We start from the raw sequence: 57,671 nt of genomic DNA, 5'->3' as shown, positions 1-57,671 counted from the left end.
GCAATCAATTTAACAAATAAGCAATTGGAAACTACAATTTTAAATGGGCTTACAAAAATTATCTTATTACATTCAGATTCTGAATTATATTCTGAAGGATTTAAAAAACAGTCTTTTAAAGTAGTTCAACAAAAAGATAATTGTATCATATTAACAAAAACACATACCATTTGAAACCAAAGTCACATTACGATATTGTTATAGTTGGTAGTGGTTTGGGAGGACTTGTTTCAGCAGTTATACTTGCCAAAGAAGGTTACAGTGTTTGTGTCTTGGAGAAGAACCAACAGTATGGTGGCAACCTTCAAACTTTTGTAAGAGACAAATCCATATTCGACACTGGAGTCCATTATGTTGGGAGTTTGGACAAAGGACAAAATCTTTATCAATACTTCAATTTTTTGGGTATTATGGATGAGCTTGCTCTTAAAAAAATGGATGAAGATGGCTTTGATGCTATTACGTTTGACGACGATGAAGTAGAATACAAATATGCTCAAGGTTACGAAAAATTCATCAAGAACTTAATTAAAGATTTCCCTGAAGAAGAATCAGCTATTCAAGCATATTGCGATAAAATAAAAGAAACATGCGACAAGTTTCCACTATACAGATTAAAACTTGGAAGACCTTATGCAGATGGTGTTTTTAAATTACAAATTAGAACATTTCTAGAATCTATTACAGATAACAAACGCTTACAAGCTGTCTTAGCTGGAACTAATTTTTTGTATGCTGGAGATGGTTATAAAACACCATTTTATGTTCATTCTTTATCAGTAAACTCATACATTCAAAGTGCGTATCGATGTTTAAATGGAGGTAGCCAAATTACTAAATTATTAATCCGAAGACTTTTGGAGGCTGGTGGAGAAGTATACAAATATCATGAAGCCATAAAATTTGAGTTTGAAGAAGACAAAATAAGTTCCGTTATTTGTGAAAATGGCAATGAAATTAAAGGCGATTTATTTATTTCGAATATAGATCCAAAACTCACTCTAAAACTAATTGATGATGGGAAATTACGAAAATCCTACATCAACAGAATTGAAAATATAGAAAGTACCATTGCAGCTTTTAGTTTATATATTGTTTTAAAACCTGGTTGTTTTAAATATTTAAACAAAAATTATTACCATTTTAAATCGGTTGATGCCGTTTGGAATGGGCAACAATATACACAAGAAAGCTGGCCTGAAAATTATATGTTATCCATGGGAATCAAGAAAAACAACGATGAATATGGAGATAATATTACCATAATGACTTATATGCGTTATGAAGAAGTTGAACCTTGGGAGAATACTTTTAATACAGTAGCTAATAAAAACGAAAGAGGTCAGACTTACGAAGAGTTTAAAAAAGAAAAAGCCGAAAAAATCATTATAGAACTAGAGAAAAAATTTCCCAATATTAGAGATTGTATTCAAGAAACTTATACCTCATCTCCTCTATCTTATAGAGATTATATTGCAACAAATCGTGGTTCCATGTATGGTTATGCTAAAGATGTAAATAAATCTATGCAATCGTTTATTTCTCCTAAAACCAAAATTGAAAATCTGTTATTTACAGGACAATGTTTAAACATGCATGGTATTTTAGGGGTTACTATTGGAGCAGTTGTAACTTGCTCGGAAATTTTAGGTCAGGAGTATTTATTGGATAAAATTATTGCTGCTAACAAACCATCAAAATCAAAAAAAGCATGAGATTAGCAACCTACATATTATCATTGTTCTTACTACTAAGCTTGGTGTCTTGTGGTGTTTCTATCTCCTTGAAAGATGTTCCAGATGTTAGTATGTATCACGATGCTTTACCCAAACGCACTAAAATATCAGATACATCATTTACAACAGGTAATGGTTATCTAACTAAAAATTCTTCTGGTCAATGGGAATTATTTGTAACTGGAGATCCTTATCAAATTGGATTAAACACTGGTAGTTTAACTCAAGAACTTTTTGAAAAACAAGAACATGCTTTTTTAAGTAAGGTTGATGAATTGGTTCCTTCAAAATCAAAACAAAAATTATTACGAAAACTTCTAGCTTGGTACAACCGTAAAATGTATTTACATATTCCTGAAGAATACAAAGCTGAAATTTTAGGCGTTTCTAAATATGCAGGAGATGACTATGATTATGTGGCAGACGATTATTTAAGAATTCTTTATTTCCATAGTGCTCACGATATTGGCCATGCGCTTCAAGACCTTATGCTTGTTGGCTGTTCATCTTTTGCTGCTTGGGGAAATAAAACCGAAGATGGCGATTTAATTATTGGTAGAAATTTTGATTTTTATGCTGGAGACGATTTTTCAAAAGACAAAATTATTGCTTTTGTAAAACCAACAAACGGTTACAATTTTATGTCTGTTACTTGGGCTGGCATGTTAGGAGTTGTTTCAGGAATGAACGATCAAGGTTTAACAGTTACTATTAACGCTGGAAAATCGAGTATTCCTTGGGTGGCAAAAACACCTATTTCTATTCTTACTCGAGAAATTTTACAGTATGCTTCTAATATTGAAGAAGCCATAGAAATTGCCGAAAAACGTCAAGTTTTTGTGTCGGAATCTATCTTTATTGGTAGCGCTAAAGACAATCGAGCCATTACCATTGAAGTATCTCCAAAGAATTTTGGTGTGTATGAAGTTGAAAATTCCAACCAGTTAATTTGCTCTAATCATTTTCAAAGTGACGCTTATGCAGAAGATGAAAAAAACATAAAACACAAAGCTGAAAGTCATTCGCAATATCGTTACGAACGTATGGAAGAACTTTTAGACGAGACTCCAAAACTAACACCGCAAATAGCTGTAGATATCTTACGAAATAAAGAAGGCTTGAATAATAAAACCATTGGCTATGGTAACGAAAAAGCTTTGAATCAGCTTTTGGCGCATCATGGCATTGTTTTTAAACCTGAAGAGCGTTTGGTTTGGGTTTCTTCAAACCCATATCAGTTAGGAGAATTTGTAGCTTATAATTTAAATACTGTATTTAGTGAAGCACCTAATAATTTACAGGCAAAACCTTTAAATAACAAATTGCTTACTATAGAAGAAGACCCTTTTCAATACACAAATGCTTATTTAGATTACGAAAAATATCGCATACTTAGTAGACAAGTTGAAAAAGCTATTAGTAATGATGACCATATTGTTCCAATCATGCTAACCGAATTACAAAAAACCAATCCAGATTATTGGCAAGCTTATTATTTAATAGGAAAATATTATTACGAAAAAAAATATTACAAAGCAGCTCTAAATGCATTTGAAAAAGCAAAAACTAAGGAAATTACAACAGTTCCTAGTAAAGAAAAGATAGATTTGTATATTAAAAAGATTAAAAGGAAATTAAACGAATGATTCCCGAAATTGAAAAAGCATCATCTCAAGACATAAAAACCTTTCAGGAAGAAAAACTGAAAGAGTTATTACAGTATTTAAATTCACATTCGCCTTATTACAAACGTGTTTTTAAAGAACAGAACATCGATATTAATTCGATTAATAATCTTGAAGATTTAACAAAAATTCCAACAACCACTAAAGATTTGTTGCAACAGTACAACAACGATTTTTTATGTGTGCCTAAAAACAAAATCATTGATTATGTAACGACTTCTGGCACAATGGGAGATCCTGTAACCTTTGCTTTAACAGATAACGATTTAAACCGTTTAGCCTATAACGAAGCCATGTCTTTTGCTTGTTCTGGAGTTTCTGAAAATGATGTCATGCAACTAATGACTACCATAGACAGACGTTTTATGGCAGGCTTGGCCTATTTTCTTGGAGCTAGACAACTTGGAGCTGGAATTATTCGAGTTGGAGCAGGAATTCCGGAATTACAATGGGATTCTATTTTAAAATTTAAACCAACCTATCTTATTGCTGTTCCTTCATTTTTATTGAAACTGATTGAATATGCCAATCAACATAATATAGATATCAATAACTCTGGAGTAAAAGGAGCTATTTGCATTGGCGAACCTTTAAGAAATCAAGATTTTTCTTTAAATACTTTAGCTGAAAAAATTACGTCTCAATGGCAAATAGAGTTATTCTCTACATATGCTTCAACAGAAATGAATACAGCTTTTAATGAGTGTGAAAAACAACAAGGAGGACATCATCATCCTGAATTAATTATTGCCGAAATTTTAGATGAAAAAGACCAACCTGTTTCTACAAATAACGTTGGAGAGCTTACCATTACTACTCTTGGAGTAGAAGGTATGCCCTTGCTTCGTTTTAAAACTGGAGATATGGTTCAGGCACATACAGAAGCTTGTGGTTGTGGCAGAAATACCATGCGTTTAGGTCCAGTAGTTGGCAGAAAAAAACAAATGATAAAATATAAAGGCACCACCTTATATCCACCAGCAATGGATAATATTTTAAACGATTTTAGTGAAGTAGAGAGCTACATAATTGAAATTTCAAACAACACCATTGGTACAGACGAAATCTGCATTAAAATAGCTGTAAAAAACCCAACAGATAAGTTGCTTCAACAAATTAAAGACCATTTTAGAGCCAAATTACGTGTGTCTCCTAAAATAGAAATTCACAATAAAAAAGAGATTCAAAAATTACAATTTCCTATCATGAGCAGAAAACCTGTTATGGTAATCGATAATAGAAAATCAGATTCTTAAACTTTATATTAATTAATTAAACAAGTTCCAAATCAGGAATCATAACAGCTATTAATTCTTCTTTATAAAACTGAAGCTCTTCTTGAATGTGTTTATTTTCATCTGAAATAGTTGTTACAAACAACTCTTGGTAATAGGCAATGCCATCAAATAAATTGCTTTTAAAAGCTTCCCATTTCTTTATTTGTTTGCTTGTTATATCTTCAGAAATTGTAGCTATTTCATTTTTTAAATAGTCTACATACATTTTCAATTCTTTAACAAACATGTTCGGACGATTTATGTTAGAAAGTACAGATGCCTTTCCATAAATATGTTGCATCATACTAGAAAGCGACACTTCTTTATCAAAATAAGCCAGATTTGGTCCTGGACAAATAACCACACCTTGTTCCTGACCTTTAATAGGAATATTGTTTTCTAAATAAGATGCATTTGTCAACCCAACACAAAGACACGCTTTCTCGGTAATTTTAGCTTTAGCATTTTCGTACATGCTTGTAGAAACTTCTAATCTTTTTGTTTCTAATTCTACCAATTTTACATCCTGATATTTTTTTGATGCTGTACAAATACCTTCTGGGCCAAACTCTTTACTCAATGCCAAATATTTTTTCGGACAAGAACTTCCTGCTTTATCATCGTCAATACGTTTTTGTTTAAAAAATTCGTTGGTGGTACCTTTTATGGTATTGAAAGGGACTCCTAAAGGCGAAATGCCACTTAAATACAAATCTTTTTCTTGAGCCTTGGCTAATAAATCTCTAGTTTTTTTATCGACAGAAGTCGCTTCAGGAACCAACAAGAATGGTGTTCCCCAACCAACAGAATCCACTTGATAATTATTAATAAGAAATTCGTGTTCGTTAGCAGTTCCAACGCCACCTTGAACTGTAATTTTTAAATCTAAAGGTTGAACTGGAATAGACAATTCTTTTGTGCTTAAGGCTTTTATTAAAACATCGTGTGTGTCTTGAATTAACTCCTCCTTTTTATTTTTAAATTCCTCTAAAATTGGGCCTAATAAAAAGCCCTCTGTTGCAAAAGCATGACCTCCACAATTTAAACCAGATTCAATTCTATATTCTGAAACCCAAAGTCCTTTTTTAGCTAAAAATTTTCCTTGAATGGTAGCCGAACGATAATCGCTTACCTTTAAAATGATTTTCTTTTTTAACTGTCCTTGACTATTAGGATAGAAATCATTAAAATTTTCGAAGTAACTATATAATCTTGGATTCATGCCTGCAGAAAGCACGACAGATGAGCTTAAATTACTCTTTGCAAATCCACGAAGTGACGCATGCGCATCATTAAATTCTATTGGTAATTGTTCGCTTTTAACAAAGTTATCTTTATCTACTTTGGTCATGATATTCACATCAATATCACCAGCAGTTAAATGCGTTTCCAAATAGTTTTTTATATTTTCCTTAAGCGCAGAACCTTCAACCATTAAATTGGAAAGTCCTTCCTTGATAGTAGATTTATTAGGTAATGAGTCCAAGAAGTTTTCTAAGGCTACTTTACTTTCTGAAAGCTCTGTTTTAAACTTTGAAAATTTTTCTTTAACTATGGTATCCACCAAATTTAAATAAGATGTTATGCGTTCGGCTCGATAATCTTGTGCTTTTTTTGATATTTCCTGATATGGTAAACTAAATTTATTACTATAAAAGGCGTTCATTTTTTCCATAAGCTCATCGTCAATAATAGAAATTACTGACGAGATACCATATTGAGCTACACGAATTGGACTGTCTATAGTGTAAGCTAATCCCATAACTGGAATATGAAATGTGTGTTGTGATTTAGGTAAAGCCATTATTAATTTATTTGAAAATTAAATGAGTTGCAAATATAATAATACCTTTTAGTCTTTTATTGATTTAATTTAGGAAGTTTTAATAAGAATAAAATGGAATTAGAAAGCTACAATTACCAATCATAAGTAGAATCCAGTTATAGCTATTGTTAAAATACATATTGATTCATAAATAATTAAAATGAATTCTTTCAAATTACTTTGAAAACCTTCTTTAAACATTTAAATTTATATTACCATAAAGCAATTATAAAATGACTAACCTATGTTTAAAAACAATAGATCCTTGGTTTTATAAATTTGTTAGTTTATACTTTTTGCTAATATCCTTACAAACATTTGCACAACAAGGTAATTACAGATTCAACAATTTTGGAAATCGTTCCATTTTATTATCTGGAAATGTAACTGGTAGTGTCTCAGATTTAGGTCTTGTATATTACAATCCCTCATTTTTAACAGATGTTGAAAATGTAGGATTCTCACTTAATGCTAAAGGTTACCAGTTAGTTTCTATAAAATTAAAAGGTGCATTAAATGAAGATTCGAATTTAGACAACACGTCTTTTAAAGGTACTTCTGTAATGGCTGGAGCTGTTTTTAATTTACTTGGAACTAGATTTGTTTATTCATATTTCACAAAAGCTAACAATAACATCAATTTAAATTACAGTAGTTATTATTTAAATGATGATATATTAAGTGCTTTTCCAGATGCTGAAAAACACAATGCTAAAATTAGTCTTCAATCTAATAATAGAGATGATTGGACAGGCATAACTTGGGCGAAAAAGATAAGTGATAATTTTAACTTAGGCATATCGGCATTTGCTTCTATTTATAACTATTCAGGTCGATCAGATTTAAATCACACGCTTCAATCTACTGATAATGAAGTTGCATTTTATCAAAACGTCACAAGTTTTAATCAAAAATCTTATGGAATATTTATAAAAATTGGTGCTAATTATCATTTCCCAAAATTCGATTTAGGATTGAATATTAATCTCCCAAATATTGGTGTTTATAATAAAGGGAGTTTTAATTATTCTGAAGTTTTATCTGGTGTTGACCCTGAATACAATCTTTTTGTTGATAATTCTTTTAACGACTTATCTGCCAAAAGAAAAGAACCATTTGGTGTTTCTATTGGTGCAGGTATTCCTATCAAGAAAGGAAAATTACACCTAAATGTTGATTATGTTAGTGGTTTAGCACAATATAGCCGAATAGATATTCCTGATATAGATACAGGTGAAAGTACATTAACTCCAGTAAATTTTGATGAAGAACGTAAGACAATTATTAATTTTGGTGTTGGAGCTGAGTTTTTTCTAAAAGAAAATTTTAAAGCATATGGAGGATTTTCTACAGATTATTATGCCTTAGTGGATAGTGCAAATATTTTCGATTTATCTTCAGATGGTACTAAAAATATTAATGTTGGTGACAATTTTTACCATTTAAGTTTAGGAGTAAACTGGAAATTGAAATGGGCAAATTTAATTATGGGTATTACGTACACAAATGGTTCTAATAATTTTGTAAGTCCTTATAGTTTAGATGTTGATGGCTTTGATATTGACAACAATATAAACTCCACCATAAAATACACGCGCTGGCAATTTGTTGTAGGTATCGATGTACCTATTTTTAGCAAGAAAGTAAAAGAAATTATGAATAAAAAAGATAAATCTGGCAGTGAAGAATAAATAGTATAAAGAAATAGGTTAAAGCAACAAGCCTCTTATTTTGTTCGACCCATACAAAAACAAAAGCCTCTACATTTCTGTAAAGGCTTTTTTGTAAAATATAACTTTATTTTATTATTCTGGGATCAATCAAGTACTTCACAGATAACGCCATGAGCAATCATATATATATCTCCAGACAAATCACTAACCATATAAGTGTCTTCACTAACATGATCTAAATTTCCATGTTTATAAGGATACTGTCCAGGAGCAACGGTTTCTACCCAATTTCTTCCTCTTCTCTTAAGTGGATAAGGTCCATTTCCTAAATATAAATGTGTTTCTGTTAGTACATAACCAGCATCAACTAAATAAGTAACTACAGCCTCACCTGTAACAGAATTATATTCTAAAGTTACTGTTCCAGCTGGCTCACGATTATCTGTATTACAATGTGAAGCTCCAGCATAGATATCCATAGTATAAATTCCGGAAGTAAGAGGACCGTTAGTCCAACCCCATCTGTTAAATCCATTTCCAATGAAACAAGTAGCTTCATCTCCACCTTTTGCAAACATAGTCTCACATCCACCAATTTGGATTTCTTGATGACATGTTAACCTAATGTTATCTATAGCTCCTGAATTATTCATTTCAAGAACCATACGTACAACACCTGCAGTAGATTCTAAATCTACAAGTTGTTTTACATTGTCTTCACCATAAGGAAGTACATGTTCTAATAAGATATTGTTTAATCCATCATATAAAGTAACCACAGTTGGCAATCCATCTGCACCAACTGGTTCTAGGTCAAGCATATCAAAGGAATGAAGAGTTACCATTCCATTTCCATATCCTGAAAAATCAAACTCATATCTAGACCCATTAATTGCACTGTCATCAGGATCTGAACTATCCATATCCTCTGATATAATAAGTACATTTCCTAATGGTACATCGTTACTAGGTTGTGGTCCATCAGAAGAAATTCCTGGGCCTCCAAACATTTCATTTGGAGTTCCTAAATCAAAATCATTGCCTGTAGGGTTTGAAGAATCAAAAATCATGGCAGCATTAATTCCTGGAAAATCGGGATTAACAGCCATTATAGAAATTGTTCCGGAACATCCATTAGGAGTCACTTCTGAAATAATTTCGCCTGCTGCAAAACCATCAAAATTAATTATAGTAACTTCATTTACTAATCTAAAGGAATTTTCTGTTTGGTTTAAGCTTTCAGTGTTTTCGTTTAGTGATTCATTGGTGCAGGAAGCGAAAATCATCGCCAAAACTGCAAATAGTAATCCTATTTTTTTCATAATGTTAAATATGTATTGATTAATAGCTTTACTAAATTAATTTTATACTTTAACATTTCCAAAAATTAACGATAATGTTAATATAATGTCGCTCAAATACAATTATTTTTAAATTGATGAATTTAAAAATAGAAAATCCTCATAATCAATCCTTTATGCATTAAAATAAGTTGCTTAATTAAAAAATGTCAGCTTACAAACAGGACTTTCTTAATTAGGTCTTTAATGCCAAGTATTCTAAATGGTTTCTGTTTTTTATTAATCCATAATTCTCAACTCCATTTTGGCTTTTTAATTAACTCATCAAAAACAAATAAACATCTTTATTATTATTTCTATTGCTTCCTATAAATGATTAATATCATTTTAAAACAAGATCTTAATTAATACATTTAATTTATTCAAGAATTAAATGCATAATTATGAAAACTAAAACCATCTTAGAGTTACTAACACTAAGTTCTAGCCTTTATTATTTGGCAAGAGACACTCAATTTTTAGACAAATTAAATGAACTTTCTGAAAAAGGAAAAGTAAATATCAATCGAATTGTATCTGAAACTCAACTGGATGAAAATGGAAATGAATTGGAGTTTGTAGATAAAATAATTTTAAAAACTCATGAGTTAAAAGAAGAACTTGATGATAAAATTGAAGAATTGGTTGTTAAGTTTTACAAAAAAATGAATGTAGCACATTTAGATGAAATTAAAGCTCTAAATGAAAAACTTGAAAAACTTGACGCAACAGTTGCTCTCTTAGAAGCAAGATTAAATAAACTGGAAACATAGGACAATGGGAATTATAGCAGGAATTGGCAAGAATTTTAGATCTATCTCTAGGTATAACCAAATTATTAAGGTTTTAATAAAATATGGTTTTGAAGATTTAGTTGAATATATAGAAGAAAACAAAAAATACACATTTTTTCAAAAATTAATCCCTAAAACGTCTAGGAAGCGTGCAATTGAATATAGTAAATGGGCAAAAATGAGATTGGTCTGCGAAGAATTAGGTCCAACGTTTGTAAAGTTTGGTCAAATTTTAAGTAACAGACCAGATTTAATTCCTTTAGAATTAGCTTTAGAATTAGAAAAACTTCATGACAATGTGCCACCAATGCCAAAAGAAGTTGCAAAAAAAGTTGTAGAAACAGAACTAAATGATACTGTAGAAAATTTATTTGCTTGGTTTGAGCCAACACCTTTTGCATCTGCTTCTATAGCACAAGTACACAATGTGACTTTGCATTCTGGTAAACGAGTTGCGTTAAAAGTCCAACGCGCAGGTATTCATGAAATTATTGAAGAAGACATAAAAGCAATGTATAAAATTGCAGAGATTTTAGAGAATAGAATACCATCTTTAAAGAGCTTTGATCCTATTGGACTTGTTAAAAACTTTGAGAATTCTATACTAAAAGAAATTGATTTTATAAATGAATCGATTAATGTCCAAAGATTTTTTAATAATTTAAAAGATGATACCTCATTAGATCAATTTGCAGAAGCTCCAAAGGTCTATCAATCTCTAACAACTAAAAAAGTCTTGGCCTTGGAGTTTATTTCTGGAATTAAAATAAACCAAATTGATGCGCTAAAAACTAAAAACGTTGATACTAAAATTATTGCCAAAAGGCTTGCTATAAGCTATTTTAAACAAGTTTTTGAATACGGTTTCTTTCATGCCGATCCACATCCAGGAAATTTATTAGTACTACCAAACAACCATATTTGTTATTTAGATTTTGGTATGATGGGTAGTATGCTCCCAAGGGATGTTTCAATTTTAAGTAATTTATTCATCGCTATTACTTACAAAGACATAAAGAATATAATTAAAGCTTTACAACAACTATCAAATAATACTTCAGTTAAGAACATGAGAGAATTAGAGTTTGATATTAATGAATTTATAGAAAAATACTATGTAAAGGATATTCATGAAAACGAGATGAGTACTATTCTGTTAGAACTTAAAGATATTATTATAGCTCATGATTTAAAAGTTCCAACTTATTTTTTCCTTTTTGCTAGATCTTTGGTAACTCTTGAAGGTGTTATTAATAAACTTGACCCAAATTTAAAACAATTTGAAATTGTAAAACCATATCTAAGAACAAGTGTTACTAAAAAATACAACCCATTAAACATGGGAAAAAAAGTTGTAAATTCTATTGTGGAAATTACAGATTATATGGAAGATTTTCCATCTGATTTGAAAAATGCCATACGTAAAATTAATTCTGGTCAAGTTAAAGTTGATTTAACACATAAAGGTATAGACCCAATGGTACGCACGCTACAAAGAATAACAAAACAATTAATTACAGCTTTTATAATGGTCGCGCTTATAATTGGAGCATCATTGTTTATAATTTTTGAAATTACCCCAATTTGGAATGGCATTTCTTTTATAGGTATGGTCAGTTTCTCCTTAGCTGTAATTTTAGGATTTGGTATGTTAAAGAATATAAACAAAGGGGATTATGATTATTAATTTTCTAAATTAATATGATGAATTTAAACAAAAAAGCACACTTATTAGTGTGCTTTTTTGTTTAAGCTTTTTTGGGTTATGGCTTAGAGAATGCTTTTTTAAAATGCTTAAATGCTTCAGAAATTTCATTTTGAAAATGCTCTATTTTTGTTTCTTCATCTTTCTTTTTGGCGTATTTTACTTTAAGCCTATCGATAAATGTGTTAAAATCTTTTTTGCCTTTTTCAAAAGTATCTTTAGCTTCGTCTTTATCTTTATTAAACTTTTGTTCTAAAATCTCTAATTGAATTTTAAATTGCTCAATTTCTATTAGAGTTAAAGCATACATTCTATTTAAAGTTTCATTTGTTTTAATTTTTACTTCAATATCATGTAAAGTTAAAAGCAATTGCTTTTTTTGCTTTTTAAAAACCTCCCTAGTCTCTGCCTTTCCTAAAGCTAGTTGTACTCGTAATTCATCAAACTTGGTATTAAGTTCTTCAATTTTTTCTTTAACCCCTTTTATTTTATACTCATTGTCGTGAATAAATAGGTTAAATTTCTTTTTAACCTCCTCATACTTATCTTGTACTTCAGCTTTTCCTAAAGCTGTTTGAACTCGAAATTCTTCAAGCTCAACTGCCGTTTTTCTAAGTGCTCCAATAACTTTATCTACAAATTGAATGTCCTCTTTATTTTTCATGATTATTAGATTTTATTATGATATTAAATATCTAAACAAAACTCAAAGTAGACAATGATATATATCAGTGTCTACTTTAATTAAAAATAATATCTTAAAAAGAATTTAATTATAATTGAAATGAAGATGTATATAGAAAATAAAAACGATGCAAAGGAAGTTTTTAAAAAATGCCAAACATGCTCTAGAACCTTTGCGCATTTATTAAATCGTGAATTTGAACATCCTATGGAGCATGAAGAGCGTGCTCTGAATCCATTAGCAGGTGGCATTTTAAACCAAGGCCATCAATGTGGTATGCTTTGGGGAACAGCTTTGGCAATTGGTGCCGAATCATTCCGTAAACACAAAAACCTTGACAAAGCCATTACCATTACAGTTAATGCGACACAAGACATTATCACATCTTTTGTAAAAACCTCTGGAGCTACAGATTGTAAAGACATAATTGGTTATAATCTCACAACTATTTTGGGTATGACAAAATTTATGTTAAAAACCACACTTCAAGGGATGGACAATAGCCTTTGTTTTAATCTCGCTGAACAATGGGCTCCAGAGGCCGTTGAAACAGCAAATAAAAGCCTGTCGGCAGATATTATTATAGCAGAGAAGCCATTGAGTTGTACGTCAGAAGTTTTGAAACAAATGGGAGCTAGTGATGAAGAAACTGTGATGGTCGCGGGATTTGCTGGTGGTCTTGGTTTGAGTGGAAATGCATGTGGTGCATTAAGTGCTGCTATATGGAAACGCATGTTAGATTGGTGTAGAGAGAACCCTACCAAAAGCCCACCTTTTTTCAACAACAAAACTGCAAAAAAAATACTGATGACTTTTAACCAAGCAACCAATAAGAAGATGTTGTGTAGTGATATTTGTGGAAGAAAATTTAAGGATTTAGAAGATCATACCAAATATATAAAACAAGGTGGATGTAAAAAGCTTATTAGCTTGTTAGGCAATGCATGAGCAGATTGTTGCTATTCCCATCGCTTAAGCCTAGGAACACTTCGTGTAAATAGCCAAGCTATAAACCGTGAATATCCTTGCTCTATCATTTTTTCTTTACAAAATGCTTGCATTTCTTTTACAGTACCTTTAAAAGTAAACTCCCCTTTTTGGAAACAGTAACTGCAGTACAAATGGCTTTTGGTATTGTCTGCATTTGTTCCTCCCATTTCTGGGTCTTTGCTTATTGGCATGCCACAACTTTGGCAGTTCTTATATGTTTTCATTATTATTTATAATTAATTTATTCTCATTTTACCAGTTATTACTTCTAATTTAGATTCACGAATGATGGAATCAACACCCTGCATTCAATGTGAAACCTGCCCAAAATTTGTAAATACTATAATTTTATTTTCTTTAGTGTTGTTTTTAATTTCATGTCTAAACTTGAAGTATTAACTTGATAAGGAAAAATATGATTCATGGAATACTCATTTTGGTATTGTCAGTAGTCATTCCGATTTTATTAATTATGACTTGGTACCAAAATGAGTATTTTTTTGGGTTTCATAATCCCAAAACTTAATTATACTCTAATTATGAAAAAACTATTGGATTAGAGTTTATAAGAATTTGCCTTGTTCATCAAGTTTTACTTTAATACGCTTATTTCCATTTTCTAAAGTGATTTTGTATGTAAACTTAGAACCTTCTGACTCACGATACTTAACTAAATATACATCTTTAGTTACATTCCAGTTAGGAAATCTTTTTTCTATAGATTGTAAAATTGGTTTTGGCAAATCAAGATTCTTATATTTCTCGGCAGTTCTTAAAATATTACCTTCATTGTCGTAAGTTGCTAGAATTTTTCCTTCAGGAATAATGAAATATACATCGTAAAAATCGTATTCATCTTCGTAAATATCCATGGTCTTAATATCAAAAGTTCCAGCTTGAACTTGAAGCCTGTCAACTTCTATTGGTAAATCTGTAGCATTTGTACTACTTAGATATTTATAGTTTGTATTAACTAAAATAACCTCATCTAATTGTATCGGATCTTGAGCAAAAAGTTGGGTGGTTAGACCAAAAATAAATAAACCAATAATTATTTTTTTCATGATTTTTAAATTTTAAATTAAACATGTTTAAAATTATAGATTTATGAAAGTTTAGGAAATGATATATATCAGATTGACTTAAATAGTGCTTAAAAAGATAGCTTTCCACAATTTTAAACACCTATAGAATACAAGAAGATTTACTATTTAAATTGCTAAACAAAATAAATGGATGCTAAACAAAAAGAATAATCTCATTTTACATGCTTTTTCAGACGCCTTTTATCTCTAAATGCCCAATAAATCCCTTTTACATCTGAAGCCCAATTATCATACATAAAAATAAGCGTTATTTCTTCTAAAGTTTCCAAGACTCCAAACACAATCATTATATAAAACAAGGTGTAATTTGGGTAAAAAAACAAAGAATATAGAATAAAAGCACTTTGTATTATAGCTGATAATTTAGCCAAGTATGTATGAAATGCCGTAGCCTTACCATATTTATAATAAGCAATAATCATTTGGATAATGTAGGGTATAAATGATACGCCAATTATTATAATATTTTTCCTGATAAATTCATTTTCAAAAATGAGTAATCCAATTAATCCAATAACAAGTGTTATTTGATCACCAAAAGAATCTAATTGTGAGCCTCTTGGGCTTGTTATCTTTAGTTTTCTTGCTAAATAGCCATCGATGGCATCTGTTGAATAACTAATAAATAAAAACCAAGCAAAAAGTTGTCTTTCATCAAGCCATAGAAATAAAATAAGAAAAGGCGCAGCAATAACTCTATAAAACGAAAACCAATCAGCGATATTAAAATTCTTAAATGTGAGCATATTAGTTGTTATTTTCTTGAATTTCTATTCAACAAACTTATTATAAAGGTTTAAGTTTAGATGACACTTACAAGTCAGTTTTCGGTATGTTTTTTTTATATCTTTTTAGGTCGCTTGTTTTTAAATAACTTCACCATTTTAAAATAACCTATAAATTCCATTATCTTATTCCATGAGTTTTTATGTATTGTTTCAATATTTGTTTGAGGCTTTCTAAGTAGTCTTGCATTACGCTTAAACTTATTTCAGGATGTTTTGTTGATGGTATGGTTATTGGGTTTTCTTCTAGCGTAACATACAATTCAGGGTAATTTGTCTCAATATTAGATGTGAGCTTTATTATTTGAGTTTGTATGTCTTGAAGTGTTTTCATAGAATATATTTAATTATATTTCCAGATACGCTTAGGTTTTTCATTGCCTAAAACATCTTTTGATAAAACAAAAACAGCATATCTAACTACTTTTAGCATTTTTATAAATTCTGAAATCTCCTCTTCCAATAGTTCATGTTCGGTTCTAAAAACTGAAGCGTCGTATATAAATGGGTCCTCTATTAAATCAACAATATGTGTAAAATGGATTTTAATGCGTTTCAGTAAATTTTCACATTGTTTATTCAACTCAAGCAATTCTCTTTGTAATTCTCTTAAATCATCTAAATTTTGATTTATAAGAAACTTTACAAAATAAGTTTCAACCAATAGCTCTATAAATTTTACATCCAGCGAATAAAACTCTAAATCTTTTTTCCAGCTTTCGGTTAACATATACAAATCCTGCCAAGAGGCTTCTTGGATAAAATTTCCTTTTGGTCTATTTCTATAATCGCTCACAAGGTGTTTTTTAGATAATTATAGATTAAAGATAATTTGAAATGAATGTATTTGAAATGACCAATATCATGAATAGAAAATTATGTCATAATTTTACCATCTTCCATTTGAATAATTCTATCTGTCTTTTTAGCAAAATCTCCATCATGAGTAACAACTAAAAGTGAAAGCCCTTGCTCGTTACTTAATCGCTCAAAGATGTTGAATACATTTTCAGCGTTATGACTATCCAAATTTCCAGTAGGCTCATCTCCCATTATAATTGAAGGGTTGTTAATAAGTGCTCTTGCTATAGCAACACGTTGTTTTTCGCCTCCAGAAATTCGAGAAGCACGCTTTAAAGCTAAATGGTCTATGTTAAGCATTTTTAATTTTTCCATAGCATCATGCTCGATTTCCTGATGTGACTTCTTTGCTAATTTTTTGGCAGGAAGCATGACATTTTCCAACACCGAAAATTCAGATAATAAGTAATGAAACTGAAACACAAAACCAATGTGCTTGTTTCGTAAATAAGATAAATGCTCTCTACTTTGATTAGTGATAAGTTTATTATTTAAAAAAAGTTCTCCTTCGTAATCAGTATCCATAGTAGAGAGAATATAGAGCAGTGTTGATTTGCCGCAACCAGACTTTCCCATTATTGATACAAATTCACCTTTCTTTATCTGAAAATTTATGTCTTTTAAAACATGAAACATCACAGGTTTTTTAAAGTATTTATTGATATGTTTTGCTTCTAATACAATACTCATATTACTGTCCTCTTATTATTTTAACTGGGTCAATTTTTTTAGCTTTTTTTGATGGTAAGTAGCCTGCCAAAAAGGTTGAAAACATAGCAAACGAAAAACCAATTACAAAAAACAAAGGATTCATATTTATTGGGTAAGTTTCTACAGTAGGTAAAGCTTCTGTTTGAAACGGAATAGTATCTATTAAACTTACCAAACCATAACCAATAAGTAAACCTAAAAGACCACCTACAAAACCAATAATCATTGCCTGACTCATAAAGATAAGTTGCACATCTTTACCTGAAAAACCAGTTGCTTTTAGTATGGCAATGTCATTCATTTTCTCATAAATAAGCATATTTAGTATGTTATAAATACCAAATCCAGCAACGATAAGTAGTGTTATAGAAACAGCATACGTAATAAGGTTTCTAATGGTTGTTCCTGTTTCAAATTGTGCATTTGCAGTTTTAATATCTAAAGCAGTAAGATTGAACTGTCTTTCAATTTTTTTTGACAATGAAACTGCCTGATCAATATCATACAGTTTCACATTTATATCTGTAATATAATTATTAGCTTCACCTAAAATACGCTGTACTGTTTTTATATTGGTAAAACTCTGTATGGCATCCAAATCTGCAATACCACTTTGATAGAAACCAACAATTTTTAATGGAAAAACACCTCCATTTATAGGGCTTATTTGCACTCGATCTCCAACTTTTAAAGACATTTTCTTAGCAATACCAATACCCAATAAAATGCCATTGTCAGTATTTTGTAAAGCTTCAGCTGAACCTTCAACAATATAATCTCCCATATTAAAGAGACTTGCTTCATCAATTGCATTAATCCCTGTGAGATTGCCACCTAACTCTATAGATCCTGCTATGTAAAATATTTGTGTTTTTATTTGTGGAAGCGCACAACGTACAACTTTATTCTCTTCTAAATATTTTATAATTGGTAGAGCATTATGAATTTTTTTTTGACTTAATTTTGGCTTAATTGAATGAACGACATTAAAACTTTCATTTACATTATCATATAAAGAAATAGGTTGTTTTTTTGAAGGCTCAATTTCATTATAAACATGAATATGTGGTGTTTGATTTAATATTAAATCGTCTAACATGCCATTTAAACCAGTCATGAAACACACTAAGGTAATGTAAGCACCAATTCCAAAAGTAACACCTAAAGCTGCTGTAGATGTTTGCTTTATTTTTGTTAACAAATGGGTTTTGGCAATGTTTAGTATAACGCTCCAGTTTGCCATTATTCAGGTTTATAGATATAAGTGTCTTTTGTAATTCCAGTGAGTACTTCAACAAATTCCATATTTTGCAAACCAGTTGTTATGGTAATTAATCCATCAACTGTTTTGACTTTATCATCATCAATGATGTAAGCTTTTGGAATAGTTAACACCTTATTTTTGGTTGCAATTACTATATTGGCTTCCCCTGAAAGTCCAGGATATAATACTTCAGGAGGATTCTCAAAAACTGCCTCAACTTTAAAGGTTTGATTTCGTTCATCTTTTTGAGGATATATTTTAGAAACTGTTCCTTTAAAAACCTTGTTTGCATAAGCATCTAGATTAATTAAAACATCCTGTTCTTTACTAATTCGTACTATGTCTACTTCGTCTACTAACATCTCGATAATAAAATTAGTTGTACTTCCAATTGATGCCAAAGGCTCCATGATTGTAACAATTTCTCCAGGTTCTTTATATAATGCATAGATTTTACCATTAATTTTACTTTTAACAGCAAAATCCTTGGTGGCAATTAATGACGTTTGATAGTTGTTCTGAGCTTGTTTTACAGTCGTTAATAATTCGTTTTTTGTTCTGTTATATTTACTTCGTAATACCTTTAAGTTGTTAATAGCTAATTCGAAATTAAGTTTTTTGGCATCATACTCTGCTTTAGATCCAATTTTCTTATCCCAGAGGTTTTTTTGTCTAAAAAAATTAATGGAGTCATTCTTGTATTTTAGTTTGGCAGCAGCAATTTCTTCTTCAATACTGTTTAATATAGCTGCACTGCCATTATAATTTTCTTTAGCTAAATCCAATGCAAACTTTGCGTTTTGAGAATTAAGTTTAGGTGTGTTATTAATTATTTGCATAAGTGTTTGGGCCTTTGAAACTATAGCTCCTTCTTCTACTAAATTGTTATCTAAAATCCCTGCAACAATGGCATAAGCTTGATACAGACTATCTGGTTGAATGGTAACAGAAGAATAGACAGATTCTGTTAATGTTTTTTCTATTGGAAGAATTTTATCTTGCTTTTTATTACAGGACAGTAAAACTAATGAGATTATAAAAAAACTAACTAATTTCATAATTAATAAGCTAACTTGGATTGTAACAATATGTATTCATTCAAATTTATATAATCTATAGCTCCAACAAGTTTTTTATTTTCTACAACAGGAAAAAAAGATTTCTTTTTACTTTGTATTATACTATATAACTCTTTAAGATCATCGTCAACATCAAGTACTTTAAAATTCGTTTCCATAACATCCTTAACTAATACATTTTTACTTGAATTCTCTATAATATCTTGATGATATAACAACCCTTTTATGATTGAATCTTTAACGACTACAAAATTAATTTCTGTACCAGAGATAATTTTATCTACAACAAGATCTATAGAGTCTTCTGGTTTAAAAATTGTAATATTTATCATCATAGCGTCTTCAACTGTATGCCCTTTGAGCAGAGATAAATGCAACACCATTTGATTTTCGCCAAAAGCTCCTAGAAAAATAAAAAGAGCTATTAATACCAGAAATGGATTATATAATAAACCTACTAAAAAAATAATTGCAATAAACTGACCAATACTGGATGCCATTTGGGTTGCTTTTACACGATCTATTCTCATTGCCAGTAAGGCTCTTAAAATACGACCTCCATCCATTGGAAATGCTGGAATAATATTAAAAATTACTAGTCCAACATTAACAATAAATAAATAGAGTAAAAAATTTTGCAAGGTAAGATTACTTAATGTCTCTAAACTTTCGACAAAGCTCATATTTATTAATTCTTGAATAGGTAAAATTAAATAGAGTAGAATTGCAATAATTACATTAACCAAAGGTCCAGCTATTACAACCAATAATTCTTGCTTTGGTGATTCAGGAATTTTATCTAAGCTTGCCATACCACCAATGGGAAACAAGGTTATTTTTCTTGTCTTGACCCCAAAATATTTAGCTGCTAAGGCATGTCCAAGTTCGTGTAATACAACACAAACAAAAACTGCCAAAACAAAAGCGACATTAAATAAAACACTCTCGGTTGTTCCTCCTCGTTTTAGTTCATCAAAAACTATCCAAAGAATTAATAATAAAAATGTCCAGTGTATAATTATTTTTATCCCAGAAATACTCCCTAAATTTAAGCTAGCTTTCATAAAAATTAAATCTACTCATTAATTTTTTTTAATGTCCATTTCCCTTTTTCATTCCTAGTCACTACTAGGTTATCTGAAATTTGCTTTGATGTAAATTTAGGAGGTTCCCTTAAAAAATCTTTATCTAAAACAACATGAACACCTTTATGAGTTAAGTAGTTTTTAACATTCCCAACTGTATCAATTGTAACTTCAAAATATTTGTAGTTCACTATTTTTTTATCTAAAGCTGGGTTTCTTCCCATTTCCTCTTTATCTAGCTCTAATGCTGTTGCTATGTTATTATTAAAGTTTGTAGCATTTAAAAATCGAGGTTCAATAACTGTTTTTCCATAAGTGTTTATGTAACCAAAATATAAAACTCCATCCTTTTCATTTACAATTAAACACCTTCCATTCTTAAAAATAGGATAATCCCCATCTAAAAATTTAGAAGTCACTAAATCATTTCTAAAGTTGACAACAATATCACCATGTATGTTTATAAAAGCCCACTGATTATTTTTTTTAATTGCTGCCATTTCATCGTGAAAAGGTGAAATAAAATCTACATTTTCAATAACTTGAGAAAACCCTAAAACAGGAATAATCAATAATATAATTAGTATTTTTTTCATGATAAATATTTTTATAATATGAGCCTAAAGTAGCGAGTTTAACTCTATTACAAAATGATATTCATCATGATAAATACCAGTTCAAGAATGTGATTATAAATTATTGATAACATTTTCAAGTTTAGAACTAACCTCTCCAGCTAAAGTGCTTAGTGCTTCATTACTCACAGCTTGCATTGATATTAAAGGATTAATAGCTGAAACCTCAATATTGTTTGGTGAAAGTTCTTGAATAATAATGTTGCATGGTAACATGGTGCCAATTTTATTTTCAGTTTGCAATGCTTTATAAGCAAAAGACGGATTGCAAGCTCCTAAGATTTTATATTTCTTGAAATCAACATTAAGTTTCTTTTTTAACGTTTGCTGAATATCTATTTGTGTAAGCACACCAAATCCTTCTTTTTTTAATAACTCAACAATTTTTGCCTCAACGTCCTCAAAATCTCCCGTTACAATTGTGGTATAATAATATGTCATGTCTTTATGTTTTTTAATTCCATATCCAGTTTAGTAAGTAACATTAATTCTAATTTGTTTACTTTAGAAAAAGAAGCTGCTATAGCTCTTGCGGTTTTTAAAATAAGTGTGTTCATTCTATCCGTAAACAATGACTCATGCTCTTTTTTAAAGGTTAAAAAACTATTGTAGCATGTTTCGGCATGATACTCATTATCGTCGTGTAACCACTTAAAAGTATTAATAATAGAATCCTCAATATTTATTTTTAAGCTATTATCAATAAGATTAGTAGTTAACCATTCTTTTTTAACTACGTTTTTTAATTTTTCAAGTTCAACATCTCTCACATTATTGTCTACAGCAGCAATGGCATAAAACAACTTACCTAAGTTTTGGTAAAATTTTTGAACTAAATCATTATCCGTTTTCATCTCTAAAAAATTAAGCTATATAAATATAAACACTTGTTTTTGATTTAATTATGACATATATCAGTTCTGTAATCATTTCAAAAACTTAATCTTGAAAATAGTATGGATATTTATAACTTTAGTATCTTTATGTATCTACAAGCCTTAATGAAAATTGATAAAAAATGTTTAAACAAGACCAGGAAATATTTAATATTCTTTTAGAAGCAATTTCTCAAGGTGTCATAATTGTTGATGAGCATCAAGTTATTATTGAAGTTAACAAATCTGCTGGAAAAACTTTTGGGTATCCCAAAACTGAATTAATAGGTCAACCCCTAAACATTCTAATTCCAAAAGCATATCATACAAATCATGAATCACATTTCAAACGTTTTATAGAAATAGGGAAGCGTCGCAAAATGGGTGATGAAACCATGGATATTTTTGGTGTTAAAAAAAATGGAAATACATTCCCTGCAAAAATAGAGTTAAACCCATTTTCCATTTATAAAAGGCCTTACACAATGGCTTTGATTAATGATCTCTCAGAAAAAAAGAAGATTAAAAAGAGACTCATGTTAAAAAACAAAGCATTAAAATCTGCAAGTAATGGGATTGTTATAACAGATAATCTAAAACCAGATAATCCAATTATATATTGCAACCCTGCTTTTATAAAACTTACAGGTTATTCTAAAGAAGAAATACTTAATAAGAATTGCAGATTTTTGCAAAGAGATGACAGGCAACAGGAAGCTATAAATAAACTACAAAACGCTATTAAGAATGGTGAGAGATGCCAGGTAACACTAAGAAATTATAAAAAGGATGGTACACTTTTTTGGAATGATTTACACATAACACCAATAAAAGATAGTAATGGAATTGTTACAAACTATATTGGAATACTAAATGACATTACAAATAAAAAAATTATTGAAGAGGAAAAAAATCATCTAGCTACCATTTTTGATGAGTCTTTAAATGAAATATACGTTTTAGATGCAAAAACCTTAAAATTTATTAATGCAAACTATGGTGCACAAAAAAATTTAGAATATACGTTAGAAGAGTTGAAAAACATGTCACCTGTAGATATTAAACTCGAATATACAGAGTCACAGTTCAGAAAAGAGTTAGAGATGCTAGATAACGATAATGTAGAAAAAATAGAATTTGAAACCGTACACCAACGTAAATCTGGCACGACGTATCCTGTAAATGTTCATCTACAACGCTCAAAACTTGGAGAAAGAGACGTCTATGTTGCTATTATATTAGATATAACAGAACAAAAAAATTACACCGAAAAACTTGAAGAAACCGTAGCAAAACGTACTGAAGAGTTAAATGCTGCATTGGCTGCCGAAAAAAATCTTAATGAATTAAAAACAAAATTCCTGTCTTTAGTCTCTCACGAATTTAAGACACCATTAAGTGGTATATTAACATCTACCATGTTACTTAGTAAATATCAATTAGAAGACCAACAAGATAAACGAGATAAACACATTAAAACCATTACCGATGAGGTAAATTACCTAAACAATATACTTACCGATTTTTTATCAGTAGAAAGATTGGATAAAGGAAGTTATAATTATAAGTTTAATACTTTTAAGGTAAGTAAGGTTGTTAACGAAGTAGTTTATAGCGCAAATATGCTATTAAAAGAAGGGCAACATATTAATTATCCAGATAACATAGACGAGCTTTCATTACATCAAGACGAGAAAATCATCGAGCTGGCATTGTCTAATTTAGTGAATAATGCTATTAAGTATTCCGAAGAAAATACTGCTATAGATATAGATGTTATGCAAACCAAAGAGACTACAATTTTTAAAGTAAAAGACCAAGGCATTGGCATTCCATTAAAAGATCAAAAAAACATATTCAATCGTTATTTTAGAGCCGAAAACGCATTACTATCTCAAGGCACTGGTATTGGGTTAAATATTGCAAAAGACCATATAAATAATTTAAAAGGTGAAATTTATTTTGAAAGTACAGAAAACAAAGGATCCGTTTTTACTATAGAAATACCTAATACAGCAGAATAATGAAGACTATTTTATTAATCGAGGACGATACAGTTCTAAGAGAAAATACTGCCGAATTATTAGAACTTTCCAATTACAAAGTAATTTCAGCTTCAAATGGAAAAGTAGGTGTTGATAAAGCAAAAAGTGTTTTACCAGATATTATTGTATGTGATATTATGATGCCAGAATTAGATGGTTATGGCGTTCTTAATGCAATATCAAAAAATGATGATACAAAATACATTCCATTCATTTTTCTGTCGGCAAAAACCGAGCGTCAAGATATAAGAAAAGGTATGAATTTAGGTGCAGATGATTATGTTACAAAACCCTTTACCGAAGACGACCTTATTAGTGCTATTGAAAGTCGTTTAGCAAAGACTGCCATTTTAAAAGAAAAAAGAGAAGAAAGTCTAAACAATTTGACAACTGAAGAAAGTGAAATTAGAACATTAAATGATTTTAAGAATTATATAAATGATAATGGAGAGGAGTTTAAGTATAATAAAGACGACATTATTTATAATGAAGGGGATCATTCAAATTATATTTTTTTAATAACCAAAGGTGTTATAAAGTGTCATAAGCTTGACGAACTTGGTAAAGAACTTACAACTGCTTTATATAAAGAAGACGATTTATTTGGCTATTTATCCTTTAATGAAAGCATAACATACCAAGAAACTGCAACTGCTATTAAAGATGTGGAAATAGTTGGCATTTTAAAAAATGACCTTAAAAATATACTTGACTCAAACCATAAAATCACTTTAGATCTTATTGAATTGTTAACAAATAATCTGTCTGATGTAAAAGAACAATTATTGCAAATGGCATACAGTTCGGTAAACAAAAAAACTGCTGCTACTATTTTAAAATTTGCTGAAAAAATGAATAAAAAGCCTGAAGACCCTTTAACCATTTCTCGTAGCGATTTAGCAAGTGTAGCAGGAATAGCAACAGAAACCTTAATTAGATCCATGACTCATTTTAAAAAGCAAGGGCTTATTGCTATTGAAGGTAGGAATATTAAAATTTTAGAACTTCAAAAACTCAAAGATATATATTAAAAATTCTTTTTCTATAAAGCCCTATTGACGAATATCATTTTTTGTAAATCCTCTTTAATTTAAATTTGTAGAATTAAGAAGGATTAAAATGAAGTCAATTTTATTACCAACAGATTTTTCAGAAAACTCTTGGAACGCTATACAATATTCTCTGAAATTTTTTGAAAAATCTAATTGTCACTTTTACCTATTGCATGTTAATAGCTTAAGTAATTTAACATCTTTAGATACGTCTTATATAACTACTCCTGAGGAAATACAAACTAGATTTGCTAAAAAACAATTACGCCAATTTTTAAAGCGAATTTCACAAGAATTACCACATAATAAAAATCATAGATTTTATTCACTTACAGATTATAATTTTTTTATTGAATCAATTAAAAATCATGTAGAAGAAAGAAAAATAGATATGATTGTTATGGGAACCAAAGGCGCTTCTGGACTAAAAAAATTTATTGTTGGTAGCAATACAAGTGATGTTATAACCAAAGTACATTGTACAACACTTGTAGTTCCTGAAAATGCTAAGTTTAACAGTATAACTGAAATTGCTTTCCCAACAGACTTGGCTTTGTCTTATCACATTCAAACTTTACAACCCATTTCTGAGGTTTTAGACAAGTTTAATTCTTTTTTAAGAATTCTGCATATCAACAAAAAGAAAGAAAATTTAAATAGAGACCAACAAAAATATAAAGAGCTATTGGAAGATTATTTTAATGGTTATAAAAATAGTTTTCATTTTTTAACCAATGATAAAATAGAAGATGCTGTGCAATGTTTCGTAGAAAGCAGAAATATAGACTTGATAGTAATGGTTGCAAAAAACTTAAATTATTTTCAGCAAATTTTATTTTTGCCGACAATTAAAAATATAAGCTACCAAACCGATGTACCTTTTCTAGTTCTACACGAACAACAAAATTAACCATAGATAATTCATTTTTTTTAGCAAAATTCTGAGGACGATTTCTTATCATTTTCTTTTTATAGGACTAACATTATTCGTTTTCCCAAAACAAACCGTTTCATGACTAAAGTTTATTAAGGTTAAACTGATTCAGATTAAATACATACTACTGTTTTATTATTGAATACAGCTTATAATATTATCTCCATATTTTTTCAGAACTGATGGATATCATTTACTAATTTATAGCATATAAATATATTTACATAGTCATTTAATTTTGACTTGAGAATTGGGGGATTCTCAATTAGTAATATGCTATTAATCAAAAAGAAAGTCATTCGAAAGTTTGACTTTCTTTTTTCTTAAAACTGATATATATCAGTTTAAATAAAAGTAATATCCTCTATATTAGTATTATAATTAAAACGCTCTTTGAATCATTGATGAACTTTAAAATACAAGTCTATAAATCGTAAGACCTTATAGACTATATATTGAGTTTAAAACTATTATTTAATTTATTAGACTTTTAGAATTTATTTAGAAATAAAGATGCATTGAAGTTTATTTGAATTAGATGATAATATTTAGACTCTAAACAGGAAACAGGAAGTTTCGACTTTCTGTTTCTTATAAAACACACAGGTTAAACATTGAAAAATGCTTAATCTGTAATGAAGAGTTCAAATGCTATAATTTGGCTTATAGTTCTAATGGTTTTTTAGTAATAAAGAGTTATTGGAAGTGCTATAGGAGAAATAATATAATTGAACTTTTCAAGAAAGCAGGAGGTTCCGGCTTCCTGCTTTTAAAAAACATATAGGTTTTATTATTGCAAATGCTAAAGCCTACTATGGAGATTTTGAAGCTATTTTTTAACTAAAAAGCTAATTTTAATCAGTAATGATTGCATATTAGCGATTAGAAAAAGTTAATCAATATCATTAAAATCTTCAGATGAAACAGGAAGTTTCTACTTCCTGTTTCTTTAAAGTACACGCCTTAATTGCCAATTTTGGTAATTTAGGAGGTCATGAAGAGTTTTAAGTGTTATTAAACCATTAGGTTTTCTAACAATTTAATCTCTTCTGGAACGGGAAGTTACGCTTCCCGTTTTTTTTATACAAGAATTTGTCTAGAGTTTTAGACCAAATGATAGATCTCCAGCATCACCAAGTCCAGGAATTATATAACCCTTACTACTTAAGGTATCGTCGATTGTGGCTATCCATAAATGTGTGTCTTCTGGAAAAATCTTTTTAACATATCCCACTCCAGTTTTTGAACCAATAACCGAAACAATGTGTATTAGTTTTGGAGTACCATGCTTCTTTAAAGCAATATAGACGTTTTCCAAAGTTTTACTTGTTTTTGAAAATTTGTTTTTTAAATCGACTATTAATCAAATTGGTTTCCAATTAAATATTCCTTTTATGGTCATTCCTTCAAAAAAATAGATCTTAAACTGATATATATCATTTATTACCAACTAGTTACAACTTATCTTTATTTAAATAATTGAAGCAATGAAACGTAAAATTCTACTTCCTACCGATTTTTCCAATAACTCCTGGTTGGCAATTAATTATGCCTTACAATTATATAAGAATGAAACTTGTGATTTTTATTTACTTAACGCCTTCTTGGGTACTAACAGTCTTATAGAAAATATCATGAATTTAGGGACAGATAGTGAGTTTTTTGAAGAGGCAAAAACTGAGTCTCAAGATAATTTATCTAAACTACTAGATAAACTTATTATAAAAGAACATGGTGACCCTAAACATACTTTTAAAACTATTTCTGTCTTCAATAATCCAATAGATGCGATTAAAGATATTGTGGAACAGAAAGATATTGAAATAGTTATTATGGGCACTAAAGGCAAATCAAGTGATAAAAGCACTGTATTTGGTAGTGTTGCTGTTAATGCAATGGAAAAAGTTCGCAACTGTCCTGTTATTGTTGTTCCAGAAAATGCTAAACAGAGTTTACCTAAAGAAATTGTATTCCCTACAAGCTATGAAACACATTACAAAAGACGAGAATTAAGTTATTTAACAGACATAAGTAAAAAATGTGATGCAACTATAGCAATACTACATGTTTCTGAAGAGAATGAATTAAATGAAAACCAAAAAGAACGTAAACAATTGCTCCAAGAAATTTTTGAAGGTGTTAAGTATACATTTCATTCCATATCACATGATACTGTAGAGTCTGCTGTAAACATATTTGTAGAAAGTAGAGATAGCGATATGGTAGCATTTATTAATAAAAAGCATAATTTTTTTGGAAGCATTTTAACTAAGCCAATGGTAAAAGGAATAGCATTTCATTCTAAAGTACCAATTTTAGTAATGCATGATTTAAGAAATTAAAAAAATATAAAAATGAAAAATACAGGTATTTGGTTAGATAAAAACAAAGCACACATTGTCACTATAGAAAATGGTGTTGAGACGTTACACACAATTACATCAAATGTCGATCATTATCGCATTCATGGTGGTTCTGGAACTCGATTTAAAGGTGGTCCACAAGATGTTGTTCAAGATAGTAAATACCTAGATCGTGAAAAACAACAACTTAAAAAGTATTTTAAGTCTCTCGCTTCAGAAATTAAAGATACAGATGCATTAGTAATATTTGGTCCAGCCGAAACTAATAAAAAATTTAATGAAGAATTGCATAACAATTATAAACCTTTGATTACTAAAATAAAAGCTGTTAAAAAAGCAGACAGCATGACCGAAAACCAAGTAAAGGCTTGGGTAAGAGACTTCTTTAAGTCAAATTAAATATTTGTCTATTTATTAGTTGGTTGGTTGAAAACTGTCAAAATATTTTTTTTGGCAGTTTTCTTTTAAATAAAATTAGAAGCTGAAATATCTCAACTCTACATTCTATATTATCACTAAAGAAAATATTTCAATTTCTATAATTGAATTATAATAAAGCTATTGAGCATGCTAGTTTATAAAATAACACATCAAATTAATAAAATTGAATGTAAAGATTTAGCTTTTGATATCTATTTTATTAATAGAGCATGGCGATTTAGAACTCAAAATTTATAAATTAATTTTAGAGTTTACAGGTTTTAAGTTACAAATGTTTCAATACTTACAAAGTGTAATTAAACATTAGATACTAAGTTAATAACTACCCTAACAAACTGATATATATCATTTTAGAAAATATATTTGATAATTAATTTAGCAACATTAATTAATGTTTAATCCAAAAAATATATATTATGACAACACTTGTAAAACGCAGAAACAGACAATTATCTCCATTTAGAAACAGATTATTGTCACCTTGGGAAGATAGACTATTTCCATCTAGCCTAAATGAACTTCAAAATTTCTTTAAATTCGATGATGCATTTAATGGTGATTTTTTGGAAGAAGATAGCCTTATGCCATCAATGAATGTGAAAGAGCAAAAGAACAATTTTGAAATTGAATTTGCAGCACCTGGTTTTAATAAGAAAGATTTTGAAGTTACCATAGATGGTAATGTACTGAATGTTGAAGGTAAAAAAAGTGAAAAAACAGAAGGGGAAGAAGACAACTATACTTGTAAAGAGTTTAGTTATAAATCTTTTAAAAGATCTTCAACATTACCAGACTCAATTGATTTAAATCAAGAAGTAAAAGCGGCTTATAAAGATGGTATTTTAAAAATAGATTTAGAAAAAAAGCCAGAAGCCAAAAAATTATCTACAAAAAAAGTAGTAAAAATTACCTAATATTTAAGAAGCAGAAAGTAATCCCACTAATTACTTTCTGCTTTTATAAGAATATCTTTTAACTAAAGATGGTTGGTAATAAAAAGAAGAAGCATTTATTAAATTGAATGCTTCTTCTTTTTTAAATATTTTATTCCTCTCAAATTGTCATATTAATTGAATATAAAGTCTAGAATTAAATCTTCTAGCTCAATAATTTTGCGCCTAAAATGCAGTTTTCTTTTTTATTTATTTGTTTAACCTATGTTTCACCCATACAAAAAACAAAAGCCTCTACATTTCTGTAAAGGCTTTTCCCATTTGGCTCCTCCTCTTAGGCTCGAACTAAGGACCCTCTGATTAACAGTCAGATGCTCTAACCAACTGAGCTAAGGAGGAGTATGTTGTCTTTTAAAGTCTTTTTTCTGACTTACACTCTGTTTAAAAAGAGTGTTTTTTTCGCTTTTGCGAGGGCAAATATAATTTAATTATTAATTACTACAAATTATATTTTAAAAAATTTAATTAAAAATAGCTTTAAAAATATCATTACCATTTGCAAACAATACTAAAGCAATTAAAAGAATAAATCCAACCATTTGTGCATACTCTAAAAATTTATCGCTAGGCTTTCTGCCAGAAATCATTTCGTAAAGCAAAAACATAACATGTCCACCGTCTAAAGCTGGTATTGGCAATAGATTTAAGAACCCAAGCATAATAGATAAAAATGCTGTAATATTCCAAAATACTTGCCAGCTCCAGAAGTCTGGAAATATGTCGTAAATAGCTTTAAAGCCTCCAACTCCTTTATAAGCACCTGTACTTGGAGTAAAAATGGCCTTAACTTGAGTTATATAAGAAGATAGCTTGTCTTTAGATTTAATAATCCCTACTGGAATGGCTTCAAAGAATCCATATTTTTGAGTTTCAAAAGTATAGTAACCTAATGCTTCTAATGTTTCAGGTGTTGCTCCTGTTGCATAAACTAATCCTAATTTTCCTTCATCATTAATTGTTAAAGGGATTTGTATATTGCTATTATCTCTTAAAATAGTTGCTTGTACAACTTGTCCTTTTAGAGATTCTAATGCAGGTAAAACTTCGTCAATATATTTAGTTTCTTGATTATTAAACCCTGTAATTATATCACCTTTTATTATACCACTTCCCTTATTAAATGAAGTGTCTGGCACTTCAGCAATTACAAATGGCATGCGTAAATCTATAAACTTCTTTTCTTTAGAATCAATTAATTGTGCTAAAAAATCTTCAGGTAAAACAACAGTAGACTGTTGTCCATTTCTTTCAATGGTGATTTCTTTTCCAAAAAGAACTTTTTCAGAAATTTGTGAAAAATGCTCAATTTCTTCCCCATCAACCGAAATAATTTTATCTCCTGTAAATAATCCTGCATTGTTAACAACAGTACTTTCTATTAAAAGTCCATCTTTAATATTTTCATTTGGTAATATTCTATCTCCATAATAATAACTCATTCCAATATAAATTAGAATAGCTAATAGAAAATTAACAGTTACACCACCAAGCATAATAATTAATCTTTGCCAAGCTGGTTTAGATCTAAATTCCCAAGGTTTTGGTGGTAGAGCCATTTGCTCTTTATCCATGCTTTCGTCTATCATTCCTGATATTTTAACATATCCTCCAAGTGGCAGCCAGCCAATACCATAAACTGTATCTCCAATCTTCTTTTTGAATAAAGAAAACTTTACATCAAAGAATAGGTAAAACTTTTCAACTCTAGTTTTAAATAGTTTTGCAGGAATAAAATGACCTAATTCGTGTAATACGATTAGTAATGAAAGGCTCAATAAAAATTGAGATATTTTTATAACAAACTCCATGTATATGCGTGTCTAATGTAAATTAATTTGCAAAAGTAATGTTTTAGCCTCATTTAGAAAATAAATACAGGAGTATTAGCTAGTTTTTTAACACCATTTTATTAATTACTCCTTGATTTGTTTGAAATTGAACAATAAATAATCCTGAAGATAATGTTGATAGGTCTATATTAGGTTTCCAATTTGTTATTAGTAAAATTTGCCCTAAAGAATTATAAATTTTAATTTCCTCAACCTCAATGCTTTTGGGTTTTTGAATTGTTATAGAATGAGTTGTTGGATTTGGGTAAAGAAGTAATTGTTTTTCCAATTCTACACTATCTATACTTAAAGTAACCGAATTATTTTTAGATATTAAATCTACTTCAGGATCAAAAAGTATATTACTGACTGGGAATGTTACATTTCTAAAAAATGTTTCATTATTAGTTGTGTTGTCTAAAACAACATCAAGTATTTCGCCAGAAGTTCCAATAAGTCGTAAAGGCACAGGAGCTTCAAAATAAGAAACTGATGCGTGACTTTGGGTTTGTGCAAGGGTAATTCTTACTTGACTCGAATTAGGTTGACTCCATTCTACTGCATAACTTGGGTAACCTTGATTATAAATCCAATCGTTAAAAAATTCTGTTAAATTTTGCCCACTTACAGTTTCCATTACTTGTTTATAATCTTCCGTTTTAGCATAGCCATAAGATAGATTTACATGGTCTAGGTAATCTTGCATGCCTTGAAAAAAAGACACATCACTAAGCTTTTTTCTAAGCATATGTGTTACCATAGCTCCTTTATTATAACTTAATCTGCCACTAAAAATTCTACCTACACTTAAAGTGTCTGTGTCTGATAAATATACAGCACCTCCTGGTTGAGAGGTTATGGAATTATTTAAACTTTGTTTCCAATTAATAAAAGAAGAATTTCCATCTAAGTTTTCAATAACCAAGCCAGATAAATAAGTAGCAAAACCTTCGTTTAACCAAATGTCTTTCCAGCTTCCACAAGTTACTTTATTTCCAAACCATTGATGTGCTAATTCGTGTGCTATTAAATTTCGTCCAAAACTACCCATAAAAGAAACCGTTGTGTGTTCCATGCCTCCTCCCCAACCAAATTGAGCATGACCATATTTTTCGTTTGCATATGGGTATTCTTCAAACAAATTAGAATATAAATTCATTATATCTACTGTAACAGGTGTACTTGCTTGAGCTGAAGTTAAATTTTCTGGGTAAACATAATTTACAATTTCAAACGGATTTCCATTGTTTTCAACTGTATGAGAATAAACCTCGTAATTTGTAACAGCAATGGCAACTAAATAAGCAGGAATTGGATAAACATGCTTAAATCTGGTGGTTTTAAAACTCCCATTTACTATTTGACTTTGTTCTAATCCATTTGAGACTGCTATATATTCTTCGTTTGAAGGGTTTAATGTTGGTGTGGTAATATATACATCTAAAGAATCTGCTTTGTCAATTAAATCTTGTTTACAAGGCCACCAACCCTTTGCTCCATAAGGTTCAGAAAGTGTCCAGATTATGGGATCGCCACTATGTGTGGTTTGCTCAAAAGAACCAAACCCAGAACTTATTGGGTTTCCAGAATAGCTTATAGTTAAAGAATCTAAAACACCAATATTTTGAACTTGATCTAAAGTAATTACTAATTCATCGTCGGTATTTTGAGTATATGAAAGCGAATTACCTCGTTGTAATACTTGAGAAACAATCATATTTTGTGTTAACTCGAATGTGACTTCAGATAGATTTTCTTTTGCCTCAAAATAGGTTGTTACATCTCCAGAAATAAAGGCTTGATTTGGGTTGACATCAAACTCTAATCGATGGTATTTTACATCGTAATTTCCAGTATTCATATTAACTCGATGAAACATTTTGTTTAATGCAGCTTTTGTTTCAGCTTCTCTAATCATGTCCATCGACTCCGAAATATCTTGTCCATAAAAAAACAATGGCATAAGAATAAATATATATTTTAAAATTTCTTTCACAACATTTTATTTAGCATGTTAAAAATACCGAATTAAACACTTATCTGTCGTATTTTTGCGAATAAAACTTACTTAATTATCAAATAAAAGTAAATGCTATCATTTTTTAAAGATTACAAATACTTTGCAATTGTTTTTGCAATTCTCTCATTAATAATTATTTCTATTATTTATAACATATTTGATGTTTATAAACCGCTTCCAATTTATCAGCCAGCTATGGTAAATACTGAAATGGTAGATAGTACAATTCAATACAAAAAAAAGTACCATAAAATAGCTGATTTTAGTCTAATCAATCAAAATGGAGAAACTATAACTCAAGATTCTTATAAAGACAAAATCTATGTAGCCGATTTCTTTTTTACAACCTGCCAAACTATTTGTCCAATCATGACAGACCATATGGCCTTGATACAAAAAGAAATAATAGATGAAGCAGATGTCATGTTATTATCTCATTCGGTAACTCCTAAAATTGATAGTGTAGCACAACTTAAAAAATATGCTATTAAAAAAGGTGTAAATGACAGTAAGTGGAATTTAGTAACAGGAGATAAAAAACAAATTTACACGTTAGCTAGAAAAAGCTATTTAGCTGTTAAAACAGATGGAACTGGAGATGAATACGATATGATTCATACAGAAAACTTTATGTTAATTGATAAAAAACGACAAATTAGAGGTTACTACGATGGTACAAACCCTGAAGATATTTCTCGTTTACTTGAAGACTTAAAAATCTTAAAAGAAGAATATAAATAGTTTTTGGTTCACAATTTTTTTAGACTGATTTTTTTACCTTATTTTTGCTTCTTTAAAATCAATCTAAATAAGCTTGCAAGTTACTTTAGCACATCTTAAACGAGGAGAAAAGGCCATTATTACTGATGTTTCTTCAATAAACATTCCGTTAAAACTTCTGGAAATGGGTTGTTTACCAGGTAATGCAGTAGAACTTGTACAGGTAGCTCCTTTTTCAGATCCAATATATCTTAACATAAACGGAACGCATTTAGCTATTAGAAAAGAAACTGCCATTCATATTATAATTGAAATAACCAATGAGTAAGCAGATTAATGTTGCCTTAATAGGAAATCCAAACACTGGAAAAACATCTGTTTTTAATTCCTTAACAGGATTAAATCAAAAAGTTGGAAATTATCCAGGTATTACTGTCGAAAAAAAGGAAGGTATTTGCAAACTACCTAGAGGAGTTAAAGCACATATTATAGATTTACCAGGAACTTATAGCTTAAACGCATCTTCTCTAGATGAAAATGTGGTTATAGAATTACTTTTAAATAAAAACGATAAAGATTTTCCAGATGTTGCAGTGGTAGTAAGTGATGTTGAAAACTTAAAACGAAACTTACTTTTATTCACTCAAATTAAAGACTTAGAGATTCCCACCATTCTTGTCATTAATATGTCTGACAGAATGAAATATAAAGGTATTTCTTTAGATATTCCATATTTAGAATCAGAACTTAAAACTAAAATTGCGCTAATAAGTACAAGAAAAAATGAAGGGATAGATAATTTAAAAGACTTAATTTTTAATTATAAAGACCTTTCAATTTCACCTTGTTTAAATGCTTCTGATATAGATAGAAATTACTTCGATAATCTTCGTAAAGCATTTCCAAACCAGTTATTATACAAACTTTGGTTAGTAATTACTCAAGATGTAAATTTTGGAAAAACAGATAGAAACGTAATTGATGCTGTTGCAGATTTTAAAACTAAAACCAAAGCAGATTTAAAGCGTTTACAACAAAAAGAAACTGTAAAACGCTATCAATTTATAAATAATACGCTTAAAAAAGGGCAAACCATTGATTTAAGTACAGCTAAAGATATACGTATTAAATTAGATAGAATTTTAACCCATAAAATTTGGGGTTATGCTATTTTCTTGGTCATTCTACTTACTATTTTTCAAGCCATTTACGATTGGTCTGCCATACCAATGGATTTTATTGACAGCTCTTTTGCTTCTTTGAGTGAATGGACAAAAAATTCGCTTCCTGAAGGTGCATTTACTAGTTTGTTAGCTGAAGGTATAATTCCAGGACTTGGAGGAATTGTTATATTTATTCCACAGATAGCCTTCTTGTTCTTGTTTATTTCTGTACTTGAAGAGAGTGGTTATATGAGTCGTGTAGTATTCTTAATGGATCGAGGCATGCGTCGTTTTGGACTAAGTGGAAAAAGTGTTGTGCCATTAATCTCAGGAACTGCTTGTGCTATTCCAGCCATTATGGCAACCAGAAATATTGAAAGCTGGAAAGAAAGATTAATTACCATTTTGGTAACGCCTTTTACAACCTGTTCGGCAAGACTTCCTGTGTATTTAATAATTATTTCGTTAGTTATTCCAGAAGGTCGTTTTCTTGGTTTAGGTTATCAGGCATTAACTTTAATGTTGCTTTATTTAATAGGTTTTGGTGCTGCTTTAATTTCTGCTATGATTTTAAATAAAGTTTTAAAAATTAAAAGCAAATCGTTTTTTGTAGTCGAAATGCCTAATTACAAGCTTCCTTTAATAAAAAACGTCGCTTTAACTGTTGTAGAAAAAACGAAATCTTTTGTGTTTGGTGCTGGTAAAATAATATTAGCTATTTCCATTGTATTATGGTTTTTAGCCTCTTATGGTCCAGGTGAAGAATTTAACAATGCTGAAGAAATTGTAACTGAAAAATTTGCTTCAGAAAATTTATCTGAAGAAGAACTACAGAAAAAAATTGCATCTCAAAAACTGGAATACTCATTTATTGGTATAACTGGAAGAGCTATAGAACCTGCTATAAGACCATTAGGTTACGATTGGAAGATTGGTATTGCTATTGTAAGTTCGTTTGCTGCCAGAGAGGTGTTTGTAGGAACATTAGCAACTATTTATAGTGTTGGTAGTGAAGAAGAAGAAACTATTAAAAATAGAATGGCTGGCGAAGTTAACCCCATTTTAGGTGGTCCACTTTTTAATTTTGCTTCAGGAATCTCATTATTGCTTTTTTATGCATTTGCTATGCAATGTATGAGTACGCTTGCAATTGTAAAACGTGAAACAAATAGTTGGAAATGGCCTGTTTTACAATTGGTTTTGATGAGTGCCTTTGCTTATGTTGTCGCATTTATTGCCTATCAAATTTTAATTTAAGCTTTTAGAAATAAATTCGTCTAATCTAATATGAACGATTTTCTACAAAATATTCTAGCTTTTACTTTGCTTTTTTTAGCACTAGGGTTTCTAGTGAAGAAATTCTTTTGGAAAAACTCTAAACCTAAGAAAGGTTTAGGGAAACATGATTGTGATAATTGCCATTAGTAATAGTATGAAAAAGAAGTATTTCTATACTATTTAACTTCCAACTGTAAGTAATAATCTTCCTTTTTTATTTTTTCTCTTGATTTTGGATAAGGCAAAACATTATTTGCAATAATTATTGACTTTTCAGAAGTAAACAAGGTCATTAATTCATTATTTATATTTTTTCCTGACTCAAAAACCAATTCTTTCTTCTCAATTAATGTCTTGTTCTCATATACTTCAACTAATGCAATAACTTGTCCTGCCCAAACACAAGTAACATCTGAAGGGCATCTAGAATCAGATAAAACATCAACAAATTTAATTTGAACTGTATCTAAACTATATGTTTTACCTAATTGTAATTTTGAAATAATTTTAGGTGTTTCAACTTCAATGCTTGTTGAATCTTGAGCTACCAAATTTCCTGACACAAAAACCACCAATAATAGTATATAAGTCTTCATTTTTCGCTTTTTAAATCTTAGAGTCGTCAATGTACAAATTCTTTTGCGAATTCTATTATTTTAGCTACCTTTGAAAAATATTTAAGCTTACTTAAATTTAATTTAAAGCACTTATTATGTCTGTAGCCATAGAAAATTTTGTAAAAACAATCTACAAAAACGACACAAACGACTCAAACGATACAAAGCCTGGAAATATTGCAAAAAAACTAGGTATATCTAATGCAGCTGCAACAGATATGGCTAAAAAATTAGCCTCAAGAAACCTCTTACAATACGAGAAATATCAGGCACTTCAACTTACAGACGAAGGCACTAAAATGGCTTTGAATGTTATTAGAAAACATCGTCTTTGGGAAGCCTTATTGTTTAAGTTATTTGACATGTCTCTTCATGAAATCCATCGTGAAGCAGAACTTTTAGAGCATGAAACTTCCAATTTTTTAGCAGATAGAATTAGTGAATATTTAGGCAATCCTAAATTTGATCCTCATGGAGATCCAATTCCAAATGCTAATGGAGAAATTACTACAATTGATACATCGATCGCTCTTTCTAATACACAAGAAGGGAAAACTTATATCATTTCTCGATTAATGAGTGATGATAAAGAATTTTTTGATTTCTGTGCTTTAAACGGATTGAAATATGGCAACTCTATAATAGTTACTAAGCAATTTAATAAAAACAAAATGACCCAAATAACCATTAATAATAACAACATTATTCTTAATGAAGATTTTACAAATATTATATATGTTAATGAAACAAACTATTAAGAATACGATTTTGTGTTTAACTTTATTTACTGCAAAAACAATGACTTACGCTCAAGAAAAAAGAACAATAGAACCTCTTATAACAGACAGGCCAGACCAGACAGAGTCTCCAAACGTTGTTTCAAAAGGATACATACAAATTGAAACTGGAGCTGCTTATGAAGCTTTTAAAAATAATAATATTAAAATTGAAACCACCACTTATAACACTTCTTTGGTTCGTTTTGGATTGCTTAACAATTTAGAATTACGATTAGGTTGGGATTTTGTTGAAAATAAAACAGAAATCTATAACAATCCTATAAGCAACATAAATAGTGGATTTAGCCCTTTAATGCTAGGTATAAAAATAAGTGTATCAAAAGAAAACAACTGGCTTCCTGAGATAGGATTATTAGGACACATATACTTACCTTTTACAGCAGGTTCAGATTATAAACCCGATAGCACTGGAGTTGATTTTAGATTTGCTTTTGCAAATAGCTTAAGTGAAAAATCAAGTCTTTCATACAATCTTGGAGTTGCTTGGGGAAATGACTCTCCAGAAGCTTCTTATCTTTACACAATTGCTTATGGTTATAAATTAACAGAAAAAATCTGTGGTTATGCAGAAATATATGGGGATTTTCCAGAAAACAGCAAAGCCAATCATCTTTGTGACGCAGGCATAACCTATTTAATTACAAACAATTTACAATTAGATGCAACTTTTGGGACTAGCATTACTAAAGGTCAAGACTTAATGATAAGTGCAGGTCTAAGCTATAGAATTCCTTCAAAAAACAACTAAAAATGAAAAAAATCATTCTTCTATCAATTGTTTTTCTAGCTATTTCTAGCTGTAAAAAAGAGAATCAAGAAAATGGAAAACTTAATATTGTTACTACTACAACAATGATTACCGATTTGGTAAAAAACATTGGTGGAGACCATATTAATCTTCAAGGGTTAATGGGTTCTGGAGTCGACCCTCACTTATATAAAGCTAGTGAAGGCGATGTGACTAAACTTGTAAATGCTGATATTATTTTTTATAATGGACTCCATCTTGAAGGAAAACTTGTAGAAGTTTTTGAAAAAATGGAGAGCCAAACTAAAACACCTATAGCATTAGCTGAAGAAATTGACAAAAGCACATTAATAGGCTCAGATTATTTTGCTTTTAATTACGATCCTCATGTATGGTTCAATATTGCATATTTTAAACAATTTGCTAAAAAAGTAACACAAGTTCTATCTGAAAAAGATCCAAAAAATGCAGAGAATTATTCAGAAAATGAGAAACAATATTTAATAAAGCTAGATGCTTTACAAGAAAACATTAAAGCTACTATTGAAACGCTTCCTCAAGAAAAACGTATTTTAGTTACTGCACATGATGCTTTTAATTACTTTGGTAAAAATTATGCCTTTGAGGTTGTTGGTTTACAAGGGCTTTCAACAGCTACAGAAGCTGGCGTTCAAGATGTTCAAAAACTAGCTGCTTTTATTATTGATAAGAAAGTAAAAGCCATTTTTGTTGAAAGTTCAGTTCCAAAACGAACAATTGAAGCTTTACAAGCTGCTGTTAAATCTAAAGGTCATGAAGTTATTATTGGAGGTACGTTGTTTTCTGATGCTTTAGGAAACGCTGGAACTATTGAAGGAACTTATATTGGTATGTTTGAATATAATGTGAATACGATTGTAAATGCTTTAAGATAATGGACAAAAAACTAGCAGTTCAAATAGACGATTTAACCGTTGCATACAATTACAAACCTGTACTTTGGGATATTGATTTAGAAATTCCCGAAGGTGTTCTTATGGCTATTGTTGGACCAAATGGCGCAGGAAAATCAACCTTAATTAAAGCAACTTTAGGAATCCTTAAACCAATTGCAGGCAGTGTAAGTATCTATGGCAAACCTTACAACAAACAACGATCTCTTGTGGCTTACGTGCCTCAAAAAGGAAGTGTAGATTGGGATTTTCCAACTACAGCTTTAGATGTTGTTTTAATGGGAACTTATGGTAGTTTGGGTTGGATTAAACGTCCTGGATTAAAAGAAAAAAAAGCAGCACTCGAAGCACTAGAAAAAGTTGGAATGCTCCCTTTTAAAGACAGGCAAATAAGTCAATTATCTGGAGGACAACAACAGCGTATCTTTTTGGCTCGAGCATTAGTCCAAGATGCTTCCATCTATTTTATGGACGAACCATTCCAAGGTGTAGACGCTACTACAGAAATTGCCATTATTAATATTTTAAAAGAATTACGAAAAGCAGGTAAGACGGTTATCGTGGTTCATCACGATTTACAAACGGTTCCAGAATACTTTGATTGGGTAACCTTTTTAAATGTGAAAAAAATTGCGACAGGACCTGTTAAAGATATTTTTAATGATGATAATCTAACAAAAACTTACGGAATTAATTATAAAGTAAGCATTCAAGAATAATGGATATTCAAGAGTATTTTTCTTTAGTTTTTAGCGATTACACGTTACGAACCATAACACTAGGAACAGCCATTCTTGGTGCAGTAACAGGAATGCTTGGAAGTTTTGCTGTTCTTAGAAAACAAAGTTTACTTGGAGATGCCATTTCTCATGCAGCACTTCCTGGAATTGCCATTGCATTTTTAATTACTGGAGCAAAAGATAGCAACACCTTACTTATTGGAGCTTTAGTTAGTGGTTTAATTGGTACGTTTTGGATAAGAGGTATTGTTAATAAAACGCATCTAAAATCTGACACAGCATTAGGATTAATACTTTCTCTGTTTTTTGGATTTGGTATGTTGCTACTTACGTTTATTCAAAAACAACCTAATGCAAATCAAGCTGGATTAGACAAATATTTATTTGGTCAAGCTGCCACTTTGGTTGAAAGTGATGTGTGGCTAATGGCTATAGTAACTGGTATTTGCTTATTTGTATTACTGCTATTCTGGAAAGAATTTAAAATACTATTATTTGATAAAGACTACGCTAAAACACTTGGTTTCAACACCAAATCTATAGACATATTAATTACAAGTTTTATTGTTTTAGCTATTGTTTTAGGTCTGCAAACAGTAGGTGTTGTTCTTATGAGTGCTATGCTATTAGCTCCTGCTGCAGCTGCTAGACAATGGACTAATAGCTTAAGTAAAATGGTGTTTTTAGCAGCTATTTTCGGAGCTTTTTCTGGTGTTTTTGGTACTGCTATAAGTGCCAGTCAGAATAATCTATCTACAGGTCCAGTTATTGTAATTGTAGCTTCAGTATTTGTTATTTTTTCATTTATATTTTCACCAAATAGAGGCTTGCTTTTCCGTCAAATTAGATTCATAGCTAACAGACGTGATTTAGAATTACAAAAAACGTTGGCCTTTATGTATCGTATAGCAGAAACACACGAAAATATTTCTCATCCTCATGCTATAAAAATCTTAAATAACTTTCAAGGATTTACACGTAAAACTCTTCAGAAATTAGTAGATAAAAACTATGTAACATTAGATGGAACCATGTGGAGTTTAACAGAAAAAGGATTCGAAACAGCTTCCAATTTATACAATCAACAAGCTATAAACGATGAATAGTGCACAAATAGAAATACAATTAATTGCTAGTCTGGTAGCTATTGCATGTGCCATTCCTGGAACATTTTTGGTACTAAGAAAAATGGCCATGATTAGCGATGCTATTAGTCATTCTATTTTACCTGGAATTGTCATTGGTTTTTTTATAACTCAAGACCTCAACTCGCCATTATTAATCTTATTAGCTGCTTTAACAGGAGTAATTACTGTTGTTCTGGTAGAGCGTATTCAAAAAACAGGCTTAGTAAAAGAAGATACTGCTATTGGTTTAGTATTTCCTGCACTATTTAGTATTGGTGTGATTATGATTGCCAAAAATGCCAACGATATACATCTTGATGTAGATGCTGTATTGTTAGGTGAATTAGCCTTTGCTCCTTTCGATAGACTTATTATTTCTGGAATAGATGTAGGTCCAAAATCTTTATGGATTATTGGATCTATTTTAATGGCTACAATTGGCTTATTAATTGCCTTTTTTAAAGAGCTAAAAATTAGCACCTTTGATGTTGGCTTAGCAGCCTCTTTAGGATTCTCGCCAGCATTAATCCATTATGGATTAATGACAGTTGCTTCAGTAACAACGGTTGGAGCTTTCGATGCTGTTGGAGCTATTCTGGTCGTCGCATTAATGATTGCTCCTGCTGCAAGCGCTTACTTACTGACTACAGATTTAAAGAAAATGCTTGGGTTAGCTATTGTTTTTGGTGTGTTTAGTGCCATTTCAGGTTATTGGCTAGCACATTGGTTAGATGCTTCTATTGCTGGTTCTATAACAACTATTTTAGGATTGTTATTTTTAGTAATCTATTTATTTGCGCCTAGTAAAGGACTAATTGCAGTTATGTATCGTGAAAAACAACAACGAACAGAAGTGTCATTGCTTACTTTTTTACTTCACTTAAAAAATCATTCTGAAGAAAGAGAACGACATGTCAATCATTTACAAGAGCATATTAATTGGCAAAAAGTTAGAGCTAAAACGGTTTTAGATCTGGCTCTAAAAAACAACATGATTGTTATTGATAAAAAAATTGTTTCTCTAACTGAAAAAGGTGATGAGTTTACCTCTTTAGCCATCGATTATATTATTACTAATGAAGATGCGCAAATTGAAGACATGAAAGACGATTTCTTTTTGTTTAGAGGTTAAAACCCTCTTTCCTTTTGTATCTGCTCATAAGCATCTTGAACTTGTCTAAACTTTTCCTCAGCTCCTTGTTGATGCTCTTTTCCTAAGTGTATTACTTTATCTGGATGGTATTTTTTTGCCATTTTTCTATAGGCAGCTTTAATTTCTGTAACTGTAGCTTCTTTTGTTATCTCAAGAATTTTATAAGCATTGTCGCTACTGTTGTAAAACATGGCTTTAATACTTTCAAAATCTTGATGACTAATTCCTAAATAATTGGCTATGGTTTGAATGATACTCACTTCACTTTCAACCACAATACCATCGGCTTTTGCTATTCCAAATAAAAAATGAAGGAGTTGTAATCGTGATGGATGATCCATCATTTGTCTAATCTGCAAACAAACCTGACGTGTTGGTATTTCTTGTTTATTGATTCCTTTAAATAACTTAAAAGCATGATTGGCTCTTTCTTTTCCATACATACCAACAAATTGCTGACGAACAAAATCTAACTCTCTTTGGTCTTGTTTGCCATCTGCTTTAATAACTACTGAAGAAAGAACTAATAGGCTAATTTCAAAATCTCCAGATTGAGTACGCCTTTTTCTTCCATAAGGATGTTGTGTTTCTACCTTAATATTTCCATTGGAAAACCCATCAACAACACTTCCTAAAGCCATGCCTAATATGGCACCTATTGGACCTCCAATCGACCATCCTAAAGCCGCGCCAATCCATTTTGAAAAACTCATCCTAACTATAAATTTTAATTATGGGTAAATATACTATTTGTTAGTAGTTTGTTTATATACTTTGTTACACAATTGGTATCTTTGCAGTCTAAATAATAATTTTAAAAATTAAAAGATATGTATCCAGCAGAATTAGTAAAACCAATGCGTGAAGATTTAACTAAAGTTGGTTTTGAAGAATTGCATACTGCCGAAGCTGTTGAAACTGCTTTAGCTAAACCTGGTACAACTTTAATAGTTGTTAACTCTGTTTGTGGTTGTGCAGCAGCAAATGCACGTCCAGGAGCAAGAATGAGTATCCAAAATGCAAAACGTCCTACAAATTTAGTAACCGTTTTTGCAGGAGTAGATAAAGAAGCTGTTGACAAGGCAAGAGAACACATGATTCCGTTTCCTCCAAGTTCACCTTGCATGGCTTTATTTAAAGATGGTGAATTGGTTCATATGTTAGAACGTCATCATATTGAAGGTCGTCCAGCAGAAATTATTGCAGAAAATTTAGTTGATGCTTATAATGAGTATTGCTAATATTGCAATGAAAATAAAAAATATAAACCACGATTTTTGTCGTGGTTTTTTTATGTGATCTCACAAGCATTTAGTAATATCGTATTTCAAAAAAACAGGGATGAAAACATCGTTTATTATTAGCTTAATCATATCTCAAATGCTTTTTTTAGCAGCCTTTAGTTGCTCGGATGATGATGAACCCGTTTCATGTGCCGACCAAAAATCGTTTATAGCCGAACAAAGAGAACAAATTCGAGCTTTTGCTGAAACTTCCATCTGTAGTGACGATTTTGAATGTCGTTTTATAGCTTTCGGAAGCAAACCATGTGGTGGTCCATGGGAATTCTTAATTTATACCACTTCCATTGACACTTTAGAACTGACTAATTGGGTTGCTGATTTCAATACTCTTGAAGCGTCTTTTAATCAAGAGGGTTGTGGTGGAATGTCGACTTGCGATATCCCTTCACCTCCAATAGGTTTCGACTGTGTAGATAATATCTGCATTCCTATCTATTAATGTTTGTAAGCTTTTATATTTTCTTAATTTTGTAACATGCAAAAATTATTAGCTTATATCTTAACGTCCATTTACGCAGTAGTCTTTTTACTAACTTTAGTAATCTTTCATCCTATTCAATGGTTTTGTTTTAATGTACTAGGATATCAAGCACATAAAAAAAGTGTCGATTGGCTTCAGTTTTTTATTATGCGTTGCACTAATATTTTAGGAACACGTTATACCTTTAAAAATGCATATAAAATATCTTCAGACCAACCCTTAATTATTGTAGCTAATCATCAAAGTATGTACGATATTCCTTGTATTATTTGGTATATGCGCAAACATCATCCAAAATTTATTAGCAAACAGGAATTAGGAAAAGGAATTCCTAGTGTTTCTTATAATTTACGTCATGGTGGCTCTGTATTAATAGATAGAAAAAACCCAAGACAATCTTTACCAGCTATCTTAAAATTTGGAGAATACATAGAGAAAACTAAACGTACTGCCGTTATTTTTCCTGAAGGTACGCGAAGTAAAAATGGACATCCAAATCCTTTTCAAACCAAAGGTCTTGAAATGCTATTTAAGAAAATTCCCTCAGCTTTGATTGTTCCTATTACTATAAATAATTCTTGGAAAATGTTACGTTATGGCAAATTTCCTATGGGAATTGGAAATCATATTCAATTAACGGTTCACGAACCTCTAAAATTAACTAACTTTGAAGATAAGCAAGAGTTAATTAAACAAATAGAAAGGACCATTAGCTCTGGTATAAACCCTTAAAACTCTAAATTATGTCGTTGAAAAATGTTAGATTGGAAGTAATGAAACACTTAGAAAAGGATGTCGATGCATTGATTGAGAAATATCTTATTCCTGTAGATAGTATTTGGCAACCAACAGATTTTTTACCTAATTCTGAAGGTGAAAACTTCATGGAAGAAGTGAAAGAAATTAGAGAGCTTTCTAAAGAGCTACCTTACGATTTTTGGGTGGTTTTAGTTGGAGATATGATTACTGAAGAAGCTTTACCAACATACGAATCTTGGTTAATGGATGTTGAAGGTGTCGATCAAGGTGGTAGAAATTCTTGGGGAAAATGGGTAAGACATTGGACAGCAGAAGAAAACAGACATGGAGACGTTTTAAACAAATACTTATATCTTTCTGGGAGAGTAAATATGAAAGAAATAGAAAAAACCACACAGCATCTTATTGCTGATGGTTTTGATATTGGCACAGACCAAGATCCATATAAAAACTTTCTGTATACCAGTTTTCAAGAATTAGCAACTTATATTTCTCACAATCGAGTAGCCAAACTTGCTAAAGACAAAGGCAATAAGCAATTAAGTAAAATGTGTAAGATTATTTCTGGAGACGAAATGAGACACCATCATGCTTATTGTGAATTTGTGGAACGTATTTTTAAAGTAGATCCAAACCAAATGATGATGGCTTTTCAGCAAATGATGAAGTTAAAAATTACGATGCCAGCACATTTTTTAAGAGAATCTGGTGGTAAAATTGGTTCTGCTTTCGAAGAATTTTCAAATACAGCACAACGTATTGGTGTTTACACCTCAAACGATTATGTGGACATTTTAGACAAGCTGCTGAAACGCTGGGAAATTGACAAAATCACAAACTTGTCTGACGAAGCTGAAAAAGCTCGCGATTATTTAATGAAACTTCCTTCACGATTAATCAGATTGTCGGAACGTATGAAAATTCCACAAAATTCACATCAATTTAAATGGGTTGAACCAATAGTTTAATATTATAAATAGTTTGTTTAAGCGATAAAAGGAATTTTTAAAGAGGTTTCGACTGCGCTCAACCAGACATAATAGAATCCTAATTTAGTGACTCAGGAAGTACAGATAGAAAAAACCAAAGTTTTTGTAAAAGAAACCCTTAAAAATGCTGAAGGAGGTCACGACTGGTTTCATATTCTAAGAGTTTTTAATAATTGCTCTCTCATCTCTGAAAAAGAAGTAGTGGACGCCTTTGTGGTAAAACTTGGAGCTTTATTGCATGATATTGCAGACAGTAAATTCCATCATGGAGATGAAACAGTTGGGCCTAAATTAGCTCGTGATTTTTTAAATAGCATTCAAGTTGAAAAAGATGTTATTGAGCATGTCATCAACATTATTGAAAACATATCTTATAACTCTACTTTAGATTCTTCAAAAACATTTAAATCTCCTGAATTGGATGTTATCCAGGATGCAGACAGATTAGATGCACTTGGAGCCATTGGTATTGCCAGAACCTTTAATTATGGAGGCTTTAAAAACAGAGCAATTTATAATCCAGATATTCTTCCTGACCTCAACATGAGCAAAGAAGCATATAAAGCCTCAGCAGCTCCTACCATCAATCATTTTTACGAAAAATTATTATTGCTAAAAGACCTAATGAATACCAAAACAGGGAAACAAATGGCTGAAAAACGCCATGAATTTATGGTGAAATATCTTGAGCAGTTTTATGCTGAATGGGAAGGTGAAAAATAGTTTCTATGTCATTCAGAGAGAGTCCCAAAGGACGACCGAAGAATCTTTATAGTTTTGCTTAATTAATTTAGTTAGAAATAAATGATATCTTAGTTCCTCTCTACCTAAAATGAAAATAGCGATTCAAAACAATAATTTGTAACCATAAAACGTACTCATTATGACTAATCCATTAAAAATTCCAAGCGTTTTCATCTTCGTTTTTTCCATCTTTATTATTAGTTGTCAATCAAAACAAGACAAACCAGATGTCATTGAAGAAGTTCTTACAGAACAAAAAGAAAAAACTCCAAATCCAGAGGAAGAAGAATTAAAAGCCCTTGTAGAAAAACTATTATTTAATGTAGGCAATTCTAATTGGCAGGCTTTGGATTCCATAGTTTCAAACAAGGCAAACTTGGCAAGTGCCATAATTCGAGATGGAGCTTCGAAAAATTCCGTCATCACAATTAGTGAATATTTTGAGTCACAAAAAAATCGTGAACGGAAGCCCTTTTATGAGCCAGTAAATGAATACAAAATCCTTATAAATAAAGGGCAAATTGCTTTTGTTTGGGCTGATGCTACCTTACATAGTTTTGGTGTTCCACGGACAAATAACATCGACAATTTTACCCTAATCAAGGAAGATGGTAAATGGAAGTTTATTAACATCTCATTCACAAATACACGCTTACCAGAAGAGTTGAGAAAATTCGATATGGAGATTTTTGCTAAAAGCTACGCGCAAGTGTGGAGTGGTGTGCGACCGGAATTTGTTTCTATGTTCTTTGAAGAAGATGGCTCATTGCAAGTAAATGATGGAGATCCTGCCATTGGCAGAGATGCTATATCAAACGTTGCACAAGGATTTATGACTGCTTTTCCAGATATGATTGTACGTTTTGATAGCCTTGTCCCAAAATCAAATAGCACAGAATTCCATTGGACTTTAATTGGAACAAACACTGGACCTAATGGAACAGGTAATAAAGTACAAATTAGTGGTTTTGAAGAATGGACTTTAAGTGAAGATGGATTAATCCAAGAATCTAAAGGTTATTTTGATGACAAAGAATATAACCGACAACTTGAATTTGGCAATTAACAAAATCTCTTAATCTTGACTTTGTGCAAAAAAAAGACGAACTTCGTTCCTGCCTGCCGTCAGGCAGGTACAGCTGATATAAAACATTAAAACGATTTCATATCAGACCGTTAGCTGCAAGAATAAGAAACGATTAACCTAAATTAAAAATGATATGATTTTTCAAAAAATAAGATTGCTTTTTATTTCAATTATTCTATTACAAGCCTCATTATCCTATTCACAAGAAACATATGAAGATATTTTAGGAAGAACTTATGTGCCTGCCAATCAAGAATTGTATGAAACTATTGTATCGTTGGATAAAAAATTATTTGATGCTTATAATTCCTGTGATATGGATGTGCAAACCGCTCTTTATTCGGAAGATTTGGAATTTTTTCACGATGAAGGAGGCCTATCTACCTCAAAAAAACAAGTTCTAACTGCACTGGAAAACAATATTTGCAATAAAGTTTCAAGAACCTTAATTGATGGTAGTTTAGAGGTTTACCCTATAAAGGATTATGGAGCTGTTATTATGGGTTATCATACTTTTAATAACAAAGAAACACCAGAAAATAAAACACAAGCAAGTAGATTCGTTATGATTTGGAAAAAAACGGATGAAAATTGGACTGTGACGAGAGTCATTAGTCTTCATTAAAATACAAAATTCCAGCAGCTAACACCGTATAAAATTAATTGCTAGTTCTAGCCTACTTACGAAAATCCTCACGGATTTTCTATTCGGTTTTTATTAGCTAAATTAGGTACTTAAACACGCCACAAATCGTACACAAACACGTAAATGAAATTCTAATTAAATCTGTAAAATAATCTTTTATTTCCCAGGAAAATCAGCTTTACGTTTTTCTAGAAAAGCAGTGGTGCCTTCGGTAAAATCTTCAGTTCCAAAACACTTTCCAAATTCCTCAATTTCTACTTGATAACCATCTACGCCATCTTTAAAATTTGCATTCACAGCTTTAATTGCGCCTTTAATGGCAACTGAGGAATTTCGCATAATTTTACTGGCAATTTTTTCAGCAAGTGGTAACAGTTCTTCTTGGGTAGTTACATGGTTTACCAATCCATAAGCAAGTGCTTGGTTAGTGTCAATCATTCCAGCTGTCATAACCATTTCCATAGCACGACCTTTCCCAACCAATTGTGGTAAACGTTGTGTACCACCATAACCAGGAATAACACCTAAAGATGTTTCTGGAAGTCCCATTTTAGCATTATCGCTAGCTACTCTAAAATGACAAGCCATAGCTAATTCCAAACCTCCACCAAGTGCAAAACCATTAACGGCTGCAATTACTGGAGTTGATAAATTTTCAACAAAATCGAATAGTAATTCTTGCCCTTTAGCTGCTAACTTTCCACCATTTGCAACATCAAAGTGTGCAAACTCGCTAATATCTGCTCCAGCAACAAAAGCTTTTTCGCCACTTCCTGTTACAATAATCACTTTGGTATTGACATCTTTATTTGCTGCATCTAAAGCATCATGTAATTCTTGAATGGTTGACTTATTTAATGCATTAAGTTTACTTGGTCTGTTAATAGTTATGGTTGTAATTCCGTTTTGGAAATCTGCTATGATAGTTTCGTAAGTCATTGTAAATTGTTTTATTTTAATTAGTCTCCTTAAAAAGTTCTAGTCCTTTTACTTCTGAAATTTCAGAATCGTAAAAAACAATTGAAGTTTTAATAATTCTATCTGATTTATCTCTTGGAGATTTACTATTTATTCTTGCTCTGGTATTGGTAAAATTCATGGTATGCGTGTCGTCTAAATCATTTTCGGTAGTAGAAAAAAAGACTAAATGTTTTTGAGATCTCCACCTTCCCTTGCTGTAAAAATTTTCTTCTGGTGGAATACCATTTTGAAAATTTCTATAAAAACGATACAAAAAAGTCCCATCTGGATTTAATGTTATGGTCCAAGTCATGACATCTCCATTATTGGCATTAAAAACTTTTTCATATGTACCAACTGGCTTCTCTGTTTGCGCAAATAAGCTTAGATTGAATGTCGTAAATAATATTAATAATAGATGTTTCATTTAATATCTTTTTAGATTATTCTTTAGGGAATGACACTTTAAAAGTAGTGCCTATATTTTTTTGGGTTATAAAGGTAATACTTCCATTATAAGTTTCCACAATGTTTTTTACCATAGCAAGACCAAGTCCCATTCCACTTGATTTTGTGGTGAATTTGGGTTCGAATATTTTTGAAGCATTTTCATCTAAAACACCAATTCCATTATCTGAAATACTGATATTTATTGTGTTATATTCTTCAAAAACTTTTACAATAATCTTTTTGTCTACTTTTTCGTCTGGAATGGCTTGAATGCCATTTTTTACTAAATTAGTGATAACTCTTATTAGCTGAGTTCTATCTAACTTAGCCATAATTTTTTCTTTTTCGCTTTGAAATTCTATATAATCTTCACTAAAAATATCTAATGCTAAACGTGTAATTTCAACCACATTCAACATTTCGTTTTGTTGTGCTGGCATTTTAGCAAAATTAGAAAATGCCGAAGCTATAGAACTCATGGTGTCTATTTGTTGAATAAGTGTTTTTGAATATTCATCTACTTTTTGATAAATATTTTCGTCGTTTGGATCGAATTTTCGTTGAAAACTCTGTACACTTAAACGCATTGGAGTTAACGGATTCTTTATTTCGTGTGCAACTTGTTTTGCCATTTCCCTCCAAGCTTGTTCACGTTCGCTGGTGGCTAATTTAACTGCACTTTCTTCTAATTCATCAATCATGCGATTATAAGAATTAACCAATGCTGCAATTTCTTCACTTGTAGACTCAATTTCTATTTTCTTATTGCGCTTTTCAAGTCTGGTTTCATTCATTTTATCACTTATGGTTTTAAGCGATTTTGTAATATACTTTGAAAGAAAATATGCTAAAACAATGGCAATAATTAGCATTAAAAAATAGGCATAACTTAAACGCTCTAAAAATTCGTTGAGTTCTTTATTTAAAAAATCATCATTCTCTAAATAAGGTAAATTTAAAATAGCTAAGGGTTTAAATTTTTGATCTGTGATATATGTGTAAGATGAAAGGAATGTTTCACCATTTTCTTCTGTTTTATTAACATATCTATGTTCCACTGTATTGGATAACGTATTTAAAACTTCAGCACTTAAGCATTTTGTAAGCGAGTCGGTTTCAAAAGTTGCTCTGGAAGATTTTATAAGGCCACCATCTAAATCGTAAAGATTAATCTGAAGTTTATGGATGGCTGCAATTTCGTAAATTTCATCTTTAAAAATAAGAGCCATATTTTCGGTAGTAACTGGATATGTTGTCTTCTTAATGGCATATTCTATACTCTCCTTAATATTTTCTTCTTTACGTTCTAACCTTTCTCGATGATAGTCTTTAGCTTCTTCATTATATTGATATATAGTAACTGCTGCAATTAGTATGGATGCTAATAAAACCAAAAGAATCATGGCTATAAATATGCGAAGACGTAAAGAAAGTTTTCCTAAGTACATAGTTAAATTTGTGCTTCGATAAATATAACAATAATCGCTCCAAATACCCTTCGAGCTGTTCTCAAAAAATCATTTTTTAAAATCTAAGGATTAAGTTATAGTATTTAATGTTTGAAATTTGATGTTTTCAGTTTAGAATTATACATCTGGATTTTTAGAACGTATGTTTTTATAAAGTTTAAAACCCAACATTAGTAAAATGCCTAAAACAAAAATTCCAACAACGCCAAATACCCAGTTTATGGCACTTTTTAAAATAACTAAAAAGATGACTGCAAATAGAATAAATGTGGCTCCTTCGTTCCATAGTCTCATGTAATTAGAAGATTTTCTAACATCGTCTTTTTGCAATTGCTTATAATAAATATGTGTTATAAAATGATAGATGAATAAAAGCAAAACAAACCCTAATTTTACAAGCATCCAAGGTTGTTGTAACCATTGTGGTTGTAAAATTAACAACCAAACTGCAAAAATGGTCGCTAATATTGCTGAAGGCCAGGTAATAATATGCCACAGTCTTTTTGCCATAAGTTTTAGTTGCTTTCCAAGTATTTCTTTTTCTGGTGATGGTTTATGGAAAGCTTCAATTTGATAAACAAATAATCTTGGAATGTAGAACAAGCCTGCAAACCATGTTATGACAAAAATAAGATGAAGCGATTTTATGTAGTTATAGTATTCCACTGTTTAAATGTAATTATTCTTTTTCAACTAGTTTATTTAATAAGGTAGATTTTACTTCCTTATTTAAATAATATGCTGTGACTATAGTTGCTAATATATCTGAAATTGGAAAGGACATCCAAACACCTAATTCGCCATAAAACATAGGCAGAATTAAAATTAAAGGAATAAAGAAAAAGCCTTGTCTGGTTAATGTTAATAAAAGAGCTGGAATGGCTTTGCCAATAGCTTGAAAATAAGCTGCTCCAATAAGTTGAATAGCAATAATTGGCGTAGCTGCAAAAACCCATCTCATAGCACTTGGTGTTTCTTTAATCACCTCAGCATCATTAGTAAATAGCCTTGTTATTGCTTCAGGAAAAATCATAAGAAGTATGAATATAACCGTTGCTAAAAATACAGCATATTTTATAGCAGTATTAATAGATTCTCTAACTCTTGAATATTTAGCAGCTCCATAGTTAAAACCAGCTATTGGCAAAAACCCTTGTGTAATACCAAACACTGGAAATAAGGCAAACATGAGCATTCTTCCAACAATAGCATAAGCAGTTACTGAAGATTCTCCACCTAAATCGTAGAGAATATTGTTCATAAACAGATAGGTAATACTAACAACAGCTTGTCTTGCAAGTGTTACAAATCCTAAAGAACCAATTTCTTTAACTATACTTTTTTGAAGACCAAAATGTGAAAACTTAATTTTTAATTCTGAATTTTTTGAAAGGAAATACCAGAAAATAAATGCAAAGCATAACAAATAGGAAGCTGTAGTAGCCCAAGCTGCACCTTCCATACCAAAGTCTAATACATTGATAAATAAGTAATCGAGAATTAAGTTCCCAACCGAAGGAATCATCATAGCATACATGGCGAATTTTGGTTTGCCTTCGGCTCTAATTACGGTATTTCCCATCATGCACAAGGCTAGAAAAGGCACACCATAAAGTACAATTGTATAATATATTTTTGCAGGTTCGAAAATGGCTCCTTTTCCTCCAAATGCTGGGATAATTGAATCTACATAATACAGTCCAAAAACAACTAGAGTAACCGTAAACAAAAGCGTTAAGGTTATTTGATTACCAAAGGTTTTTAATGCTTTTTCGGGTTTGTCTCCACCAAGAGCTCTAGAAATAATAGAAGAACCTCCAATACCAATAGACATTCCTAATGCAGCAATAAAAAAGGAAACAGGTAATACCACATTTATAGCAGCTATAGCTGTAGATCCAATCCAATTTCCAACAAAAATGGTATCCACAAGAATATTTAACGACATCACTAAAATACCTATAGAAGCTGGAACGGCTTGTTTTACAAGTAGTTTTCCAATGGGTTGTGTGCCTAAATCTTGTGAAGATACTTTAGCCATTAAACTGGTAGGTTTTCAGGTTCTGCCCAATTTAATATCCATTTAGTAAGTAAATCTATCCATGGATCATCATCGTTTAAACAAGGAACGGTTGTAAATTCTTCACCTCCAATTTCATGAAATATCTCTTGTCCTTCCATGGCTATTTCTTCAAGAGTTTCTAAGCAATCGCTAACAAAAGCTGGAGTAACAATAGCCATATTTTTTATGCCTTGTTTGCCTAAACGTTCAATAGTTCTATCTGTATATGGCTGCAACCATGGATCAAATCCTAATCTAGATTGAAAACTAGTTGAAAATGTATTTGGTTTTAAGTTTAATTTTTTTGCAACTAGTCTAGTAACTTCTAGACATTGATGTCTGTAACAAAACTCATGAGCACTTGAGGGTTTTGTACAACAACTTTTATCTATTTTACAATGAGAATTAGTAACATCGCTTTTAAAAATATGTCGTTCTGGAACACCATGATAAGAAAATAATAAGTGTTCTGGTGTTTTTCCTTCTAAATGTTTCGAAATGCTTTCAGAAAGCACCTCAATATATTCTTTATTGTTATAAAAAGCAGGAAGATCTGTAATTTTCAAATTTGGAAAATCAGCTTTCCTTATTTCTTCGGTTAATACTAAAATAGTTTCGGTTGTTGCCATGGCAAACTGTGGATATAAAGGAATAAGTAATACCTCATCTACACCTTTATCAACTAATTCTTGCAATCCTTTTTTTATGGTCATACTTCCATAACGCATAGCTAAAGCTACAGGATACATAATTCTCTTTTGAACCTTCTTCTGTAATCTTTCAGAAATTACAATTAATGGAGAACCTTCTTCCCACCATATTTTTTGATAGGCAGCAGCAGAAGCTTTTGGTCTTGTGTTTAAAATAATTCCTTTTACAAGAAGTGTTCTTGCCCAAAGTGGGACATCAATAACACGTTCGTCCATTAAAAACTCTCCCAAATATTTTTTTACATCTTTTGGATTAGGGCTTTCTGGAGAACCAAGATTTACAAATAATATTCCTTTCATATACATGTTCCACTAAAGTGGATTTCTTAATTTACTAACTAAAAAATTACGCCTGCGAAGATACCGACATTATATATTTTTTTGGAGTTGTTCCATATTTCTTTTTAAAGGCAGAAATAAAATGGCTGGATGTACTATAACCAACTTTTAATCCAACTTCGTTTACATTATAACCACCAGATTCTAAGAGCTTTCTAGCAAATTCCATTTTATAATCGAATAAAAAGCTAAAAACAGAATCGCCATAAATTTCTTTAAAACCTTCTTTTAATTTTTTTAAACTTATTTGAATTTCATCTGCTAACTCCTGAAGTGATGGAGGTTCTGCCATTCTAGAAATAATAATTTCTTTAGCTTTTCTAATTTTTATTACATTGGTTTCATCTACTAAAAAAGGGCATTGTTCAACGTTAGCATCTTCACTTCTATTAAAATATAAACTCAATAGTTCGTAGGCTTTTCCTTTAAAATATAAGTTTTTAATGGACGTGTTTAAATTGAAATTTATCAACTGATTTAAAACAATTGCCATAGATGGCGATATTTTTCCGTCTTTATAATATTTCTTATCCTTATTGTCATCACTTAAAAACGTGATATAATCTGCTTCTTGAGAAAATAAACTGTGAAACTTTTTTATTGAAATCAATACCGAAACCAACCAAGAATTTGGATTTACAACTAAATGTATAGGCAAATCGCGTTGTGGATTATAAAGCAATAGCGAATTCTCATCTTGTATATCCAAGGCATAACGTCCATCATTAAAAATAAATTTACTAGAACCTTTTACGCAATAATGAAATTGAATAAAACTACTATCTATCTCGCGCTCAAGAGTTTCTAAAACACCACTTTCATTTTGATAAGTTAAAACAAAAAAATCTTTGTCTATTTCTACTTCATCAAAAGCACCTTTAGCGATATTTTTATCTACATTAAAACTTGGATTCATTTTTATTTATTTAGATTCATTCTAAACTAAATCGTTTAAAAGTATTGATATAAGGGCAAAAATATGACATTTATCATATTATCTTAAAAAATAAAGTTAAAAATCGAGTAGCGATACTAAATGTTCTTTGAGCGTTACTTTTTATCTAAACATAAATTTACATTTGCTTCATAATTCCCAAGTCAGGTATGGAATATATGAACACATCCAAAACAACATACTTCTACGCCATTGGTTTAAGTTATAAAAAAGCTGATGCCGAAATTAGAGGTCATTTTAGTTTAGACGAACAAGCCAAAGCTAATTTATTACAACAAGCTAAAGAAGCTGGTCTTGAAAGTTTAATTGTAACGTCTACTTGCAACAGAACCGAAATTTATGGTTTTGCAGAACATCCTTATCAACTTATTAAATTATTATGTGAAAACACAAAAGGAACAGTTGATGAGTTTCAAAATGTAGCTTATATCTATAAAGGCAAAGAGGCTGTTTCGCATATGTTTAAAGTTGGTTCTGGATTGGATAGTCAAATTCTTGGCGATTTCGAAATAATTAGTCAACTTAAAACAAGTACTAGAAACTCGAAAAAAGAAAACTTATTAAATGCCTTTATGGAGCGTTTAATTAATGCTGTTATTCAAGCTAGTAAACGCATAAAAACAGAAACAAATATTTCTTCTGGAGCTACTTCGGTATCATTTGCTTCGGTTCAATATATTATGAGTAATATAGAGAATGTAACAGATAAAAACATCTTGCTTTTTGGGACTGGAAAAATTGGAAGGAATACCTGCGAAAACTTAGTAAAGCACACCAAAAACAAACATATAACTTTAATTAATAGAACAAAAAACAAAGCCGAAGAAGTAGCTGGAAAGTTCAATTTATTAGTTAAAGATTATGCTAATTTACAAGAAGAAATCAATCAGACAGATGTTTTAATAGTTGCCACTGGAGCTCAAAATCCAACGGTTGACAAACACTTGATTCAATCTAAAAAACCTTTATTGATATTAGACTTATCCATTCCAAGAAATGTGCATCTAAATGTCACAGATTTAGAGCAAGTAAGTTTAATTCATTTAGACGATTTATCTCAAATTACAGACGACACTTTAGAAAAACGTAAAGCACAAATTCCTCTTGCTAAACAAATTATACAAGAAGTTGAAGCTGAGTTTAATTCTTGGTTAGAAACCAGAAAATTTGCTCCAACCATTAAAGCTTTAAAATTAAAATTAAACGATTTCAAAATAGCTGAATTAGACACACAACGTAAAAAACTTTCTGGTTTTAACGAAGAACAAGCAGAATTAATCAGCAATAATATCATACAAAAAATAACCAATCATTTTGCGCATCATTTAAAAGATGATGCAATTCCTACAGACGAAAGCCTTGAATTAATTAAGAAGGTATTTCAGTTAGATGCAACTGCAACTATATAATCATGGCGTTGAAGTTAGAATCTTTAAAAGTTGTTACCTTTGTTATCTTAATAAAAATCATCTTTCAGATGAAACTATAAAACATGTCTAAAACAATTAGAATTGGTACTCGAGATAGTCAATTAGCACTATGGCAAGCCAAAACAGTACAAAATATATTAGAAAAATTAGGTCATAAAACAGAGCTCGTTCCAGTAAAATCTACTGGCGATTTAGTTTTAGACAGACCCTTACATGAACTTGGTATAACAGGTGCTTTTACAAAAACTCTGGATATTGCT

58 protein-coding genes, 1 tRNA gene and 1 pseudogene (2 of these 60 running past the window's edge) are annotated in these 57,671 nt (G+C 30.6%); 32 read left to right on the top strand and 28 right to left on the bottom strand.

Going from position 1 to position 57,671, the window contains the following annotated elements; genetic code table 11:
- The 4 genes in view from LX78_RS02070 to LX78_RS02055 are tightly spaced (each overlapping or abutting the next) and all read left to right on the top strand, a layout consistent with a single transcriptional unit that may run on beyond the window.
- Positions 1–174, top strand: the end of a protein-coding gene (locus tag LX78_RS02070; RefSeq protein WP_170109785.1) for an MMPL family transporter. The gene continues 3,519 nt to the left of window position 1, outside the view; the window shows 174 of its 3,693 coding nt (coding positions 3,520–3,693); the start codon falls outside the window, past its left edge; the stop codon is at positions 172–174.
- Entirely contained in the window at positions 171–1,715 is a 1,545-nt protein-coding gene (locus tag LX78_RS02065; protein WP_109681351.1) for a phytoene desaturase family protein, read from the top strand. The genes LX78_RS02070 and LX78_RS02065 overlap by 4 nt, the downstream gene beginning before the upstream one ends.
- Positions 1,712–3,382 (top strand): C45 family autoproteolytic acyltransferase/hydolase, encoded by a 1,671-nt coding sequence (locus LX78_RS02060; protein ID WP_109680973.1) that lies wholly within the window; start codon positions 1,712–1,714, stop codon positions 3,380–3,382. The genes LX78_RS02065 and LX78_RS02060 overlap by 4 nt, the downstream gene beginning before the upstream one ends.
- The gene (locus LX78_RS02055) at positions 3,379–4,677 is read left to right on the top strand and encodes a phenylacetate--CoA ligase family protein (RefSeq protein WP_109680972.1); all 1,299 of its coding nucleotides are present in this window, start codon (positions 3,379–3,381) and stop codon (positions 4,675–4,677) included. Before LX78_RS02060 ends, LX78_RS02055 begins: the two co-directional genes overlap by 4 nt.
- A 16-nt stretch (positions 4,678–4,693) precedes the next feature.
- Here the strand turns inward: LX78_RS02055 and LX78_RS02050 are convergent, their stop codons facing one another.
- Positions 4,694–6,502, bottom strand: coding sequence for a hypothetical protein (locus LX78_RS02050; protein ID WP_109680971.1), 1,809 nt, complete (start codon positions 6,500–6,502; stop codon positions 4,694–4,696).
- Between the two features lie 254 nt (positions 6,503–6,756).
- On the opposite strand from LX78_RS02050, the gene LX78_RS02045 reads away from it, so the two are divergent.
- The gene (locus LX78_RS02045; RefSeq protein ID WP_109680970.1) at positions 6,757–8,214 is read left to right on the top strand and encodes a hypothetical protein; all 1,458 of its coding nucleotides are present in this window, start codon (positions 6,757–6,759) and stop codon (positions 8,212–8,214) included.
- A 125-nt stretch (positions 8,215–8,339) separates the two neighbouring features.
- Here the strand turns inward: LX78_RS02045 and LX78_RS02040 are convergent, their stop codons facing one another.
- Positions 8,340–9,518 (bottom strand): hypothetical protein, encoded by a 1,179-nt coding sequence (locus tag LX78_RS02040; RefSeq protein WP_109680969.1) that lies wholly within the window; start codon positions 9,516–9,518, stop codon positions 8,340–8,342.
- A gap of 422 nt (positions 9,519–9,940) precedes the next feature.
- Between LX78_RS02040 and LX78_RS02035 the strand changes: the two genes are divergently transcribed.
- Both LX78_RS02035 and LX78_RS02030 read left to right on the top strand, forming a co-directional pair.
- Positions 9,941–10,309: a hypothetical protein gene (locus LX78_RS02035; RefSeq protein ID WP_109680968.1), complete on the top strand. Its 369-nt coding sequence runs from the start codon at positions 9,941–9,943 to the stop codon at positions 10,307–10,309.
- Positions 10,310–10,313: 4 nt separating this feature from the next.
- Complete coding sequence (locus LX78_RS02030; protein WP_109680967.1) at positions 10,314–12,017, top strand: ABC1 kinase family protein; 1,704 nt, start codon at positions 10,314–10,316, stop codon at positions 12,015–12,017.
- 76 nt (positions 12,018–12,093) lie between these two features.
- Here the strand turns inward: LX78_RS02030 and LX78_RS02025 are convergent, their stop codons facing one another.
- Entirely contained in the window at positions 12,094–12,699 is a 606-nt protein-coding gene (locus tag LX78_RS02025) for a hypothetical protein (protein ID WP_109680966.1), read from the bottom strand.
- Positions 12,700–12,819: 120 nt separating this feature from the next.
- Between LX78_RS02025 and LX78_RS02020 the strand changes: the two genes are divergently transcribed.
- Complete coding sequence (locus tag LX78_RS02020) at positions 12,820–13,668, top strand: C-GCAxxG-C-C family protein (RefSeq protein ID WP_109680965.1); 849 nt, start codon at positions 12,820–12,822, stop codon at positions 13,666–13,668.
- An 11-nt stretch (positions 13,669–13,679) separates the two neighbouring features.
- Here LX78_RS02020 and LX78_RS02015 read toward each other — a convergent pair whose 3' ends face one another.
- The 12 genes from LX78_RS02015 to LX78_RS01960 all read right to left on the bottom strand — a co-directional run bounded on the left by LX78_RS02015 (position 13,680) and on the right by LX78_RS01960 (position 22,090).
- Complete coding sequence (locus LX78_RS02015; RefSeq protein WP_109680964.1) at positions 13,680–13,934, bottom strand: zinc ribbon domain-containing protein; 255 nt, start codon at positions 13,932–13,934, stop codon at positions 13,680–13,682.
- A gap of 339 nt (positions 13,935–14,273) precedes the next feature.
- On the bottom strand, positions 14,274–14,774 hold the full coding sequence (locus tag LX78_RS02010) for a nicotinate-nucleotide adenylyltransferase (protein WP_109680963.1): 501 nt from the start codon (positions 14,772–14,774) through the stop codon (positions 14,274–14,276).
- Between the two features lie 194 nt (positions 14,775–14,968).
- The gene (locus LX78_RS02005; protein ID WP_109680962.1) at positions 14,969–15,562 is read right to left on the bottom strand and encodes a CDP-alcohol phosphatidyltransferase family protein; all 594 of its coding nucleotides are present in this window, start codon (positions 15,560–15,562) and stop codon (positions 14,969–14,971) included.
- A 160-nt stretch (positions 15,563–15,722) separates the two neighbouring features.
- Complete coding sequence (locus tag LX78_RS02000) at positions 15,723–15,935, bottom strand: hypothetical protein (protein ID WP_109680961.1); 213 nt, start codon at positions 15,933–15,935, stop codon at positions 15,723–15,725.
- Between the two features lie 9 nt (positions 15,936–15,944).
- Positions 15,945–16,397, bottom strand: a complete 453-nt coding sequence (locus tag LX78_RS01995) for a hypothetical protein (RefSeq protein ID WP_109680960.1) — start codon at positions 16,395–16,397, stop codon at positions 15,945–15,947.
- An 80-nt stretch (positions 16,398–16,477) separates the two neighbouring features.
- The gene (locus LX78_RS01990; protein ID WP_109680959.1) at positions 16,478–17,152 is read right to left on the bottom strand and encodes an ABC transporter ATP-binding protein; all 675 of its coding nucleotides are present in this window, start codon (positions 17,150–17,152) and stop codon (positions 16,478–16,480) included.
- A 1-nt stretch (position 17,153) separates the two neighbouring features.
- Positions 17,154–18,416: an ABC transporter permease gene (locus tag LX78_RS01985; RefSeq protein ID WP_109680958.1), complete on the bottom strand. Its 1,263-nt coding sequence runs from the start codon at positions 18,414–18,416 to the stop codon at positions 17,154–17,156.
- Entirely contained in the window at positions 18,416–19,495 is a 1,080-nt protein-coding gene (locus tag LX78_RS01980; protein WP_109680957.1) for an efflux RND transporter periplasmic adaptor subunit, read from the bottom strand. Before LX78_RS01980 ends, LX78_RS01985 begins: the two co-directional genes overlap by 1 nt.
- Positions 19,496–19,497: 2 nt before the next feature.
- Entirely contained in the window at positions 19,498–20,580 is a 1,083-nt protein-coding gene (locus tag LX78_RS01975; RefSeq protein ID WP_109680956.1) for a site-2 protease family protein, read from the bottom strand.
- A gap of 11 nt (positions 20,581–20,591) precedes the next feature.
- Positions 20,592–21,197 carry a WG repeat-containing protein gene (locus tag LX78_RS01970; RefSeq protein WP_109680955.1) on the bottom strand — a complete coding sequence of 202 codons (606 nt, stop codon included), beginning with the start codon at positions 21,195–21,197 and terminating at the stop codon, positions 20,592–20,594.
- Between the two features lie 93 nt (positions 21,198–21,290).
- Positions 21,291–21,677, bottom strand: coding sequence for a DUF302 domain-containing protein (locus LX78_RS01965; RefSeq protein ID WP_109680954.1), 387 nt, complete (start codon positions 21,675–21,677; stop codon positions 21,291–21,293).
- A complete protein-coding gene (locus LX78_RS01960) occupies positions 21,674–22,090 on the bottom strand; it encodes a hypothetical protein (protein WP_109680953.1) in 417 nt (138 codons plus the stop codon). Before LX78_RS01960 ends, LX78_RS01965 begins: the two co-directional genes overlap by 4 nt.
- Before the next feature lie 164 nt (positions 22,091–22,254).
- Here LX78_RS01960 and LX78_RS01955 point away from each other — a divergent pair, with 164 nt between their 5' ends.
- The 3 genes from LX78_RS01955 to LX78_RS01945 all read left to right on the top strand — a co-directional run bounded on the left by LX78_RS01955 (position 22,255) and on the right by LX78_RS01945 (position 26,118).
- Positions 22,255–24,135 (top strand): PAS domain-containing sensor histidine kinase, encoded by a 1,881-nt coding sequence (locus LX78_RS01955; RefSeq protein WP_109680952.1) that lies wholly within the window; start codon positions 22,255–22,257, stop codon positions 24,133–24,135.
- The gene (locus tag LX78_RS01950; protein ID WP_109680951.1) at positions 24,135–25,187 is read left to right on the top strand and encodes a response regulator; all 1,053 of its coding nucleotides are present in this window, start codon (positions 24,135–24,137) and stop codon (positions 25,185–25,187) included. The genes LX78_RS01955 and LX78_RS01950 overlap by 1 nt, the downstream gene beginning before the upstream one ends.
- An 88-nt stretch (positions 25,188–25,275) precedes the next feature.
- Positions 25,276–26,118: a universal stress protein gene (locus LX78_RS01945; protein ID WP_109680950.1), complete on the top strand. Its 843-nt coding sequence runs from the start codon at positions 25,276–25,278 to the stop codon at positions 26,116–26,118.
- A 1,120-nt stretch (positions 26,119–27,238) separates the two neighbouring features.
- Here the strand turns inward: LX78_RS01945 and LX78_RS01940 are convergent.
- Positions 27,239–27,472 (bottom strand): annotated as a pseudogene (locus LX78_RS01940) (uracil phosphoribosyltransferase); the annotation flags it as partial.
- Positions 27,473–27,629: 157 nt separating this feature from the next.
- On the opposite strand from LX78_RS01940, the gene LX78_RS01930 reads away from it, so the two are divergent.
- The 3 genes from LX78_RS01930 (at position 27,630) to LX78_RS01920 (ending at position 29,860) form a co-directional block, all read left to right on the top strand.
- Entirely contained in the window at positions 27,630–28,484 is an 855-nt protein-coding gene (locus LX78_RS01930; protein WP_109680948.1) for a universal stress protein, read from the top strand.
- Positions 28,485–28,496: 12 nt separating this feature from the next.
- Positions 28,497–28,904 (top strand): hypothetical protein, encoded by a 408-nt coding sequence (locus LX78_RS01925; RefSeq protein WP_109680947.1) that lies wholly within the window; start codon positions 28,497–28,499, stop codon positions 28,902–28,904.
- Positions 28,905–29,362: 458 nt separating this feature from the next.
- Positions 29,363–29,860, top strand: a complete 498-nt coding sequence (locus tag LX78_RS01920) for an Hsp20/alpha crystallin family protein (protein WP_109680946.1) — start codon at positions 29,363–29,365, stop codon at positions 29,858–29,860.
- Positions 29,861–30,161: 301 nt separating this feature from the next.
- Here the strand turns inward: LX78_RS01920 and LX78_RS01915 are convergent.
- The 3 genes from LX78_RS01915 to LX78_RS01905 form a co-directional block, all read right to left on the bottom strand.
- A tRNA-Asn gene (locus LX78_RS01915) sits at positions 30,162–30,238 on the bottom strand.
- Positions 30,239–30,360: 122 nt separating this feature from the next.
- On the bottom strand, positions 30,361–31,707 hold the full coding sequence (gene rseP / locus LX78_RS01910; protein WP_109680945.1) for an RIP metalloprotease RseP: 1,347 nt from the start codon (positions 31,705–31,707) through the stop codon (positions 30,361–30,363).
- Between the two features lie 79 nt (positions 31,708–31,786).
- Positions 31,787–33,724 (bottom strand): M1 family aminopeptidase, encoded by a 1,938-nt coding sequence (locus tag LX78_RS01905; protein ID WP_109680944.1) that lies wholly within the window; start codon positions 33,722–33,724, stop codon positions 31,787–31,789.
- 93 nt (positions 33,725–33,817) lie between these two features.
- On the opposite strand from LX78_RS01905, the gene LX78_RS01900 reads away from it, so the two are divergent.
- The 3 genes from LX78_RS01900 to feoB all read left to right on the top strand — a co-directional run bounded on the left by LX78_RS01900 (position 33,818) and on the right by feoB (position 36,888).
- Positions 33,818–34,489 (top strand): SCO family protein, encoded by a 672-nt coding sequence (locus LX78_RS01900; RefSeq protein WP_109680943.1) that lies wholly within the window; start codon positions 33,818–33,820, stop codon positions 34,487–34,489.
- A gap of 73 nt (positions 34,490–34,562) precedes the next feature.
- A complete protein-coding gene (locus tag LX78_RS01895; protein WP_109680942.1) occupies positions 34,563–34,796 on the top strand; it encodes a FeoA family protein in 234 nt (77 codons plus the stop codon).
- The gene (gene feoB, locus LX78_RS01890) at positions 34,789–36,888 is read left to right on the top strand and encodes a ferrous iron transport protein B (protein WP_109680941.1); all 2,100 of its coding nucleotides are present in this window, start codon (positions 34,789–34,791) and stop codon (positions 36,886–36,888) included. The genes LX78_RS01895 and feoB overlap by 8 nt, the downstream gene beginning before the upstream one ends.
- Positions 36,889–37,085: 197 nt before the next feature.
- On the opposite strand, the gene LX78_RS01880 is transcribed toward feoB, so the two are convergent.
- Complete coding sequence (locus LX78_RS01880; protein WP_109680939.1) at positions 37,086–37,505, bottom strand: hypothetical protein; 420 nt, start codon at positions 37,503–37,505, stop codon at positions 37,086–37,088.
- A gap of 116 nt (positions 37,506–37,621) precedes the next feature.
- Here LX78_RS01880 and LX78_RS01875 point away from each other — a divergent pair, with 116 nt between their 5' ends.
- Genes LX78_RS01875 through LX78_RS01850 form a run of 6 tightly spaced genes read left to right on the top strand, consistent with a single transcriptional unit; the run spans position 37,622 to position 43,005 of the window.
- Positions 37,622–38,284, top strand: coding sequence for a metal-dependent transcriptional regulator (locus tag LX78_RS01875; protein WP_109680938.1), 663 nt, complete (start codon positions 37,622–37,624; stop codon positions 38,282–38,284).
- A complete protein-coding gene (locus LX78_RS01870) occupies positions 38,268–39,074 on the top strand; it encodes a transporter (protein WP_170109784.1) in 807 nt (268 codons plus the stop codon). The genes LX78_RS01875 and LX78_RS01870 overlap by 17 nt, the downstream gene beginning before the upstream one ends.
- Positions 39,075–39,076: 2 nt before the next feature.
- Positions 39,077–39,988 (top strand): metal ABC transporter solute-binding protein, Zn/Mn family, encoded by a 912-nt coding sequence (locus LX78_RS01865; RefSeq protein WP_109680936.1) that lies wholly within the window; start codon positions 39,077–39,079, stop codon positions 39,986–39,988.
- A complete protein-coding gene (locus tag LX78_RS01860; protein WP_109680935.1) occupies positions 39,988–40,725 on the top strand; it encodes a metal ABC transporter ATP-binding protein in 738 nt (245 codons plus the stop codon). Before LX78_RS01865 ends, LX78_RS01860 begins: the two co-directional genes overlap by 1 nt.
- The gene (locus LX78_RS01855) at positions 40,725–41,852 is read left to right on the top strand and encodes a metal ABC transporter permease (protein ID WP_109680934.1); all 1,128 of its coding nucleotides are present in this window, start codon (positions 40,725–40,727) and stop codon (positions 41,850–41,852) included. Before LX78_RS01860 ends, LX78_RS01855 begins: the two co-directional genes overlap by 1 nt.
- A complete protein-coding gene (locus tag LX78_RS01850; protein ID WP_109680933.1) occupies positions 41,845–43,005 on the top strand; it encodes a metal ABC transporter permease in 1,161 nt (386 codons plus the stop codon). The genes LX78_RS01855 and LX78_RS01850 overlap by 8 nt, the downstream gene beginning before the upstream one ends.
- Here the strand turns inward: LX78_RS01850 and LX78_RS01845 are convergent.
- Positions 43,002–43,739: a TerB family tellurite resistance protein gene (locus LX78_RS01845; protein ID WP_109680932.1), complete on the bottom strand. Its 738-nt coding sequence runs from the start codon at positions 43,737–43,739 to the stop codon at positions 43,002–43,004. The two genes, LX78_RS01850 and LX78_RS01845, sit on opposite strands and share 4 nt — an antisense overlap.
- Before the next feature lie 117 nt (positions 43,740–43,856).
- On the opposite strand from LX78_RS01845, the gene LX78_RS01840 reads away from it, so the two are divergent.
- The 7 genes from LX78_RS01840 (at position 43,857) to LX78_RS01810 (ending at position 49,015) form a co-directional block, all read left to right on the top strand.
- A complete protein-coding gene (locus LX78_RS01840; protein WP_109680931.1) occupies positions 43,857–44,267 on the top strand; it encodes a BrxA/BrxB family bacilliredoxin in 411 nt (136 codons plus the stop codon).
- Between the two features lie 100 nt (positions 44,268–44,367).
- Positions 44,368–44,769 carry a hypothetical protein gene (locus LX78_RS01835; protein WP_109680930.1) on the top strand — a complete coding sequence of 134 codons (402 nt, stop codon included), beginning with the start codon at positions 44,368–44,370 and terminating at the stop codon, positions 44,767–44,769.
- A 36-nt stretch (positions 44,770–44,805) separates the two neighbouring features.
- The gene (locus LX78_RS01830) at positions 44,806–45,543 is read left to right on the top strand and encodes a lysophospholipid acyltransferase family protein (RefSeq protein ID WP_109680929.1); all 738 of its coding nucleotides are present in this window, start codon (positions 44,806–44,808) and stop codon (positions 45,541–45,543) included.
- 11 nt (positions 45,544–45,554) lie between these two features.
- Entirely contained in the window at positions 45,555–46,538 is a 984-nt protein-coding gene (locus LX78_RS01825) for an acyl-ACP desaturase (protein WP_109680928.1), read from the top strand.
- Between the two features lie 87 nt (positions 46,539–46,625).
- Positions 46,626–47,282, top strand: a complete 657-nt coding sequence (locus LX78_RS01820; protein WP_109680927.1) for an HD domain-containing protein — start codon at positions 46,626–46,628, stop codon at positions 47,280–47,282.
- A 160-nt stretch (positions 47,283–47,442) separates the two neighbouring features.
- Positions 47,443–48,369: an ester cyclase gene (locus LX78_RS01815; protein ID WP_109680926.1), complete on the top strand. Its 927-nt coding sequence runs from the start codon at positions 47,443–47,445 to the stop codon at positions 48,367–48,369.
- 154 nt (positions 48,370–48,523) lie between these two features.
- The gene (locus LX78_RS01810) at positions 48,524–49,015 is read left to right on the top strand and encodes a nuclear transport factor 2 family protein (RefSeq protein ID WP_109309302.1); all 492 of its coding nucleotides are present in this window, start codon (positions 48,524–48,526) and stop codon (positions 49,013–49,015) included.
- A 177-nt stretch (positions 49,016–49,192) separates the two neighbouring features.
- Here LX78_RS01810 and LX78_RS01805 read toward each other — a convergent pair whose 3' ends face one another.
- The 7 genes from LX78_RS01805 to LX78_RS01775 all read right to left on the bottom strand — a co-directional run bounded on the left by LX78_RS01805 (position 49,193) and on the right by LX78_RS01775 (position 55,942).
- Positions 49,193–49,975 carry an enoyl-CoA hydratase/isomerase family protein gene (locus LX78_RS01805; RefSeq protein ID WP_109680925.1) on the bottom strand — a complete coding sequence of 261 codons (783 nt, stop codon included), beginning with the start codon at positions 49,973–49,975 and terminating at the stop codon, positions 49,193–49,195.
- Between the two features lie 16 nt (positions 49,976–49,991).
- Positions 49,992–50,423, bottom strand: coding sequence for a hypothetical protein (locus LX78_RS01800; protein WP_109680924.1), 432 nt, complete (start codon positions 50,421–50,423; stop codon positions 49,992–49,994).
- Between the two features lie 16 nt (positions 50,424–50,439).
- On the bottom strand, positions 50,440–51,894 hold the full coding sequence (locus LX78_RS01795; RefSeq protein ID WP_109680923.1) for a sensor histidine kinase: 1,455 nt from the start codon (positions 51,892–51,894) through the stop codon (positions 50,440–50,442).
- Between the two features lie 138 nt (positions 51,895–52,032).
- Complete coding sequence (locus LX78_RS01790) at positions 52,033–52,581, bottom strand: CopD family protein (RefSeq protein WP_109680922.1); 549 nt, start codon at positions 52,579–52,581, stop codon at positions 52,033–52,035.
- 13 nt (positions 52,582–52,594) lie between these two features.
- Entirely contained in the window at positions 52,595–53,956 is a 1,362-nt protein-coding gene (locus LX78_RS01785; protein ID WP_109680921.1) for an MATE family efflux transporter, read from the bottom strand.
- Positions 53,956–54,987: a ferrochelatase gene (gene hemH, locus LX78_RS01780; protein WP_109681350.1), complete on the bottom strand. Its 1,032-nt coding sequence runs from the start codon at positions 54,985–54,987 to the stop codon at positions 53,956–53,958. Before hemH ends, LX78_RS01785 begins: the two co-directional genes overlap by 1 nt.
- A gap of 46 nt (positions 54,988–55,033) precedes the next feature.
- Positions 55,034–55,942, bottom strand: a complete 909-nt coding sequence (locus LX78_RS01775; RefSeq protein ID WP_109680920.1) for a helix-turn-helix transcriptional regulator — start codon at positions 55,940–55,942, stop codon at positions 55,034–55,036.
- Between the two features lie 188 nt (positions 55,943–56,130).
- Here LX78_RS01775 and hemA point away from each other — a divergent pair, with 188 nt between their 5' ends.
- Positions 56,131–57,390: a glutamyl-tRNA reductase gene (gene hemA, locus LX78_RS01770; RefSeq protein WP_109680919.1), complete on the top strand. Its 1,260-nt coding sequence runs from the start codon at positions 56,131–56,133 to the stop codon at positions 57,388–57,390.
- A gap of 83 nt (positions 57,391–57,473) precedes the next feature.
- Positions 57,474–57,671, top strand: partial view of a hydroxymethylbilane synthase gene (gene hemC / locus LX78_RS01765; protein ID WP_109680918.1) — the 5' portion only. The gene runs 1,383 nt beyond the window's last position; only the first 198 of its 1,581 coding nucleotides appear in the window; its start codon is at positions 57,474–57,476; its stop codon lies beyond the right edge, outside the window.

The organism is Xanthomarina spongicola, assembly GCF_003148645.1.
In the GTDB taxonomy this organism is placed as follows: domain Bacteria; phylum Bacteroidota; class Bacteroidia; order Flavobacteriales; family Flavobacteriaceae; genus Xanthomarina; species Xanthomarina spongicola.
This window is presented reverse-complemented; position numbering and strand designations above follow the sequence as displayed.

Bases quoted from the DNA above. Each gene is read 5' to 3' on its own strand.
- LX78_RS01870 (WP_170109784.1), top strand. From the start codon at position 38,268: ATGAAACAAACTATTAAGAATACGATTTTGTGTTTAACTTTATTTACT.
- LX78_RS01815 (WP_109680926.1), top strand. From the start codon at position 47,443: ATGACTAATCCATTAAAAATTCCAAGCGTTTTCATCTTCGTTTTTTCC.
- LX78_RS01920 (WP_109680946.1), top strand. From the start codon at position 29,363: ATGACAACACTTGTAAAACGCAGAAACAGACAATTATCTCCATTTAGA.
- LX78_RS01785 (WP_109680921.1), bottom strand. From the start codon at position 53,956: ATGGCTAAAGTATCTTCACAAGATTTAGGCACACAACCCATTGGAAAA.
- LX78_RS01880 (WP_109680939.1), bottom strand. From the start codon at position 37,505: ATGAAGACTTATATACTATTATTGGTGGTTTTTGTGTCAGGAAATTTG.
- LX78_RS01955 (WP_109680952.1), top strand. From the start codon at position 22,255: ATGTTTAAACAAGACCAGGAAATATTTAATATTCTTTTAGAAGCAATT.
- LX78_RS01925 (WP_109680947.1), top strand. From the start codon at position 28,497: ATGAAAAATACAGGTATTTGGTTAGATAAAAACAAAGCACACATTGTC.
- LX78_RS01840 (WP_109680931.1), top strand. From the start codon at position 43,857: ATGTATCCAGCAGAATTAGTAAAACCAATGCGTGAAGATTTAACTAAA.
- LX78_RS01800 (WP_109680924.1), bottom strand. From the start codon at position 50,423: ATGAAACATCTATTATTAATATTATTTACGACATTCAATCTAAGCTTA.
- LX78_RS01875 (WP_109680938.1), top strand. From the start codon at position 37,622: ATGTCTGTAGCCATAGAAAATTTTGTAAAAACAATCTACAAAAACGAC.
- LX78_RS01835 (WP_109680930.1), top strand. From the start codon at position 44,368: ATGAAAACATCGTTTATTATTAGCTTAATCATATCTCAAATGCTTTTT.
- hemH (WP_109681350.1), bottom strand. From the start codon at position 54,987: ATGAAAGGAATATTATTTGTAAATCTTGGTTCTCCAGAAAGCCCTAAT.
- LX78_RS01825 (WP_109680928.1), top strand. From the start codon at position 45,555: ATGTCGTTGAAAAATGTTAGATTGGAAGTAATGAAACACTTAGAAAAG.
- LX78_RS02045 (WP_109680970.1), top strand. From the start codon at position 6,757: ATGACTAACCTATGTTTAAAAACAATAGATCCTTGGTTTTATAAATTT.
- LX78_RS02020 (WP_109680965.1), top strand. From the start codon at position 12,820: ATGAAGATGTATATAGAAAATAAAAACGATGCAAAGGAAGTTTTTAAA.
- LX78_RS01990 (WP_109680959.1), bottom strand. From the start codon at position 17,152: ATGAGTATTGTATTAGAAGCAAAACATATCAATAAATACTTTAAAAAA.
- LX78_RS01980 (WP_109680957.1), bottom strand. From the start codon at position 19,495: ATGAAATTAGTTAGTTTTTTTATAATCTCATTAGTTTTACTGTCCTGT.
- LX78_RS01850 (WP_109680933.1), top strand. From the start codon at position 41,845: ATGAATAGTGCACAAATAGAAATACAATTAATTGCTAGTCTGGTAGCT.
- LX78_RS02015 (WP_109680964.1), bottom strand. From the start codon at position 13,934: ATGAAAACATATAAGAACTGCCAAAGTTGTGGCATGCCAATAAGCAAA.
- LX78_RS01945 (WP_109680950.1), top strand. From the start codon at position 25,276: ATGAAGTCAATTTTATTACCAACAGATTTTTCAGAAAACTCTTGGAAC.
- rseP (WP_109680945.1), bottom strand. From the start codon at position 31,707: ATGGAGTTTGTTATAAAAATATCTCAATTTTTATTGAGCCTTTCATTA.
- LX78_RS02025 (WP_109680966.1), bottom strand. From the start codon at position 12,699: ATGAAAAATAAAGAGGACATTCAATTTGTAGATAAAGTTATTGGAGCA.
- LX78_RS02000 (WP_109680961.1), bottom strand. From the start codon at position 15,935: ATGAAAACACTTCAAGACATACAAACTCAAATAATAAAGCTCACATCT.
- LX78_RS01960 (WP_109680953.1), bottom strand. From the start codon at position 22,090: ATGAAAACGGATAATGATTTAGTTCAAAAATTTTACCAAAACTTAGGT.
- LX78_RS01970 (WP_109680955.1), bottom strand. From the start codon at position 21,197: ATGAAAAAAATACTAATTATATTATTGATTATTCCTGTTTTAGGGTTT.
- LX78_RS01965 (WP_109680954.1), bottom strand. From the start codon at position 21,677: ATGACATATTATTATACCACAATTGTAACGGGAGATTTTGAGGACGTT.
- LX78_RS01900 (WP_109680943.1), top strand. From the start codon at position 33,818: ATGCTATCATTTTTTAAAGATTACAAATACTTTGCAATTGTTTTTGCA.
- LX78_RS01985 (WP_109680958.1), bottom strand. From the start codon at position 18,416: ATGGCAAACTGGAGCGTTATACTAAACATTGCCAAAACCCATTTGTTA.
- LX78_RS01975 (WP_109680956.1), bottom strand. From the start codon at position 20,580: ATGAAAGCTAGCTTAAATTTAGGGAGTATTTCTGGGATAAAAATAATT.
- feoB (WP_109680941.1), top strand. From the start codon at position 34,789: ATGAGTAAGCAGATTAATGTTGCCTTAATAGGAAATCCAAACACTGGA.
- LX78_RS02035 (WP_109680968.1), top strand. From the start codon at position 9,941: ATGAAAACTAAAACCATCTTAGAGTTACTAACACTAAGTTCTAGCCTT.
- hemA (WP_109680919.1), top strand. From the start codon at position 56,131: ATGGAATATATGAACACATCCAAAACAACATACTTCTACGCCATTGGT.
- LX78_RS01845 (WP_109680932.1), bottom strand. From the start codon at position 43,739: ATGAGTTTTTCAAAATGGATTGGCGCGGCTTTAGGATGGTCGATTGGA.
- LX78_RS02040 (WP_109680969.1), bottom strand. From the start codon at position 9,518: ATGAAAAAAATAGGATTACTATTTGCAGTTTTGGCGATGATTTTCGCT.
- LX78_RS02010 (WP_109680963.1), bottom strand. From the start codon at position 14,774: ATGAAAAAAATAATTATTGGTTTATTTATTTTTGGTCTAACCACCCAA.
- LX78_RS01775 (WP_109680920.1), bottom strand. From the start codon at position 55,942: ATGAATCCAAGTTTTAATGTAGATAAAAATATCGCTAAAGGTGCTTTT.
- LX78_RS01795 (WP_109680923.1), bottom strand. From the start codon at position 51,894: ATGTACTTAGGAAAACTTTCTTTACGTCTTCGCATATTTATAGCCATG.
- LX78_RS01950 (WP_109680951.1), top strand. From the start codon at position 24,135: ATGAAGACTATTTTATTAATCGAGGACGATACAGTTCTAAGAGAAAAT.
- LX78_RS02005 (WP_109680962.1), bottom strand. From the start codon at position 15,562: ATGCTCACATTTAAGAATTTTAATATCGCTGATTGGTTTTCGTTTTAT.
- LX78_RS01810 (WP_109309302.1), top strand. From the start codon at position 48,524: ATGATTTTTCAAAAAATAAGATTGCTTTTTATTTCAATTATTCTATTA.
- LX78_RS01930 (WP_109680948.1), top strand. From the start codon at position 27,630: ATGAAACGTAAAATTCTACTTCCTACCGATTTTTCCAATAACTCCTGG.
- LX78_RS01830 (WP_109680929.1), top strand. From the start codon at position 44,806: ATGCAAAAATTATTAGCTTATATCTTAACGTCCATTTACGCAGTAGTC.
- LX78_RS02055 (WP_109680972.1), top strand. From the start codon at position 3,379: ATGATTCCCGAAATTGAAAAAGCATCATCTCAAGACATAAAAACCTTT.
- LX78_RS01855 (WP_109680934.1), top strand. From the start codon at position 40,725: ATGGATATTCAAGAGTATTTTTCTTTAGTTTTTAGCGATTACACGTTA.
- LX78_RS02060 (WP_109680973.1), top strand. From the start codon at position 1,712: ATGAGATTAGCAACCTACATATTATCATTGTTCTTACTACTAAGCTTG.
- LX78_RS01865 (WP_109680936.1), top strand. From the start codon at position 39,077: ATGAAAAAAATCATTCTTCTATCAATTGTTTTTCTAGCTATTTCTAGC.
- LX78_RS02030 (WP_109680967.1), top strand. From the start codon at position 10,314: ATGGGAATTATAGCAGGAATTGGCAAGAATTTTAGATCTATCTCTAGG.
- LX78_RS02050 (WP_109680971.1), bottom strand. From the start codon at position 6,502: ATGGCTTTACCTAAATCACAACACACATTTCATATTCCAGTTATGGGA.
- LX78_RS01860 (WP_109680935.1), top strand. From the start codon at position 39,988: ATGGACAAAAAACTAGCAGTTCAAATAGACGATTTAACCGTTGCATAC.
- LX78_RS01805 (WP_109680925.1), bottom strand. From the start codon at position 49,975: ATGACTTACGAAACTATCATAGCAGATTTCCAAAACGGAATTACAACC.